54 protein-coding genes (2 of these 54 cut by a window edge) are annotated in these 54,261 nt (G+C 72.8%); 21 read left to right on the top strand and 33 right to left on the bottom strand.

Annotated elements, in window-relative coordinates:
* The 3 genes from ACIRG6_RS24950 to ACIRG6_RS24940 all read left to right on the top strand — a co-directional run.
* Positions 1 to 550, top strand: partial view of an endo alpha-1,4 polygalactosaminidase gene (locus ACIRG6_RS24950; protein WP_403324621.1) — the 3' portion only. It extends 260 nt beyond the left edge of the window; the window shows 550 of its 810 coding nt (coding positions 261–810); its start codon lies off the left edge, out of view; it ends in the stop codon at positions 548 to 550.
* 25 nt (positions 551 to 575) lie between these two features.
* Positions 576 to 905, top strand: coding sequence for an antibiotic biosynthesis monooxygenase family protein (locus ACIRG6_RS24945; protein ID WP_350721509.1), 330 nt, complete (start codon positions 576 to 578; stop codon positions 903 to 905).
* A 304-nt stretch (positions 906 to 1,209) separates the two neighbouring features.
* The gene (locus ACIRG6_RS24940) at positions 1,210 to 1,944 is read left to right on the top strand and encodes a dienelactone hydrolase family protein (RefSeq protein ID WP_364680565.1); all 735 of its coding nucleotides are present in this window, start codon (positions 1,210 to 1,212) and stop codon (positions 1,942 to 1,944) included.
* An 84-nt stretch (positions 1,945 to 2,028) separates the two neighbouring features.
* Here ACIRG6_RS24940 and ACIRG6_RS24935 read toward each other — a convergent pair whose 3' ends face one another.
* From ACIRG6_RS24935 to ACIRG6_RS24915, 5 genes are all read right to left on the bottom strand, one after another.
* Positions 2,029 to 5,403: a pyruvate carboxylase gene (locus ACIRG6_RS24935; protein WP_318215918.1), complete on the bottom strand. Its 3,375-nt coding sequence runs from the start codon at positions 5,401 to 5,403 to the stop codon at positions 2,029 to 2,031.
* A 117-nt stretch (positions 5,404 to 5,520) separates the two neighbouring features.
* Positions 5,521 to 5,838 (bottom strand): hypothetical protein, encoded by a 318-nt coding sequence (locus ACIRG6_RS24930; protein WP_364680559.1) that lies wholly within the window; start codon positions 5,836 to 5,838, stop codon positions 5,521 to 5,523.
* Between the two features lie 71 nt (positions 5,839 to 5,909).
* Positions 5,910 to 6,911 carry an ACP S-malonyltransferase gene (locus tag ACIRG6_RS24925; RefSeq protein WP_403324620.1) on the bottom strand — a complete coding sequence of 334 codons (1,002 nt, stop codon included), beginning with the start codon at positions 6,909 to 6,911 and terminating at the stop codon, positions 5,910 to 5,912.
* Positions 6,908 to 8,194 carry a beta-ketoacyl-[acyl-carrier-protein] synthase family protein gene (locus ACIRG6_RS24920; RefSeq protein ID WP_403324619.1) on the bottom strand — a complete coding sequence of 429 codons (1,287 nt, stop codon included), beginning with the start codon at positions 8,192 to 8,194 and terminating at the stop codon, positions 6,908 to 6,910. The genes ACIRG6_RS24925 and ACIRG6_RS24920 overlap by 4 nt, the downstream gene beginning before the upstream one ends.
* Complete coding sequence (locus ACIRG6_RS24915) at positions 8,191 to 8,469, bottom strand: acyl carrier protein (RefSeq protein ID WP_364680552.1); 279 nt, start codon at positions 8,467 to 8,469, stop codon at positions 8,191 to 8,193. Before ACIRG6_RS24915 ends, ACIRG6_RS24920 begins: the two co-directional genes overlap by 4 nt.
* A gap of 465 nt (positions 8,470 to 8,934) precedes the next feature.
* Here ACIRG6_RS24915 and ACIRG6_RS24910 point away from each other — a divergent pair, with 465 nt between their 5' ends.
* Positions 8,935 to 9,816: a CAP domain-containing protein gene (locus tag ACIRG6_RS24910; protein ID WP_403324618.1), complete on the top strand. Its 882-nt coding sequence runs from the start codon at positions 8,935 to 8,937 to the stop codon at positions 9,814 to 9,816.
* A 6-nt stretch (positions 9,817 to 9,822) separates the two neighbouring features.
* Here ACIRG6_RS24910 and ACIRG6_RS24905 read toward each other — a convergent pair whose 3' ends face one another.
* The gene (locus ACIRG6_RS24905) at positions 9,823 to 11,130 is read right to left on the bottom strand and encodes a sensor histidine kinase (protein WP_364680546.1); all 1,308 of its coding nucleotides are present in this window, start codon (positions 11,128 to 11,130) and stop codon (positions 9,823 to 9,825) included.
* Positions 11,127 to 11,816, bottom strand: a complete 690-nt coding sequence (locus tag ACIRG6_RS24900) for a response regulator transcription factor (RefSeq protein ID WP_239769383.1) — start codon at positions 11,814 to 11,816, stop codon at positions 11,127 to 11,129. Before ACIRG6_RS24900 ends, ACIRG6_RS24905 begins: the two co-directional genes overlap by 4 nt.
* Positions 11,817 to 11,852: 36 nt before the next feature.
* Here ACIRG6_RS24900 and ACIRG6_RS24895 point away from each other — a divergent pair, with 36 nt between their 5' ends.
* Complete coding sequence (locus ACIRG6_RS24895; RefSeq protein ID WP_403324617.1) at positions 11,853 to 12,428, top strand: hypothetical protein; 576 nt, start codon at positions 11,853 to 11,855, stop codon at positions 12,426 to 12,428.
* Positions 12,429 to 12,494: 66 nt separating this feature from the next.
* On the opposite strand, the gene ACIRG6_RS24890 is transcribed toward ACIRG6_RS24895, so the two are convergent.
* Together ACIRG6_RS24890 and ACIRG6_RS24885 are read right to left on the bottom strand one after the other, a co-directional pair.
* The gene (locus ACIRG6_RS24890; protein WP_403324616.1) at positions 12,495 to 14,123 is read right to left on the bottom strand and encodes a cellulase family glycosylhydrolase; all 1,629 of its coding nucleotides are present in this window, start codon (positions 14,121 to 14,123) and stop codon (positions 12,495 to 12,497) included.
* 218 nt (positions 14,124 to 14,341) lie between these two features.
* Positions 14,342 to 15,904, bottom strand: a complete 1,563-nt coding sequence (locus tag ACIRG6_RS24885) for an alpha/beta hydrolase (protein WP_403324615.1) — start codon at positions 15,902 to 15,904, stop codon at positions 14,342 to 14,344.
* A gap of 91 nt (positions 15,905 to 15,995) precedes the next feature.
* Here ACIRG6_RS24885 and ACIRG6_RS24880 point away from each other — a divergent pair, with 91 nt between their 5' ends.
* The gene (locus ACIRG6_RS24880; RefSeq protein WP_403324614.1) at positions 15,996 to 16,943 is read left to right on the top strand and encodes a helix-turn-helix domain-containing protein; all 948 of its coding nucleotides are present in this window, start codon (positions 15,996 to 15,998) and stop codon (positions 16,941 to 16,943) included.
* A 23-nt stretch (positions 16,944 to 16,966) separates the two neighbouring features.
* On the opposite strand, the gene ACIRG6_RS24875 is transcribed toward ACIRG6_RS24880, so the two are convergent.
* The 3 genes from ACIRG6_RS24875 to ACIRG6_RS24865 form a co-directional block, all read right to left on the bottom strand.
* Positions 16,967 to 17,233 (bottom strand): hypothetical protein, encoded by a 267-nt coding sequence (locus ACIRG6_RS24875; RefSeq protein ID WP_364680529.1) that lies wholly within the window; start codon positions 17,231 to 17,233, stop codon positions 16,967 to 16,969.
* 83 nt (positions 17,234 to 17,316) lie between these two features.
* Positions 17,317 to 19,533, bottom strand: a complete 2,217-nt coding sequence (gene katG, locus ACIRG6_RS24870) for a catalase/peroxidase HPI (protein ID WP_403324613.1) — start codon at positions 19,531 to 19,533, stop codon at positions 17,317 to 17,319.
* A gap of 23 nt (positions 19,534 to 19,556) precedes the next feature.
* Complete coding sequence (locus ACIRG6_RS24865; protein ID WP_364680524.1) at positions 19,557 to 20,003, bottom strand: Fur family transcriptional regulator; 447 nt, start codon at positions 20,001 to 20,003, stop codon at positions 19,557 to 19,559.
* Positions 20,004 to 20,304: 301 nt separating this feature from the next.
* Between ACIRG6_RS24865 and ACIRG6_RS24860 the strand changes: the two genes are divergently transcribed.
* Positions 20,305 to 21,405 carry a DUF475 domain-containing protein gene (locus tag ACIRG6_RS24860; RefSeq protein WP_364680521.1) on the top strand — a complete coding sequence of 367 codons (1,101 nt, stop codon included), beginning with the start codon at positions 20,305 to 20,307 and terminating at the stop codon, positions 21,403 to 21,405.
* 121 nt (positions 21,406 to 21,526) lie between these two features.
* Complete coding sequence (locus ACIRG6_RS24855; RefSeq protein WP_189233530.1) at positions 21,527 to 21,949, top strand: DUF350 domain-containing protein; 423 nt, start codon at positions 21,527 to 21,529, stop codon at positions 21,947 to 21,949.
* Between the two features lie 12 nt (positions 21,950 to 21,961).
* On the opposite strand, the gene ACIRG6_RS24850 is transcribed toward ACIRG6_RS24855, so the two are convergent.
* The 7 genes from ACIRG6_RS24850 to ACIRG6_RS24820 form a co-directional block, all read right to left on the bottom strand.
* Entirely contained in the window at positions 21,962 to 23,119 is a 1,158-nt protein-coding gene (locus tag ACIRG6_RS24850) for an oxygenase MpaB family protein (RefSeq protein WP_403324612.1), read from the bottom strand.
* Between the two features lie 77 nt (positions 23,120 to 23,196).
* Positions 23,197 to 24,273, bottom strand: a complete 1,077-nt coding sequence (locus ACIRG6_RS24845) for a polyprenyl synthetase family protein (protein ID WP_403324611.1) — start codon at positions 24,271 to 24,273, stop codon at positions 23,197 to 23,199.
* Positions 24,266 to 24,550 carry a polyprenyl synthetase gene (locus tag ACIRG6_RS24840; protein ID WP_318215900.1) on the bottom strand — a complete coding sequence of 95 codons (285 nt, stop codon included), beginning with the start codon at positions 24,548 to 24,550 and terminating at the stop codon, positions 24,266 to 24,268. The genes ACIRG6_RS24845 and ACIRG6_RS24840 overlap by 8 nt, the downstream gene beginning before the upstream one ends.
* Positions 24,551 to 24,723: 173 nt before the next feature.
* A complete protein-coding gene (locus ACIRG6_RS24835) occupies positions 24,724 to 25,800 on the bottom strand; it encodes a polyprenyl synthetase family protein (RefSeq protein ID WP_403324610.1) in 1,077 nt (358 codons plus the stop codon).
* A 313-nt stretch (positions 25,801 to 26,113) separates the two neighbouring features.
* On the bottom strand, positions 26,114 to 27,430 hold the full coding sequence (locus ACIRG6_RS24830; RefSeq protein WP_350725346.1) for a M20/M25/M40 family metallo-hydrolase: 1,317 nt from the start codon (positions 27,428 to 27,430) through the stop codon (positions 26,114 to 26,116).
* Complete coding sequence (locus ACIRG6_RS24825; protein ID WP_403324609.1) at positions 27,427 to 28,833, bottom strand: cytosine permease; 1,407 nt, start codon at positions 28,831 to 28,833, stop codon at positions 27,427 to 27,429. The genes ACIRG6_RS24830 and ACIRG6_RS24825 overlap by 4 nt, the downstream gene beginning before the upstream one ends.
* A 2-nt stretch (positions 28,834 to 28,835) precedes the next feature.
* Positions 28,836 to 29,789 carry a DUF1177 domain-containing protein gene (locus tag ACIRG6_RS24820; RefSeq protein WP_350725350.1) on the bottom strand — a complete coding sequence of 318 codons (954 nt, stop codon included), beginning with the start codon at positions 29,787 to 29,789 and terminating at the stop codon, positions 28,836 to 28,838.
* Positions 29,790 to 29,966: 177 nt separating this feature from the next.
* Here ACIRG6_RS24820 and ACIRG6_RS24815 point away from each other — a divergent pair, with 177 nt between their 5' ends.
* On the top strand, positions 29,967 to 30,788 hold the full coding sequence (locus ACIRG6_RS24815; RefSeq protein ID WP_364680502.1) for an IclR family transcriptional regulator: 822 nt from the start codon (positions 29,967 to 29,969) through the stop codon (positions 30,786 to 30,788).
* A 40-nt stretch (positions 30,789 to 30,828) separates the two neighbouring features.
* A complete protein-coding gene (gene pepE / locus ACIRG6_RS24810) occupies positions 30,829 to 31,554 on the top strand; it encodes a dipeptidase PepE (protein ID WP_364680499.1) in 726 nt (241 codons plus the stop codon).
* Positions 31,555 to 31,643: 89 nt separating this feature from the next.
* Here the strand turns inward: pepE and ACIRG6_RS24805 are convergent, their stop codons facing one another.
* Genes ACIRG6_RS24805 through ACIRG6_RS24780 form a run of 6 tightly spaced genes read right to left on the bottom strand, consistent with a single transcriptional unit; the run spans position 31,644 to position 37,695 of the window.
* Positions 31,644 to 32,519: a phosphogluconate dehydrogenase C-terminal domain-containing protein gene (locus ACIRG6_RS24805; protein WP_365024024.1), complete on the bottom strand. Its 876-nt coding sequence runs from the start codon at positions 32,517 to 32,519 to the stop codon at positions 31,644 to 31,646.
* Positions 32,519 to 33,328: a sugar phosphate isomerase/epimerase family protein gene (locus ACIRG6_RS24800; RefSeq protein WP_364680494.1), complete on the bottom strand. Its 810-nt coding sequence runs from the start codon at positions 33,326 to 33,328 to the stop codon at positions 32,519 to 32,521. The genes ACIRG6_RS24805 and ACIRG6_RS24800 overlap by 1 nt, the downstream gene beginning before the upstream one ends.
* On the bottom strand, positions 33,328 to 34,107 hold the full coding sequence (locus ACIRG6_RS24795) for a triose-phosphate isomerase family protein (RefSeq protein ID WP_350725356.1): 780 nt from the start codon (positions 34,105 to 34,107) through the stop codon (positions 33,328 to 33,330). The genes ACIRG6_RS24800 and ACIRG6_RS24795 overlap by 1 nt, the downstream gene beginning before the upstream one ends.
* The gene (locus tag ACIRG6_RS24790; protein WP_364680489.1) at positions 34,107 to 34,589 is read right to left on the bottom strand and encodes a ribose-5-phosphate isomerase; all 483 of its coding nucleotides are present in this window, start codon (positions 34,587 to 34,589) and stop codon (positions 34,107 to 34,109) included. Before ACIRG6_RS24790 ends, ACIRG6_RS24795 begins: the two co-directional genes overlap by 1 nt.
* Before the next feature lie 11 nt (positions 34,590 to 34,600).
* Positions 34,601 to 36,331, bottom strand: a complete 1,731-nt coding sequence (locus tag ACIRG6_RS24785) for a dihydroxyacetone kinase family protein (RefSeq protein WP_364680486.1) — start codon at positions 36,329 to 36,331, stop codon at positions 34,601 to 34,603.
* Positions 36,328 to 37,695 carry an MFS transporter gene (locus ACIRG6_RS24780; RefSeq protein ID WP_350725361.1) on the bottom strand — a complete coding sequence of 456 codons (1,368 nt, stop codon included), beginning with the start codon at positions 37,693 to 37,695 and terminating at the stop codon, positions 36,328 to 36,330. The genes ACIRG6_RS24785 and ACIRG6_RS24780 overlap by 4 nt, the downstream gene beginning before the upstream one ends.
* Positions 37,696 to 37,930: 235 nt before the next feature.
* Between ACIRG6_RS24780 and ACIRG6_RS24775 the strand changes: the two genes are divergently transcribed.
* Positions 37,931 to 38,692 carry a FadR/GntR family transcriptional regulator gene (locus ACIRG6_RS24775; RefSeq protein ID WP_318215887.1) on the top strand — a complete coding sequence of 254 codons (762 nt, stop codon included), beginning with the start codon at positions 37,931 to 37,933 and terminating at the stop codon, positions 38,690 to 38,692.
* 220 nt (positions 38,693 to 38,912) lie between these two features.
* Positions 38,913 to 39,749 carry a lysozyme gene (locus tag ACIRG6_RS24770; protein ID WP_403324608.1) on the top strand — a complete coding sequence of 279 codons (837 nt, stop codon included), beginning with the start codon at positions 38,913 to 38,915 and terminating at the stop codon, positions 39,747 to 39,749.
* Positions 39,750 to 39,762: 13 nt separating this feature from the next.
* Here ACIRG6_RS24770 and ACIRG6_RS24765 read toward each other — a convergent pair whose 3' ends face one another.
* Positions 39,763 to 40,485 (bottom strand): FAD binding domain-containing protein, encoded by a 723-nt coding sequence (locus tag ACIRG6_RS24765; protein WP_403324607.1) that lies wholly within the window; start codon positions 40,483 to 40,485, stop codon positions 39,763 to 39,765.
* 144 nt (positions 40,486 to 40,629) lie between these two features.
* Positions 40,630 to 41,436: an alpha/beta fold hydrolase gene (locus ACIRG6_RS24760; protein WP_364680476.1), complete on the bottom strand. Its 807-nt coding sequence runs from the start codon at positions 41,434 to 41,436 to the stop codon at positions 40,630 to 40,632.
* Between the two features lie 238 nt (positions 41,437 to 41,674).
* Here ACIRG6_RS24760 and ACIRG6_RS24755 point away from each other — a divergent pair, with 238 nt between their 5' ends.
* The 3 genes from ACIRG6_RS24755 to ACIRG6_RS24745 all read left to right on the top strand — a co-directional run bounded on the left by ACIRG6_RS24755 (position 41,675) and on the right by ACIRG6_RS24745 (position 43,877).
* Positions 41,675 to 42,478, top strand: a complete 804-nt coding sequence (locus tag ACIRG6_RS24755) for a thioesterase family protein (protein ID WP_403324606.1) — start codon at positions 41,675 to 41,677, stop codon at positions 42,476 to 42,478.
* A 96-nt stretch (positions 42,479 to 42,574) separates the two neighbouring features.
* Entirely contained in the window at positions 42,575 to 43,180 is a 606-nt protein-coding gene (locus tag ACIRG6_RS24750) for a flavodoxin family protein (RefSeq protein WP_364821378.1), read from the top strand.
* A gap of 115 nt (positions 43,181 to 43,295) precedes the next feature.
* Entirely contained in the window at positions 43,296 to 43,877 is a 582-nt protein-coding gene (locus ACIRG6_RS24745) for a Dps family protein (RefSeq protein ID WP_239769352.1), read from the top strand.
* Between the two features lie 51 nt (positions 43,878 to 43,928).
* On the opposite strand, the gene ACIRG6_RS24740 is transcribed toward ACIRG6_RS24745, so the two are convergent.
* Complete coding sequence (locus ACIRG6_RS24740) at positions 43,929 to 44,093, bottom strand: hypothetical protein (RefSeq protein ID WP_350725372.1); 165 nt, start codon at positions 44,091 to 44,093, stop codon at positions 43,929 to 43,931.
* A gap of 34 nt (positions 44,094 to 44,127) precedes the next feature.
* Positions 44,128 to 44,484 (bottom strand): PRC-barrel domain-containing protein, encoded by a 357-nt coding sequence (locus ACIRG6_RS24735; protein WP_318215881.1) that lies wholly within the window; start codon positions 44,482 to 44,484, stop codon positions 44,128 to 44,130.
* A 238-nt stretch (positions 44,485 to 44,722) separates the two neighbouring features.
* Here ACIRG6_RS24735 and ACIRG6_RS24730 point away from each other — a divergent pair, with 238 nt between their 5' ends.
* The 3 genes from ACIRG6_RS24730 to ACIRG6_RS24720 all read left to right on the top strand — a co-directional run bounded on the left by ACIRG6_RS24730 (position 44,723) and on the right by ACIRG6_RS24720 (position 46,949).
* Complete coding sequence (locus ACIRG6_RS24730) at positions 44,723 to 45,076, top strand: STAS domain-containing protein (RefSeq protein ID WP_318215880.1); 354 nt, start codon at positions 44,723 to 44,725, stop codon at positions 45,074 to 45,076.
* On the top strand, positions 45,073 to 46,011 hold the full coding sequence (locus ACIRG6_RS24725) for an anti-sigma factor RsbA family regulatory protein (protein WP_403324605.1): 939 nt from the start codon (positions 45,073 to 45,075) through the stop codon (positions 46,009 to 46,011). Before ACIRG6_RS24730 ends, ACIRG6_RS24725 begins: the two co-directional genes overlap by 4 nt.
* 92 nt (positions 46,012 to 46,103) lie before the next feature.
* On the top strand, positions 46,104 to 46,949 hold the full coding sequence (locus ACIRG6_RS24720) for an RNA polymerase sigma factor SigF (protein WP_403324604.1): 846 nt from the start codon (positions 46,104 to 46,106) through the stop codon (positions 46,947 to 46,949).
* A gap of 10 nt (positions 46,950 to 46,959) precedes the next feature.
* Here the strand turns inward: ACIRG6_RS24720 and ACIRG6_RS24715 are convergent, their stop codons facing one another.
* A complete protein-coding gene (locus tag ACIRG6_RS24715; protein ID WP_403324603.1) occupies positions 46,960 to 47,151 on the bottom strand; it encodes a hypothetical protein in 192 nt (63 codons plus the stop codon).
* Positions 47,152 to 47,280: 129 nt separating this feature from the next.
* Positions 47,281 to 48,294, bottom strand: coding sequence for a non-homologous end joining protein Ku (ku, locus tag ACIRG6_RS24710; protein WP_364682546.1), 1,014 nt, complete (start codon positions 48,292 to 48,294; stop codon positions 47,281 to 47,283).
* A gap of 276 nt (positions 48,295 to 48,570) precedes the next feature.
* Between ku and ACIRG6_RS24705 the strand changes: the two genes are divergently transcribed.
* Complete coding sequence (locus ACIRG6_RS24705) at positions 48,571 to 49,692, top strand: lipid II:glycine glycyltransferase FemX (RefSeq protein WP_364682532.1); 1,122 nt, start codon at positions 48,571 to 48,573, stop codon at positions 49,690 to 49,692.
* A 15-nt stretch (positions 49,693 to 49,707) separates the two neighbouring features.
* On the opposite strand, the gene ACIRG6_RS24700 is transcribed toward ACIRG6_RS24705, so the two are convergent.
* Together ACIRG6_RS24700 and ACIRG6_RS24695 are read right to left on the bottom strand one after the other, a co-directional pair.
* Positions 49,708 to 50,448: a class I SAM-dependent DNA methyltransferase gene (locus ACIRG6_RS24700; RefSeq protein WP_364682530.1), complete on the bottom strand. Its 741-nt coding sequence runs from the start codon at positions 50,446 to 50,448 to the stop codon at positions 49,708 to 49,710.
* Between the two features lie 19 nt (positions 50,449 to 50,467).
* Positions 50,468 to 51,919, bottom strand: a complete 1,452-nt coding sequence (locus ACIRG6_RS24695; RefSeq protein ID WP_403324602.1) for a purine-cytosine permease family protein — start codon at positions 51,917 to 51,919, stop codon at positions 50,468 to 50,470.
* A gap of 68 nt (positions 51,920 to 51,987) precedes the next feature.
* On the opposite strand from ACIRG6_RS24695, the gene ACIRG6_RS24690 reads away from it, so the two are divergent.
* Positions 51,988 to 52,629 carry a TetR/AcrR family transcriptional regulator gene (locus tag ACIRG6_RS24690; protein WP_364682526.1) on the top strand — a complete coding sequence of 214 codons (642 nt, stop codon included), beginning with the start codon at positions 51,988 to 51,990 and terminating at the stop codon, positions 52,627 to 52,629.
* A 20-nt stretch (positions 52,630 to 52,649) separates the two neighbouring features.
* Positions 52,650 to 54,261, top strand: partial view of an amidohydrolase gene (locus ACIRG6_RS24685; RefSeq protein WP_364682525.1) — the 5' portion only. Its footprint extends 14 nt past the window's final position; only the first 1,612 of its 1,626 coding nucleotides appear in the window; the start codon lies at positions 52,650 to 52,652; its stop codon lies beyond the right edge, outside the window.

Here is a 54,261-nt window from a genome sequence, read left to right as displayed (position 1 = left end):
GATCTGCTACGTCAACGTGGGCGCCTGGGAGAGCTTCCGCCCGGACAAGGAGGACTTCCCCCGGGCGGTGCTGGGCGCGCCCAACGGCTGGCAGGGCGAGCGGTGGCTCGACATCCGGCGCGTCTCCGTGCTGCGTCCGATCATGGAGCGGCGGTTCGACATGTGCCGGGACAAGGGGTTCGACGCGGTGGAGCCCGACCTGGTGGAGGGCTTCGGCAACGAGACCGGCTTCCCGCTCACCGCGCGGGACCAGCTGGCGTACAACCGCATGATCGCCAAGATCGCCCACGAGCGCGGCCTGTCCGTGGGACTCAAGAACGACCTGCCGCAGATCCCGCAACTGGTGGACGACTTCGACTTCGCGGTCAACGAGGAGTGCGCGCAGTACGGCGAGTGCGAGCGGCTCACGCCGTTCGTCGAGGCCGGCAAGGCGGTCTTCCACGTCGAGTACGCCGAGCCGACCGGCCGATTCTGCCCGCAGTCGCGCCGGCTGGGGCTGTCCTCGATGCTGAAGAAACCGGAGCTCGGGGTCTGGCGCCGGGCCTGTTGACCGCCGGGTGCGGCAGGATGGAGCCATGAGCGTAGTCAAGATCAACGTACTGACCGTGCCGGCCGATCAGCGCGAGACGCTGGAGAAGCGCTTCGCCTCGCGGGCCCACGCGGTGGAGAACTCCGACGGCTTCGAGTGGTTCGAGCTCCTGCGCCCCGTCGAGGGCACCGACACCTACCTCGTCTACACGCGGTGGCGCGACGAGGAGTCCTTCCAGGCATGGATGGAGGGCCCCATGAAGGCGGCGCACCAGGGCGGCGGCGCGCAGGGCGGCGAGCGTCCCAAGCCGGCGGCGAGCGGATCCACGCTGTGGTCGTTCGAGGTGGTGCAGCAGGCGGCTCCCAAGGGCGAGTAGCCCTCGGAAGGGGCGGGCCCAGCGCTCGACGACGTCGGCCGCCGGCCCGCCCCGCACCCGTCTCCTTCGTCAACCTCCGGGTGATGTCTGGGTGTTGGCGTCGGCGTCGGTCGGTGGACTATGTTGCAGACATGACTACCGGGACGGCATTGCGCCACACACGGATCGGTGACCCGGTGCTCCACTGAGCGCCGTACGGGCCGGCATGGGCCCGCTGTTCGATCGTGGATCCTGCGCTGCCGCGCGGGCTCCGCCTCCGTCGTGTTGATCCGAGGCTCGGCACATCAACCACGACAGGAGACTCATGCCCGTCAAGACGCTGCAGATCCCCACCGCGGACGGCCAGGCCGATGCCGTCGCCGCGTTTCCCGACGGTGGCGAGCGGCACCCAGGGGTGCTGATGTACCCGGACGGCTTCGGCATCCGGCCCGTGCTGCGGGAGATGGCCCGCGAACTGGCCGGGCACGGGTACTACGTACTCGTCCCCAACGTCTTCTACCGGCACGGCCCGGCGCCGGTGGTCGAGCTTCCCCAGTACATCGACGAGGAAGCCCGGCCCGCGGTCTTCGCCCGGCTGATGCCCCTGATCGAGGCACACACCGCCGACCGTGTCCTGCGGGACGCCGACGCCTACCTCAGGTTTCTCACCGCCCAGCCCGAGGCCGGCGCCGGACCGGTCGCGGTGACCGGCTACTGCATCGGCGGTCTCCTGGCGACGCGCACCGCCGCCGCCCACCCCGACCGGGTGGCCGCCCTCGCCGCGTTCCACGCTCCCGTGGGCGCGGACGGGCCCGACGCTCTCGCCGCCATCACCGCCCGGGTCCACTTCGGCCACGCGTCGTCCGACCTGACGCCCGAGGCACTGCGCGAGCTCAACCAGGCCCTGGACGACGCGAAGGTCGACCACACCTCCGAGATCTACCCCGGCACCGTCCACGGCTTCACCATGGCCGATACCGACGCCTTCGACCCCGCCGCCCTGCGGCTGCACTGGGACCGCCTGCTCCCCCTCCTCGCCCGCGCCCTGGCCGACGACTGAGACTCCGGCCCGGAAACCACGAGGAAACCGCGGCGGTGGCGCCCGGACCGGACCGGTCCCGGGCGCCACCGCCGTCGCCTCGGCTCAGCTCAGTTCGACGAGGAGGTCGCCGCCCTCCACCTGCTGGATGCGGTTGATGGCGAGCCTGCCGACGGTGCCGGACTTGGGTGCGGTGATGGTGGCCTCCATCTTCATCGCCTCGATGGTGGCCACGGTGGCCCCGGCCTCCACCGCGTCGCCCTCGGCGACGGCGAGGGTCACCACGCCGGCGAACGGCGCCGCGACATGGCCGGGGTCGGACCGGTCGGCCTTCTCGGTGACGGGGACGTCGGAGGCCGCCGCGCGGTCGCGGACCTGGATGGGCCGCAGCTGGCCGTTGAGCGTGGACATCACGGTGCGCATGCCGCGTTCGTCGGCGTCACCGATCGCCTGGAGCTCGATGAGCAGGCGCACTCCGGGGTCGAGGTCGACCGTGTACTCCTTGCCCGGGCGCAGCCCGTAGAAGAAGTCCTTGCTGTCCAGGACGCTGGTGTCGCCGAAGGTGCCGCGGTGGGTGTCGAACTCGCGCGCCGGGCCGGGGAACAGCAGCCGGTTGAGCGTCGCCCTGCGGTCCTTGGCCAGCCCGGTACGGTCGTCGGCGCTCAGCTCCGCCACCGGCTTGGCCTCGGCGCGGCCCCGCAGCGCCTTGCTGCGGAACGGCTCGGGCCAGCCGCCGGGCGGGGTGCCCAGCTCGCCGCGCAGGAAGCCGACGACGGAGTCGGGGATGTCGAACCGGTCGGGATCCGCCTCGAAGTCCGCCGGGGAGACACCGGCGCCCACCAGGTGCAGGGCCAGGTCGCCGACCACCTTGGAGGAGGGCGTGACCTTCACCAGGCGGCCCAGCATGCGGTCGGCGGCGGCGTACATCGCCTCGATGTCCTCGAAGCGGTCGCCGAGGCCCAGCGCGATGGCCTGGGTGCGCAGGTTGGAGAGCTGGCCGCCGGGGATCTCGTGGTGGTAGACGCGGCCGGTCGGGGAGGCGAGGCCCGCCTCGAAGGGTGCGTAGACCTTGCGGACGCTCTCCCAGTACGGCTCCAGGTCGCCGACGGCCTGGAGGTCGAGGCCGGTGGGCCGCTCGGTGTGGTCGGTGGCGGCGACGATCGCCGACAGCGACGGCTGCGAGGTGGTGCCCGCCATGGACGCCACCGCCCCGTCGACCGCGTCCGCGCCGGCCTGGATCGCGGCGAGATAGGTGGCGAGCTGGCCGCCGGTGGTGTCGTGGGTGTGCAGGTGCACCGGCAGGTCGAACTCGCGGCGCAGCGCGGAGACGAGGGTCGCGGCGGCCGGGGCGCGCAGCAGACCGGCCATGTCCTTGACGGCCAGCACGTGGGCGCCCGCGTTCACGATCTTCTCGGCGAGCCGCAGGTAGTAGTCGAGGGTGTAGAGCCGCTCGGACGGGTCGGACAGGTCGGCGGTGTAGCACAGGGCCACCTCCGCGATCGACGTGCCGGTCTCGCGTACGGCCTCGATGGCCGGGCGCATCTGGTCGACGTCGTTGAGGGCGTCGAAGATGCGGAAGACGTCGATGCCGGTGGCCGCGGCCTCCTGCACGAAGGCGTCGGTGACCTCGGTCGGGTACGGGGTGTAGCCCACGGTGTTGCGGCCGCGCAGCAGCATCTGGAGGCAGATGTTGGGCACGGCCTCGCGCAGGGCGGCCAGCCGCTCCCACGGGTCCTCGGCGAGGAAGCGCAGCGCGACGTCGTAGGTGGCGCCGCCCCAGCACTCCAGGGACAGCAGCCCGGGCAGGGTGCGGGCGACCACGGGGGCGACGGCGAGCATGTCCTTCGTGCGGACCCGGGTGGCGAGCAGCGACTGGTGGGCGTCGCGGAACGTGGTGTCGGTGACGCCGATGGTGGGTGACTCGCGCAGCCAGCGGGCGAAACCCTCGGGGCCGAGCTCGGCGAGCCGCTGCCGGGAACCTGCCGGGGGTTCACCGGCGGGCAGCGGCGGCAGCTTGGTCAGCGGGTCGGCCAGTTCGGGGCGTTCGCCGTGCGGCTTGTTGACCGTGACGTCGGCGAGGTAGGTCAGCAGCTTCGTGCCGCGGTCGGCGGAGTGCCGGGCGGTGAGCAGGTGCGGGCGCTGCTCGATGAACGACGTGGTGACCTGCCCGGCCTGGAAGTCCGGGTCGTCGAGCACCGCCTGGAGGAACGGGATGTTGGTGGCGACGCCGCGGATGCGGAACTCGGCCACGGCACGCCGGGCGCGGTTCACGGCGGTGGCGAAGTCCCGGCCCCGGCAGGAGAGCTTGACCAGCATCGAGTCGAAGTGCGCGCTGATCTCCGTACCGGCGTGGGTGGTGCCGCCGTCGAGGCGGATGCCCGAGCCGCCGGGCGAACGGTAGGCGCTGATGGTGCCGGTGTCCGGGCGGAAGCCGTTGGCCGGGTCCTCGGTGGTGATGCGGCACTGGAGGGCGGCGCCGCGCAGGGTGATGTTCTCCTGGGCGAGTCCGAGGTCGGCCAGGGTCTCACCGGCGGCGATGCGCAGCTGGGACTGCACGAGGTCGACGTCGGTGACCTCCTCGGTGACCGTGTGCTCGACCTGGATGCGCGGGTTCATCTCGATGAAGACGTGGTTGCCGTCACGGTCGACGAGGAACTCCACGGTGCCGGCGTTGCGGTAGCCGATCTGCCGGGCGAAGTTCACGGCGTCGGCGCAGATCCGCTCGCGCAGCTCCGGGTCGAGGTTGGGGGCGGGCGCCAGCTCGATCACCTTCTGGTGGCGGCGCTGCACCGAGCAGTCCCGCTCGAAGAGGTGGATGACGCCGCCCTGTCCGTCGGCGAGGATCTGCACCTCGATGTGGCGGGGTTCGACGACCGCCTTCTCCAGGAAGACCGTGGAGTCGCCGAAGGCGGACGCGGCCTCGCGGGACGCCGCCTCGATGGCCTCGCGCAGCTGGGCGGGTTCCTCGACCCGGCGCATGCCGCGTCCGCCGCCGCCCGCGACGGCCTTGACGAACACGGGGAAGCCGACGTCGTCGGCGGCGCGGACGAGTTCGTCGACGTCGGTGGAGGGGGCGGAGGATCCCAGGACGGGCACGCCGGCCTCGCGGGCGGCGGCCACGGCGCGGGCCTTGTTGCCGGTCAGTTCGAGGATCTGCGCGCTCGGTCCGACGAACGTGATGCCGGCCTCTTCGCAGGCGCGGGCCAGTTCCGGGTTCTCGGAGAGGAATCCGTAGCCCGGATAGACGGCGTCGGCTCCCGCACGGCGGGCCGCGCGGACGATCTCCTCCACGGAGAGGTACGCGCGCACCGGGTGCCCCGGCTCCCCGATCTCGTAGGCCTCGTCGGCCTTCAGCCGGTGCAGCGAGTTGCGGTCCTCGTGCGGGAAGACGGCGACCGTGCGCGCGCCGAGCTCGTAGCCCGCACGGAACGCGCGGATCGCGATCTCACCGCGGTTGGCGACCAGCACCTTGCGGAACATTCTTGATCCCTTCAGCCTGCCGGGTGACGAGACCATGGTGTCGGCGCCGCCTCCGGTACGCCATGTGAGCCGGGCCACTCAACGGCCCGGCCACGGCCGTGTGCCGTCGCGGTCGTGTCAGACGTCGGAGTCGATGCCGGTCACCGCCGAGGGCCCGAGCGGCGCGCTGCTCCCGTCCAGGCCGGCCGCGCGCAGGGCGGAGTCCGCGACCTCCCTGGCGCGGCCCTCCGCGTGGGCGGCGGTGTCCGCCTCGACGGTGAGGCGGATGGTGAAGGTGCCGTCGTCGTTGACCGAGAGGGCGTCGAGGTCCTCCTCGTCCCCCAGGTTGGTGCGGTGCGGATCGGCGGGGCGCAGTGCGCGGGCCAGCTCGTCCTTGGTGGCGTCCGGGACCGCGCCGGTGAACGTTCCCGGCACCGAGATGACGTACGTCGTCATGGCACTCCTCCTCAGGATCCCCTCCGCCTACCCCGAAACCGCCCACGGGATCCGGCCGAAGAACGACGCCGTCACGGCAGCACGGCGGCGAGACGGTGGCGCAGACGCTCGACGCCGGCCGGGGTGCGGGAGGGGGCGGCGGTGACGCAGCCCGGCAGAACCGACCGGGCCAGGGTGCTCAGCAGGGCCCGGGGGCCGCTGTCGAGGTAGGTGGTGAAGCCCGCCCGGGACAGCGTGCGCAGGGTGCGGTGGAAGGCCATGGGTTCAGTGAGGTGGGCGGCCGCCGCGGTGCGAAGGCCGGCGGGAGTGCGGACGGGGCGGTCCGTGGTGGCCGTGTACACGGCGAGCGCGGGCGGTGCGACGGGCTGTGTCCGCAGGAGACGGAGGAAGGCCCGGTGGACTTCGGTGAGCAGGGGGTGGTGATAGGCGGTCCGGCTGGTCAGCGGGGTGGCGCGGTGGCCGAGTGCCCGGGCCGTGTGCCGTACGGCGGCCAACTGGTCGTCGGGCCCGGCCAGGACCGTCTGGGCGGGCGCGTTGCGGGCGGCGATCCGTAGCTGCGCCAGGCCCTCGGTGCGCAGCAGTTGCGCCGCCCGGTCGGCGGTCATGTCGGTGGCCAGCAGGCCCGCCGCCGGCAGCGCGGCCTCCCGCAGCAGCCGGTCGCGGAGGTGCAGCAGCCGGACGCCGTGTTCCGGGGTGATCACCCCGGAAACGGTGAGTGCCGCGAGGTCGCCCACGCTGTGGCCGAGCACCGCGTGGACGGGCGGGGTCGCGAGGTCGAGCAGGACGGTCGCGGAGGCGACCACCGCGGCGTACGTGGCCAGGTCGAAGGCCAGGGGATCGGCGAGCAGGAGCTGCTCGGGGTCGGGCGCCCCGGCGTCCGTGAGGAGACGGCCGACGGGTGGCCCGGTGCCGCCGAGCGCCCTGCTGTGTGCGTCCACCCTCCGGAGGACCCCTGCGACGGACGGGACGTCGCGCAGGTGGCGCAGCGCGCCCGGGAGATAGGCACCCTGGCCGGGACACATCAGCACGGTGCGCGGTGTGCCGCCGGTGGAGGCCGCGGCGCCGTGCTTCATGAGGCGTCGGCGAAGGCGAGCGCGACGTTGTGCCCGCCGAAGCCCATGCTCGTGGTGACGGCCGCGAGAGGCCCCGAGGGCAGAGGCGCGGGGCTGCGGCCCACCACGTTGAGGCCGATCTCGGGGTCCACGCGTTCGAGACTGCACGCCGGCGGTGCGGTCCGGTCGCGCAGGGCGAGCACGGTGAGGACGGCCTCGATGGCGCCGGCCGCGCCCAGTGTGTGCCCCAGGGCGGCCTTGGTGGCGCTGACCGCCACGTCGTCCAGGCCGTTGGTGAAGACCTGGTGCAGGGCCTGGGCCTCGCCGAGGTCGCCGAGCGGTGTCGAGGTGGCGTGGGCGTTGATGTGCCGGACCTGTTCCGGACGGAGACCGGCGTCGCGCAGGGCCGCGTCGACGGCGGCCGCGCAGCCCGTCCCGCCGGGCGCGGGCTGGGCGACGTGATGGCTGTCGTTGGTGATGCCCGCGCCGGTCAGCCGGCCATGGACGCGGGCGCCGCGGGCGGCGGCGTGCGCGGCGCTCTCGACGACGAGCATGCCGGCGCCCTCGCCCATCACGAAGCCGTCCCGGTCGGCGTCGAAGGGCCTGGACGCGCTCTTGGGGTCGTCCAGGCGCCGGGAGAGGGCTCGCAGCCGCGCGAAGCCGGCCAGGGCGAGCGGATGCAGCGCGGCCTCGGCACCGCCCGCGACCACGATGTCGGCGCGGCCGTCCCGGATGATGCCGAGGGCCTGGGACAGTGCCTCGGCGCCGGAGGCACAGGCACTGACGGGGGTGTGCACCCCGGCCTTGGCGCCCACCATCAGCCCCACCTCGGCGGCCGGGTGGTTGGGCAGCATGACCGGAATGGCGCGCGGGCTCACCCGCCCGGCGCCCCGGGTCCGCAGGCGGTGGTCCTGCTCCAGGATGCTGGTGAGCCCGCCCAGCCCGACCCCGACGACCACGGCGACCCGCGAGCCGCTCGCGGCGAGGGCCGACGCGTCCGCGAACCCGGCGTCGCGCACGGCCTCCTGGGCGGCGACGAGGGCGAACTGCGCCGAGCGGTCGCAGTGCGCCGCCTTGGCGGACGGCAGGACCGTGCCGGGCTCGACCGCCGCCCGGGCCGCGAGGTAGGTCTGCGCGGGGCCGTCCGGCGCCTCGAAGTCGAGGCGCTCGATGCCGCACACGCAGTCCAGCAGGGCCCGCCAGGTGGAGGGGACGTCACCGCCCAGCGCGGTCGTCAGGCCCAGCCCGGTGACGACGGCGGCCCGCTCCTCGGCAGGCGGGCCGGCCGCGTGTCGTGGGCTCACGCGGTCCCGCCCGCGGGAGCGGCGACGGCTTCGGCGAGGTGGGCGGCGATCTGCCGGACCGTCGTGAGCTGTTCCGCCCGCTCCTGGGGTACCTCGATCTGCCAGCGGTCCTCGATCGCGGCGACCAGCTCCAGCATGGCCAGCGAGTCGACGCCCAGGTCGTCCTTGAGGCAGGAGTCCGGTCCGACTTCCTCCACGGACAGGTCATCGACGGTCGCGGCCAGCAGTTCCCGCAGTTCGTCGAGCAGCTTTCGTTCGTCAGCGGTGGACGGCATGTCCCTTCCTCCTTCTGGTCCGTGCGCGGCGCCCCCGGAGGCGGTGGGCGGGAGGTCCCTGCCTGCCCGGGGTGCGCCGGCGGTGTACCGGCGACCTGCCGGCTGCACGCCGACAGGCTGTCCGGCGGCCCGGCACACCAAGCGCCCCGTACGGGTGGGCGGCGGGGCATCAGGAGCACGCGAGGGGCTTCCGCGGGCCCCCGCGTCCTCTCTTCACGTTGAAGCGCCCCGCGGCGGACCGAGGGTGACGGGCGGCGAGCGCGTAACGCGCCGGAGGCGGCGCCGCCGCTTTCCTCAGCGCACTTTGGCGGCTGTCTTAAGGCTTCTTGAAGATGGCCTTCGAACAGCCGTTTCCGCGCCGACCGGGTCCTAGGCTCTCGGACACCCCCCACAGTCCCGGTGGGCGCGATCGCGTCCACCGGGTACGGGGCCGAGCCAGCCGACCGACAGACCGAGGTGTCCTGCATGGGTTCCCGCCGAGCCGCTCGACCGTCCCGTTCCCACGCCCGCCCCCGCCGCGGACTGAGGACGCGCGGCACCGTGCTGGTGCTCGGCGTCGCCGTCACGGCGGGCGTCGGGATCACGCTGGCCGTCTCCGGCGGCGAGGACGGCGCTCCCGCGGACCGGGTCACGACGAGTGCCGCCGGTGAGCACCCCAACGCCGAGGTGGTGGCGGGAGGTGCGGCGGCGCCGGTCTCCCCGTCGGCGAGCCCGAGTGTCCCGGCGAGCGCCTCGCCCCGGGTGAGCGCGAAGCCAAGCGCCTCGCCGTCGAGGACGGCGAGCCCGTCCGCCCGGCAGGCCGAGAAGACCCGGCCCGCGTCCACGGCTCCCGCGAGGACGACGGTGAAGAGCGGCTCGGACCGGTCCCCGGCGGGTGGCGGCGGCACGGGTTCCGGCAGCGGATCGGACTCCGGCTCGGGTTCGGGTTCGGGTTCGGCAGCGGGTTCGGGTTCCGGCGGGGCGAGCGGGGCCGAGGCGCAGGTCCTCGCGCTCGTCAACAAGGAGCGGGCCTCGGCCGGCTGCTCGCCGGTCGCGGCGAACGACCGGCTGACCCGGGCCGCCGACGACTACAGCGACGTCATGGCCGCGAGCGGTGTCATGTCCCACACGGGTCCGGACGGCTCCACGATGACGAGCCGCGTCGAAGCCGCCGGCTACGAGTGGTCGACGCTGGGCGAGAACATAGCCCGCGGGCAGTCCGACGCCGCCTCGGTGATGGAGTCCTGGATGAACAGCCCCGGGCACCGGGCGAACATACTCAACTGCTCCTTCGAGGAGCTGGGCGTCGGCGTGCACTTCGGCGACGGCGGCCCCTGGTGGACGCAGGACTTCGGCGCGAGCCGCTGACGCCGGTCAGCGTCCCCCGTCGGCGAGGACGAAGGACACCCGCACCCTGGCGCCGCCCAGCGGTGCGCGGGTGATCGTCAGCTCGCCGTCCGCCGCGCGGGCCGCCCGGGCCACGATGTCCAGGCCCAGTCCGGTGGAACCGCCCACGCTGACGCCCCGGGTGAGCGCGGCCTCGGGATCCGCGACGCCCGGACCCGCGTCGTCCACGGTGAGGACCACGTACGGGTCGGCACGTTCCACACGGACGGCGAAGCCGGTGCCCTCGGGGGTGTGCCGGAAGACGTTGCCGATCAGGGCGTCGACGACGGCCGCCAGGTCGTCCTCGGGGAAGGCGACCGGCGTGGGGCGAGGAGTGAGGGAACGCTCGTAGGGGCGGCCCTGCTGGGTGGCGAGGACCGACCAGAAGTCCAGGCGCATGGCGACCACCTCGGCCGCGTCGCACGGTTTCGCCGTGCCGGTGCCGCCGCCGGGCTGCGCGGCGGCCAGGGGCGTACGGGCGGCGGCGATGATCGAGTCGAGTTCGGTCTCCAGCTGGCCGGCCGCCTCGGTGACCCGGCGGGCGCTCGGCGTCGCGCCCATCCGGTCGGCCTCCAGATAGAGGGCGGTCAGCGGGGTGCGCAGCCGGTGGGAGAGGTCGGCGACCAGTTCGCGTTCGACCGCGAGCAGGTCGACGACCCGGTCGGCCATGGTGTTGAACGCCACACCGGCCTCCTGCAGCTCGGGCGGGCCGTCCGGTTCCACGCGTACGTCGAGGTCGCCGGAGCCGAGAGCCAGCGAGGCCCGCTTCAGGCTCCGGGAGGACCGGACGACGCGGGCGCCGAGACGGTCGGCGACCACCACCGAACCGCCGACCAGACCGAGCGCGAGCAGGGCCATCACGCCCCACGAGGCGGCCACCCCGCGGGTGAGGTCCGCCGCCGGGACGTAGGCCTCGACGACGGCGACCCGGTCACCGCGCAGAACGACGGGCTGGAGGTAGACCCAGCCGTCGGCGGTGTCCACGGCGAGCGTCTCGCGGCCGCGCACGGCCCGGTCGAGCGCGGCCTCGGGCGCGTGCGGGGTGCCGACGAAACCGCCGTCGGGCAGCCGCACCACCAGCTGGTCGGAGGAGTCCAGCTCGGTGACGGCCTGCTGCACGTCGGCGCGCCGGGTGGTGAGGGCGAGCACCGGTGAGAGGGCGGCGGCCCGCTGCTCGGCCGCCGTGGTGACGCGGTCGCGGGCCTGCTCGCGGACGAGGAGGGCGAGCGGGACGAGGAACGACAGGGCCACCATCGAGGTGACGGCGAGGGCGATCCCGGCGAGGGCACGTCTCATGGCGAGCTGACCAGCTTGATGCCGATGCCGCGGACGGTCTGCAGGTAGCGGGGCTTGCGCGCCTTCTCGCCCATCTTGCGGCGGAGCGCGGAGAGGTGGACGTCGACCGTCTGGTCCTCCAGATACGGCTGCTGCCACACCTCGGTGAGGATCCGCTGCCTCGATATGACCTGGTCGGCGTGGGCGGCCAGATAGGCGAGCAGGTCGAACTCGCGGCGGGTCAGGGCCAGTTCGCGATCGGCGAGATGAGCGGTGCGGGCGGTGGGGTCGATGCGCAGGTCGGCGACCCGCAGGACCGGCGGCTGCGCGGCGCGGGTGTCGGCGGGCGCGGACCGGCGCAGCACGGCGGCGAGGCGGGCCGCGAGCTGGCCGCCCGAGAACGGCTTGACCATGTAATCGTCGGCACCGGCGTTGAGCAGCCGGATGATCTCCGTCTCGTCGTCCCGCGCGGTCGCGACCAGCACCGGAAGACGGGAGATGCCCCGGATCATGCGGAGCACGTCGAGCCCGTCGAGATCGGGCAGCCCCAGGTCGAGCACCACGATGTCCGGCGGGCTCCGGGTGATCTCACGCAGCGCCTCGAAACCCTGGTGAGCGGTCTTGACCGCGTAGCCGTGTCCGGTCAGGACCTCGATCAGCGCGGCCCGGATCACGGGGTCGTCCTCGACGACAAGTACACAGGCCATGGGCAGGCACGTTAGCCGGTCCGTCACTATGGTGTCGTGTCCCGCCTCCTGCGCTACCTGATCATCTGGCTGTCGTGCACGGCCGCCAGCATCACGGCCGTCATCCTCACGATCCACTTCGTGGTGGGCTCGACCCGGCCCACCGCGCCGGTCGCGCAGTCGGCGCCGCAGGAGCTCCCGGTGTCGCCGCGGCCCGCGCCGTCGCCCAGCGTGAAGCCTTCCTCCCCCAGTCCTTCGCCCACCAGCGAGAAGCCCCGTCCCACGCCGTCCCGTACCCGTGAGACGCCGCGCGAGCCGAGCCCGGCACCAGCGACGCCGACCGTCCGCGCCACCACCCGGCAGCCTCCTGCGGGCGGGGGTGAGCGGGGGTGCGAGGAGGGCGGTTCGGGTGTCTACACGGTGCCGTCGGAGGGCGGCAGGGCGACCGTGCGGTTCGGCGGCGGCGGGGTGTGCCTGGTGTCGGCGGTGCCGGAGCAGGGCTTCACGGTGAGTACGAGCCAGAGCGCGGCCCAGACGCTGACGGTGACCTTCTCGGCGAGCCGCCACCGGTCGGAGATCACCGCGACGACCGAGCCGCGCAGCCAGGCCAGTGTGCGCGAGGTCTCGTTCTGACGCCCCGCGCGCGTTGGTGCCGGCCGCCCGGAGGGTGGCCTCCGGACGGCCGGCGGGCGGGTCCGGTCAGGTGGTGGCGCAGGCCGCGCCGTTCAGGCTGAACGCGGTCGGGGAGGTGTTCGTGGCGCCCTTCCCGGCGGTGAACCCGAGGGTGACCGAGCCGCCGGCGGGGACGGTGGAGGTGTAGGAGGCGGGGGCGACGCTCACCGCGCCGGCGTGCTGGGTGGGGGTGCCTCCCCACATGTTCGTGATGGTCTGGCCGTCGGCGAAGGCGAAGGCGAGCGTCCAGGTGCCGAGGGCTGTGGCACCGGTGTTGCGGACGGTGATCTCGCCCTGGAAGCCGCCCGGCCACTCACCCACGACGCGGTAGCCGACCGAGCAGGCGGCGGCGCCCTTGCCGGTCGTGACACTCACCGCCGCCGAGCGGGCCGAGCGGTTGCCCGCCGCGTCACGGGCGCGGACGACGAAGGAGTAGGCGGTGCCCGGCGTGAGGCCGGTCACGGTGGCGCGGGGCGTGGTGCTCGTGGCGACCGTCGTCTCGGTGCCGCCGTCGACGCGGACGACGTCGTAGCCGGTGACGCCCACGTCGTCGGTGGCCGCGCTCCAGGCGAGGGTGACCGACGTGTCCGTGACCGCGGACGGGACCGGGGTGCCGGGGGCGGTGGGGGCCTGGGTGTCCTCCGGGGCGCCGTCGCTGTAGACGGTGGCTTCCTTCGCGGTTTCCGCGATGCCGTCGGCGCCGTGGAAGACGCGCTCGCCCCAGGCGCTGAGACGGCCGGGGTCGAAGTCGATCGCGAGGTCGAGGACCGGGTCGGTGTTGCCGCTCCAGGACCAGGCGAGGTATCCGAGGTCCAGCCGCTCGGCGGTGGCCATCATGGTGTCCTCGTCGGGGTCGCCGTACTGGTCGGCGGGGCCCCCGAACTCGCCGATGAGGAGGGGCAGTCCGGCGTCGGCGAAGGCGTGCAGGTAGTCGGTGATCTCCTGGGCGGTGTCGAAGACGCTGTACATGTGGATGGAGAAGATCAGGTTGCCGGTGGGGTCGGCGTCCAGGACCGTCCGGGCGTTGTCCCGCATGACGCCTTGCCAGTCCTGCCCCCAGTTGGGGGCGTCCACCATGATCGTGTGCTGGAGACCGGCGGCGCGCAGCTTCTTGACGGCGGCGATCGTGGGCGCGGTCCAGCCGGCCGGATCGGTGTTGCCCCAGGGCTCGTTGCCGATGTTGACGATGACGTGGCCCTCCTCGCCGGCGAGCACGTCCTTCAGGCCGATCCAGTAGTCGGCTGCGTGGTCGAGCGTGCCGGCCGCCGCGTCCTCGCCGTAGCCGGTGGTGTCGTGCACCTCCAGGACGCAGATCAGCCGGTTGGCCTTGCACTGGCCGATGACGGCCGCCACGTCCGCGGGGCCGTTCTCGCTCCAGCGGTGGCCGTCGGACAGGACGACCCGGACGGTGTTGGCGCCGAGCGCCTTGATGTCGGCCGGCGACCGGGTCTCGCCCGGGTACCAGGTGTGGGCGTGGTTGACCCCGCGCATGACGAAGTCGTTGCCGTTGGCCTCGAGCAGCCGGCCGTTGCTGATGTGCAGTCCGGCGGCCACGGCGGGGGCGGGCGGCTGGGCGGCCTGCGCGGCGGCGGGGCACAGAGCACCGACGACGGCGATGCCGACCAGTGCCGCCAGGGCCGCCCAGAGGCGGGGCATGGGATTACTTCGGATGGCGGCTCTGGTTCTTCGCACGGCGACTCCAAGGCGTGAGGGATGGGCGAGCGGCGAATGGGAGCGCTCCCATGAACGCATCGCGTCGCGTACACGTCAAGATGGTCGACGTGCCGCGCTCCGTCGGTTCCTCCGTCCGCGGGACGGGCCACGGACTCGCGGACCGGAGTAGTTGCCGGTCCGCGGGGCCGTGGCACGGCGCTTCACCGCCGCAGGTGCTTCAGCACCGCGCGCATCGCCCGGCGCACCGCGTCGCGCGACTCGTCGGTCACGTCGCGGGTCTCGAAGCCGTGGTGGCCGTGCGGTACGTCGACCACCTCGACGCCGGTCCCGCACTCCTCGGCCGCGGCCAGGAACTCCTCGACACCGGCGGCGATCTCGGGCATCTCCAGGCCCACCCGGGTGAGGACCACGGGCAGGTCGCCGGCCTTCGCCACCGCGCGCACCGGGTGGAACCGGGTGCCGGACATCCCCCAGTTCGGCAGGGGCGCCAGGACCGGATAGGTGGCCGCCAGGCAGCGCAGCCACGGCGGAGGCGCGCCCAGCCAGTCGGCGGTGATCGGCCCGCCGCCCGAGAAGAACCACAGCGCGAGGCGGTCCGCGTCCACCCGGGGGTCGGTCCGGATCCGCTCCACCGCGTCGGCCACGTCCGCGGCGGCCCGCCCGTAGTCGGCGAGGTCGTGCAGCCGGTGGGCGACGACCGCGCCCACCACGCCGTTTCCGGCCGCGTACCGGGCGTATCCGGTCAGCGTCGGCCAGTCCCTCGGCTCCGGCCGGGCGTCGGCCGGTACCGGGCCGCCGTGCACGAACACCACCGCCGGTCGCGGGCCGTCGGCGGCGTCGTCGGCGTCGTCGGCGTCGGGCAGATAGAGGTCGACGTTCTCCGTCCGCTCTCGCGGGAGTCCGGGCACGTCCAGCAGGAACGGCATCATCTGGGCGGGCGGTTCTGCCGGATCGGCCGGCTCCAGCCGGTGTCCCTCGCCGGCGGCGGCCCGCAGCAGGACATCCGCCAGATCGGCGGGGCAGGACAGCATCGGCCAGTGTCCGGTGGGGAGTTCGAAGAAGGACACCCGAGGGTCGACGAGGGCGCGCAGAGCGGGGTCGCCGAATCCGACCAGCATCTGGACCATCTCGATGCTCGATCCGTTGGCGGTGCACAGCACGCCGGTGGTGGGCACCCCGGCCACCGCGCCGGTCAGCCGGAGCGGCTGGAGCAGGGTGCCGAGCGGCTGCGGGGCGGCGAGGGCGGTGAGCCGGTCCAGCGCGGCGTCGGCGAGGCCCGCCGTGCTGCCCCAGCGCTGCCATTCGTCGTGGGCCGGGGGCGGCAGCTCACCTTCGGTGCCCGCTCCCCCGCCGGCCCCGGCACGCTCGGCCAGCCGCTCGCGCACCGACTGGTCGGGGACGGCGGCCAGGGCCGGGACGCCGTCGCGCGGCATCGCCGAGTCGAGGTACACGATGCGGCCGATCCGCTCCGCCCGCCGGTCGGCGGCGCCGAGTGCGGGGTGGATGCCGTAGTCGTGGCCGACCAGCACGATCTGCCCGCCGTCCTCCGGGCCGGCCTGCGCGCCGACCGCGTCGATCGCCGCGAGCACGTCCGCGATGTGTGTCTCCAGGTCGGTGCCGGCCGGCGCGGTGCCGCGCGGCCCGTCGAGCCCGGTGAGGGCCACCGGGTACGCCTCGGCGCCCGCGGCGGCCAGGCGCGCCGCGGTGTTCTCCCACACGTGTGTGCCGGTGAACATGCCCGGCACCAGGATGAACGCGGTCATGGTCTCTCCTCCGTACGCGAGGGCGCGGACCGGTCCGGTCGCCCGTCCGCGCTCGCCGGTACGGTAGGAACTCCCCCTGAGGGAGGTTCAAGTGTTCCTGTCGCGCGACGGGTTGTGCGGGATCGGCGAACTCGCCGAGCGGGCGGGCGTCACCGTCAAGACCGTGCGCTTCTATTCCGACCGCGGTCTGCTGCCGGAGGCCTCCCGCAGCGCCGGCGGGCACCGTCGGTACGGCCCGGAGGCGCTCGGCCGGCTGCGTCTGATCCGTTCCCTGCGTGCCCTCGGGCTGGCGGTGTCCGAGGTGCGCCGCGTGCTCGACGAGGAGGACGGGGTGAGCGGCGTGCTGGAGGACGCCGTCGCCGGGCGGCTGCGGGAAGTCGGCTCCGAGCTCAAGGCGTTGCGCTGGCGGGAGGCGGCGCTGCGGCTGGTGCAGGAGTGTCCGCCCGGGGAGCGGGCGGACCGGCTGCGGCTGGTCGGCACGGTGGCCACCCCGCCGAGCACGGCGCCGCTGGTCCGGTTCTGGCGCGGCTGGCTGCCGCCGCGGATGCCGGCGCGCTCGACCGCCGCTTTCCTGGAGGTGGCGGTGCCCCGGCCGCCCGACGACCCGGCCCCCGCCCAGGTCCTCGCCTTCGCCCGGCTCAACGCCCTCACGCTCGCCCCGTGCCCGGGCACCGGGCGGCCGCAGCCCGAGGCGCACCGGGCCGCCGGGGCGCGCGGTGCCGCGGTGCTGTACGCGGGGCTGGCCGAGGCGTACGAGCTGGCGGGTGGGCGGTTGCGCCGGGGCGTGGACCCGCATGCGGGTGACGCCCTGGACTGCTTCGTGAGCGCCTACACGAGCGCCTACGGCGTCCGCGACACTCCGGATTTCCGCCGGCTGCTGGTCCGGCAGCTCGCGGCCGATCCGCGGATCGACCGCTACTGGGAGCTGGTGGCCGAGGTGAGCACCCCGCCGGGCGCCCGGCCGGAGCCGACGCCCGGTGCGGCGCACGACTGGCTGTTCGCCGCGCTGGAGGCGCAGGCGGCGACCACGGCGGCCTGAGCCGGCTGCCCGGGCGGGTCCGGTCAGGGCACGTCGCCCCGCCAGTCGAAGCGACGGGTGTCGCCGGGCCTCGGCCCGTAGACGGACCGGCCGCCCGGGCCGTAGCGGCCTATCTCCGTCGCCAGTGTCACGCCCCGGCCGCGTTCGTCCTCGGCGAGGTCCGTGACGTCCAGCAACAGGCCGTCCAGCGGGCCGCCGACCAGGTGCGCGTACGCGCGTCCCGCCCGCGGCCCGGGGTTGTCGTGGTCGGCGCCGTAGACCCGGCCTCGCATGAACTCCACCTCATCCATGCCAGGCAGCCTCGCATCCGCCACTGACAACGCGGACGGGTGAGGCCCGGGCCGGTACCTGTACCGGCCCGGGCCTCACGGTGTCAGACCAGGTCGAAGCGGTCGAGGTTCATGACCTTGACCCAGGCGGCGACGAAGTCGTGCACGAACTTCTCCTTCGCGTCGTCGGAGGCGTAGACCTCCGCGAGGGCGCGCAGCTCGGAGTTCGAGCCGAAGACCAGGTCGGCGCGGGAGCCGGCCCACTTGACCTCGCCGGTGGCGGCGTCGCGGCCCTCGAACGTGGTCTGGTCCTCGGACGTCGACTTCCACGTGATGCCCAGGTCGAGCAGGTTGACGAAGAAGTCGTTGGTGAGCGAGCCGGGCGTCTTGGTGAAGGCGCCGAGCTGGGACTGCTGGTAGTTGGCGCCCAGCACCCGCAGTCCGCCGACCAGGACGGTCATCTCGGGGGCGCTCAGGGTGAGCAGGTTCGCCCGGTCGAGCAGCAGGAACTCGGCCGGCAGGCGGTTGCCCTTGCCGAGGTAGTTGCGGAATCCGTCGGCCGTCGGCTCGAGGGCCTCGAACGACTCGGCGTCGGTGTGCTCCTCCGTCGCGTCCACCCGGCCCGCGGCGAACGGCACCTCCACCTGGAAGCCGGCTTCCTCGGCGGCCTTCTCGACGGCGGCGGAGCCACCGAGGACGATCAGGTCGGCCAGGGAGACCTTCTTCGCGCCGGAGTTGAACTCCCGCTGGACTCCCTCCAGGACCCGGAGGACCTGCGCCAGCTCGTCGGGCTCGTTGACCTCCCAGGCGCGCTGCGGCTCCAGGCGGATGCGGGCACCGTTGGCACCGCCGCGCTTGTCGCTGCCGCGGAAGGTGGACGCCGAGGCCCACGCGGTGGACACCAGCTGCGAGACGGACAGACCGGACTCGAGGAGCTTGGTCTTGAGGGCGGCGACGTCCTCGGCGTCGATGGCCTCGCCCTCGGCCTCGGGCAGCGGGTCCTGCCACAGCAGGGTCTCCTCCGGGACCTCCGGGCCGAGGTAGAGGGACTTCGGCCCCATGTCGCGGTGGGTCAGCTTGTACCAGGCGCGGGCGAAGGCGTCCGCGAACTCCTCGGGGTTCTCGTAGAACCGGCGGGAGATCGGCTCGTAGATCGGGTCGAAGCGCAGCGACAGGTCGGTGGTGAGCATCTTCGGGCGGTGCTTCTTCGACGGGTCGTGCGCGTCCGGGACGATCTCCGGGGCGTCCTTCGCCACCCACTGGTTGGCGCCGGCCGGGCTCTGCTCGAGCTCGTACTCGAACTCGAAGAGGTTCTTGAAGAACCCGTTGCTCCACTGCGTCGGGGTCGTGGTCCAGGTGACCTCCAGGCCGGAGGTGATGGCGTCCGCGCCCTTGCCGGTGCCGTAGGTGCTCCTCCAGCCCAGGCCCTGCTCCTCCATGGAGGCGGCTTCGGGGTCGTCGCCGACGTGGTCGGCCGGGCCGGCACCGTGGGTCTTGCCGAAGGTGTGGCCGCCGGCGATCAGCGCGACGGTCTCCTCGTCGTTCATCGCCATGCGGCGGAACGTCTCCCGGATGTCGCGGGCGGCGGCGATCGGGTCCGGGTTGCCGTTCGGGCCCTCCGGGTTGACGTAGATCAGGCCCATCTGGACCGCGCCGAGCGGGTTCTCCAGCTCGCGGTCGCCGGTGTAGCGGCGGTCGTCGAGCCAGGTGGTCTCGGGGCCCCAGTAGACGTCCTCCTCGGCCTCCCAGACGTCGGCGCGGCCGCCGGCGAATCCGAAGGTCTCGAAGCCCATCTGCTCCAGGGCGACGTTGCCGGTGAGGACCAGCAGGTCGGCCCAGGAGATGTTCTGGCCGTACTTCTTCTTGACCGGCCACAGCAGGCGGCGGGCCTTGTCCAGGTTGCCGTTGTCGGGCCAGCTGTTGAGCGGGGCGAAGCGCTGCTGGCCGGCCCCGGCGCCACCGCGTCCGTCGCTGATGCGGTACGTGCCCGCGCTGTGCCAGGCCATCCGGATCATCAGCGGGCCGTAGTTGCCGAAGTCGGCGGGCCACCAGTCCTGCGAGGTGGTCAGCACCTCGGCGATGTCGCGTTTGACGGCGGCCAGGTCGAGGGACGCGAACGCCTCGGCGTAGTCGAACTCCTCGCCCAGCGGGTTGGCCACGGCGGGGTTCTTCGCGAGGATCTTCAGGTTGAGCCGCTCCGGCCACCACTGACGGTTTCCACCGCCCTGGGTCGGGTGGAGGGCGCGAGTGTGGGCGACCGGGCAGCCGCCCGCCTCCTCGGTCTTCGCGTCGGTCACGATGGCGTCGTGGTTCTCGGACATGGGATCCTTCCGAACGGGGCGGTTCACGGTGCGGGGGACGTACTGGGGCTGGAGCAGTCGGGGCACAGGCCCCGGTAGATGACCTCGGCCTCGTCGATCGCGAAGCCGTGGTCGTCGGACGCGGTCAGACAGGGCGCCTGACCGACGGCGCAGTCGACGTCGGCGAGGGCACCGCACGACCGGCACAGGACGTGGTGGTGGTTGTCCCCGACGCGCCCTTCGAACCGGGCCGGACCGCCGGGCGGCTGGATGCGGCGTACGAGACCTGCCGCGGTGAGCGCGTGCAGGGACTCGTACACGGCCTGGAGGGACACGTGGCCCACCCGGTCGCGCACTCCGGAGGCTATCGCCTCCACGCCGAGGTGATCGCCGGCCCGGACGGTGTCGAGCAGCGCGACACGGGCGGCGGTCACGCGCAGTCCTGCCCCGCGCAGTTCCTCTGCTGTGGCCGTGCTCCGGGAGGCGGTCATGGCGGCGAACCTACTCCGGTGAACCGGAGGAGCTCAAGGAAACGAACGATTCCATTCTGCGGACGGCCGCGCGGGCCGGGGGCGGGGAGCCGGAAAAAGGAGAAGGGGACCGCGGGTGGCGGCGCGGCCGTCCCTTGCCGCGCCGCCATGCACCGCACCGTCCCGTGGGCTCGGGTACCCCCGGGCCGCCCGTCCACGCATCCGCCGGGGCGGCTGACGATCGTGGTAGACAACGTGGGTGGTGGGCACTGGCAAGGACATGCCGCGACCGGCACAGCGCGACGACAGGAATGAGTAGCCCGTGCTTTTGAAGACGTTCCGCTGGGCGTTCGCCGTCACTGCCCTCGGCCTCGCCGCGGGAGTGCTCTACGACGGCTGGACCGCTCTCGGCCTGGTGGCCATCCTGGCCGTCCTGGAGATCTCGTTGTCCTTCGACAACGCGGTGATCAACGCCGGGATCCTGAAGAAGATGAGCGCCTTCTGGCAGAAGATCTTCCTCACCGTGGGCATCCTGATCGCCGTCTTCGGCATGCGCCTGGTCTTCCCGGTCGTGATCGTGGCGATCAGCGCCCAGCTCGGGCCGATCGAGGCCGTCGACCTCGCGCTGACCGACAAGGACCGCTACCAGGAGCTGGTCACCGACGCCCACCCGTCGATCGCCGCCTTCGGTGGCATGTTCCTGCTGATGATCTTCCTCGACTTCCTCCTGGAGGACCGGGACATTAAGTGGCTGGGCGCGGTCGAACGGCCGCTGGCGAAGCTCGGCAGGGTCGACATGCTCTCGGTCTGCGTCGCCCTGATCGTGCTGCTCGTCTCCTCGATGACCTTCGCCGCGCACGCCCACCAGCACGGCGGCCACCATGCCGACAAGGCGCAGACGGTGCTGGTCGCCGGGATCGCCGGTCTGATCACCTACATGGTCGTCCACGGTCTCTCCGCGTACTTCGAGAACCGGCTCGAAGCGGAGGAGGAGCGCGAGCACGAGGCCCAGGAGGAGGCCGAACGCTCCGGCGGGCCCCGCTCGGCGGCCGCCCTGACCGGCAAGGCCGCCTTCTTCATGTTCCTCTATCTGGAGGTCCTGGACGCGTCGTTCTCCTTCGACGGCGTCATCGGCGCCTTCGCCATCACCAACGACATCGTCCTGATGGCCCTCGGCCTCGGCATCGGCGCCATGTACGTCCGGTCCCTGACCGTCTACCTGGTCCGCCAGGGCACCCTCGACGACTACGTCTACCTGGAGCACGGCGCCCACTACGCCATCGGCGCCCTCGCGATCATCCTCCTCGTCACCATCCAGTACCAGATCAGCGAGATCGTCACCGGTCTCATCGGCGTGGTCCTGATCGCCTGGTCCTTCTGGTCGTCGGTGCGCCGCAACAGGGCCCTCGCGGACGCCGGCTGACGCTCCGTCCGGACCGGATCGCCGCCCCGCAGCGCTCGTGGCACCGAACAGGTGCGCTACATTTTGCATCGCCTTGACCGCGATCCCTCACGATCACTCACGCTACGGAGCCGGCAATCCCATGAGCGACATCGTCAACGGACTCGGCCGTGCCACCGCCTATGGGGCCCTGGGCCTGGTCCTGTTGGTCCTCGGCATCATCCTGGTGGACGTGCTGACGCCCGGGAAGCTCGGCCGGCAGATCTGGGAGCAGCGCAACCGCAACGCCGCGCTGGTGCTCAGCTCGGCGCTGCTCGGTGTCGGCGGCATCGTGTTCACGTCGATCTGGACGACGTACGAGGACTTCGGCAAGGGCCTGGTGTCGACCGCTGCGTTCGGTCTGCTGGGGCTGGTGATGATGGCCCTGGCGTTCCTGGTGGTGGACGTGATCACCCCGGGGCGTCTGGGCGCGACGCTGGTCGAGCCGGAGCCGCACCCGGCGGTCTGGGTGACGGCCTGCTGCAACCTGGCGGTGTCGGCCATCGTCTCGGCCTCCATCGCCTGACGCCCGTCCCGCTCAGGAGACGGTGGCGGGCGGCGGGGTCCAGCGGTGGGTGCGGGGCGCGGCGGGGACGCCGTACTCCTTCTTGAGCTGCTCGGGGATCGCGTAGTGCATGACGCGTCCGCGGGTGAGGGAGGACAGTTCGAGGGCCGTGGTGAGGTGGCCGAGCCGGTCCAGGGCCCAGGCGCCGAGCGGTGAGCGGTCCTCGATCGTCTCCAGGACACCCAGGAGGTGCGGGGCGGCCTTGACGAGGGTGTCCCAGGGGGTGCGGGGCACGTCGAGCCAGTCGGCGCAGGTGTCACCGACGAGGTAGCGGATCAGGGCGGAGACGACCGGGTCGAAGAGGGTGCCGGGGACGACTTCCTCGTAGAGGTCGATGAGTTGCCGGGTCAGGTGCGCGCCCTCCTCGGAGGGGCCCATGTGGCGCAGCATGTACAGGTCGAGGAACTGCCGTGCCTCTTCGAGGGTGCGCGGCACGGCGTCCTGGTCGACGCCGAGGATGGCACCGACCACCCGCCAGGCGTAGAAGTAGGCGTCGGCTCCTTCCTCGGACATGTGGATGCCGAGCCGGTGGAGGCTGTCGAGGACGGTCAGCGAGAAGAACATCTGCCCGCCGATCATGTCCTCCTGGCAGATCGGCACACCGAGGGTGTCGGTGTCCCAGCGGTTCTCCCGCTTCAGGTGGTGGCGGATCGCGGCGTGCAGCAGCCGGACCTTCTGCGCGGCCGGGAGGAAGCGGCCGCCCGCCTCGAACGCGTCGGGCCGCATCAGGTAGACGGTGAACTGGCCGGTCTCCGCCATCCGTTTGGAGGGGTAGCTCAGTCCATGGGTGGCCGACAGCAGCCGGGCCACGTGCGGGACGACGTAGCAGGCGGGCATGGAGGCGAAGGACAGGGCGGTGGAGATGTGCACGCTGTTGTCGATGAAGAACAGCCGGGCCTTCTCCATCTCGGCCCAGTCCACCCAGTCCGGCGGGGTGGCGGTGGCCCGCAGGTACTCCCGGGCCACTCCGGGGAGTCCGGCCGGGAGTACCTGGCCGGCGGTGGAGACGTAGCGCATCAGGGAGTTGAACTTGCCGACCTCGCCGCGCTCGAACAGCGTGGCGACGACGGCGTCGGCCAGTTCGTCGCCGTGGCGGCGCAGGGCGTCCATCGACGTCTCGGTGTAGGTCATCACGGTCTCCTCGGCTTGGCTCGGCTCGCTCGGCGGTGGCAGGGGGTGACGGGCAGCGGAGCCGGTGGACGGGCGGTTCAGTGGACGCGGTCGGTCGCCTGGCGTGCGAGCGCGTGCAGGGCCCGGCGCGCCCCGGGTGGCACGTCGACGTCGTCCAGGGCGCGGGTCGCCAGCTCCACCCGGGTGAGGATCATCCGCTCGACCCGCTGCGGCGCCTCCAGTTCCCGCATGAGGTCGCGTACGTCCTCCAGGTGGGTCCCGTCCAGGTCGCGCCGGCCCAGCACCCTGAGCAGCCGTTCGCGCTGGGCGGTGTCGGCGGTCCGCCAGGTCTCGGCGAGCAGCGCGGTGGGCCGGTGGGTGCGCAGGTCGTCCAGGGCGGCCTTGCCGGTGCGCTCCGGGTCGCCGAACAGGCCCAGCAGGTCGTCGCGGAGCTGGAAGGCCTCGCCGAGCGGCAGACCGTAGGCGGAGTAGCCGTCGCGCAGTTCCGGGGCGGCGCCGGCGAGCAGTCCGCCGAGCAGCAGCGGGTGTTCGACGGTGTACTTGGCGGTCTTGTAGCGGACGACCTTCAGGGACGTGCCGGTGTCCGGCCGGCCGCCGGTGTGCAGGATCTCCAGACATTCGCCGGCGATGAGTTCGCGGGCGAGTTCGGCCCACAGCCCCCGGGCACGGGCGAGGTAGGCGGCGGGCAGGCCGCTGTCGGTGAACAGCCGGCCCGCGAGCGCCATCAGGTGGTCACCGACGAGCAGGGCCAGGGAGCGGGCGGCCGCGCGGACTCGGGGGCGGCTGTCCCCCGCTCCCCGCGGGGTGACGTCCAGGGCCGTCTCCAGCGCGATGTGGACCGTGGGCCGGCCGTGGCGCAGGGCGCTGTCGTCGATGAGGTCGTCGTGGACGATCGCCGCGGCGTGCACCAGTTCCATGGAGGCCGCCGCCCGCACCAGGGCGTCGCTGTCGGGCTGGCCGGCCGCCCGCCAGCCCCAGTAGCAGAAGGCCGCGCGCAGCCGTTTGCCGTGTCCGGCCGCGACGCGGAGCTGCTCGGCCACGGGAGTGAGGGTGTCGTCGATGGCCACGAGTTCGTCGGCCTCCGCGGCGAGGTAGCTCCGCAGGACGCCGTCGACGCGTGCCCTGAAGGCGGCCGGGTCCCAGCGGTCAGACATCGTGGCCGTCGGCCGCCCGTCGCGCCAGCACATGCTGGGCGAGCACCTCGAGGTGGGCCGGCGGCACACCGGTGCACCGGTCCAGGGCCAGCCTGCCCCGCGCCCGCAGGTCCTGGTCCGCCTCGCGCACCAGGTCGGCGGTGTCCGAACGGCGCAGCAGCCCCCGCAGGGTGCCCACCGCCGAACCCACCGTGCTCACCGCCAGGTCCGCGATTCCGGCGACCAGCAGCACCGCCTGGTCGTCCCGGCCAGGGCCGCGCGGCGTCGTGTGCGTCATGCTTCTCCCCCAGGGGTGGCGTCGTCGCGGACACGCCCGGTCCGCGGCGCATCCGGTTCGATCATGACGGTGGCCCCCGGGCCTGAGATCCCCTAATCACCCTTTGAGGGACACGGGGAACACCTGTCAGAGGTGGGAGGGGTGCGAGCCGGGTGGGCCGGTGACCGGGCCGGTCAGCCGTCCCGCTCGACGCTCCACAGCGGCAGTCGTTCGAAGAAGGTGACCGCCTCGTCGCGCCACCGCGGACGCCAGCCCGCCGCCACCCGCCCGGCCCGCTCGGCGTACCGCCGCATGTCCGTCCGCATGAGGTCGGCCACGCCGCGACGCTCGCCGATGTCGCGGATCGCGGCGACGGTGTCCGGCGTGCAGGCGGGGTCCCCGAGGGCCTTTTCGACCAGCGCGCGCTCGGAGCCGCTCACGGCGGACAGCAGGCGGGCGACGGTGTAACTGCGTTTCCCCTCGCGGATGTCGGTGCCGGTCGGCTTGCCCATCGCGGCCGCGTCGCCGAACAGGTCGAGGTAGTCGTCGCGCATCTGGCCGCAGATGCCCACCAGCCGCGCGTAGCGACGCAGCTCCTGCTCGTGGAGAGCCGGTTGCTCACCCGCGGCCAGGAGTCCGAGAGACAGGGGGGCGAGGACCGAGTAGCGGGCCGACTTGTGGTCGGCGACGTCGTGCAGGATGTCGTCGTCGGTGACCGCGGGGCCGAAGTCGCGCTCCAGGTCGGCGATCTGGCCCACGAAGGTGTCGGTCGCGGCCCGCGTCTGGACCTCGGTCATGGCCTGCCGCAGCTCGACCGGAAGCCCGGCGTCGAGGAGCACCCGCAGGGAGAGGGCGAGCGCGAGGTCGCCGGCGAGGACGGTGAGCCCTAGGGCGGCCCGCGGGTGGCGGGGGAACCTCTCGCGGTAGGCGTAGTAGGTGGTGGGCCCGCCCCGGCGGGTGGCGCTGTCGTCGATGAGGTCGTCGTGCACCAGGCCGTGGGTCTGGAGCAGTTCGATGCTCAGCGACGCGGCGTCCAGCGCCTCGGCGGGCGCGTCGTCACGCACCAGACGCGCGGCCTCGTGCAGCAGGACGACCCGCATCCGCTTGCCGCCGCGCAGGGACAGGTCGCGCAGCAACTCCAGGCAGTCCGGCGTGAAACGGCTGAACGACGGCGCCTCCAGCGTCGCGCGCACCGTGTCGAAGTACTCCGCGAAGAGCCTGTTGAACCGGCGCTCGTACCGGGCGACACGGTCCAGCAACTGCTCGGTCATGGCGAAGTCCTCCTGGCGGCGCGGCGGGTGACACGCCGCCAAGTCTGTCAGGAGGCTCCGCTTCACCCACCCGGCGCCCGCGTCGGGGTAACTGGCCCGGATCACGTGGCTGCGACTGCCCGCCCACGACGCCGCGTGGCTGGTGGCACCGGCCGTCACGGCGACGCCGCAGACGGACGACCGGCGTACGGCGCCCGGAGCTACGGCGTCGACGTCGCGGGCTGATCACCGCCGACGCGCCGGCGGGCCGGGACGCGGAACGGCCCGGCCCCGCTGGTCGCGGGGCCGGGCCGGGTGCCGAGGGGGGCGGCGCTCAGCAGTCCTGCCACAGGCGGGTCATCACCCGCACGCCGAAGCGCAGACCCTCCAGCGGCACCCGCTCGTCGACGCCGTGGAAGAGGCGGCCGTAGTCGAGGTCGGCCGGCAGCTTGAGGCCCTTGAAACCGAAGCAGCGGATGCCGAGCTTGGTGAAGGCCTTGGCGTCGGTGCCGCCCGGATTGCAGTACGGGACCGGGTGGCCGTCGGGGTCCTCGGCGCGTACCGCGGCGCACATGGCGTCGACGAGGGGGCCGTCGAAGCCGGTCTCCATAGCGATGTCGTGGTTGACCCACTCCCGGGACACCGAGGGCAGCAGCAGCGCGTCGATCGTGTCGATCAGCTCCTGTTCGTGTCCCGGCAGGAAGCGGCCGTCGACGCGGGCCGTCGCCCTGCCCGGGATGACGTTGGTCTGGTAGCCGGCCGTGAACATGGTCGGGTTGGCCGAGTTGCGGAGCACGACCTGCATGAAGTCGGCCACGTGGCCCAGCTTGGCCAGCTCCGCGTCCAGGTCCTCCGCGTCGAAGTCGATGTCGACGCCCTGGAGGCGGGCGGCCTCGGCGAGCAGCGCCCGCACCGGCTCGATCAGGCGGACCGGGAAGGTGTGGCGGCCGATGCGGGTGAGGGACTCGGCGAGATCGGTGACGGCGTTCTCGTCGTTCGGGGAGGAACCGTGCCCCGCGCGGCCGGTGGCCGTCAGCTCCATCCAGGCCATGCCGCGCTGGGCGTTCTCGATCGGGTACAGGCGCCGGGTGTCGTCCAGCGCGTAGCTGAAGCCGCCGCCCTCGCCGATCGCCTCGGTGACCCCGGCGAACAGCTCGGGCCGGTGCTCGACCAGCCAGTGGGCGCCGAACCGGCCGCCGGCCTCCTCGTCGGCGAGGAAGGCGAGGACGATCTCGCGGGCGGGCCGGGTGCCGGTGCGGGCGAAATGGCGGGCGGTGGCCAGCATGACGGCCACCGTGTCCTTCATGTCGATGGCACCGCGCCCCCACAGGTAGCCGTCGCGGATCTCGCCGGAGAACGGGGGCACCTGCCACTCGGCCGCGTCGGCGGGGACGACGTCGAGGTGGCCGTGGACCAGCAGGGCACCGCGCTCCGGGTCGGTGCCGGGGATGCGGGCGACGACGTTGGCGCGGCCGGGGGCGCTCTCCACCAGCTGGGAGTCGATGCCCGCCTCGGCGAGCCGGGCCACGACCCACTCGGCGCAGGCGCGCTCGTCGCTGGTCGGGTTGGAGGTGTCGAACCGGATCAGCTCCGCGCACAGGTCGACGACTTCGCGCTGTGCTTCACCGGAAGCCGGGACGGGGGTGCTCATGGTGCTCCTACGGGGGCCGTGCCGGAGGTGGCCGGGGACGGCTCGGTGGGGTCTGCGGGGTGGTCGTCCAGGGTGGTGGTGCCGTACGTCCTGATCCAGCCGGCGAGGCCGAGGACGCAGTAGAGGACGAACGCGGTGAGCAGGGAGTTCAGGGCGGGGATGCCGCCGTCGTAGAACTTGCCGACGCAGAACGCGGCCGCCCAGATGACCAGGGACATGGGTACCCAGGTCGGCGAGGTGGCGGGCAGGGTCTCGGCCTCGCGGGTGGCGTCCAGGGGCGCGCGCATGCGGCGCACCACCCAGTACTCGGCGACGATGATGCCGCCCACCGGCGGGATGGCGACGCCCAGCACGGACAGGAAGTCGGTGAAGTGGGTCATGATGCCGACGGCGGACAGGACGGTGCCGGCGATGCCGAGGGCGATGGTGACCGCGCCGCGGTGCAGGCGCTTGCCGAAGACGACCTGGAAGAAGTTGACGACGCCGAGCGAGGAGCCGTACAGGTTCCAGTCGTTGATCTTCGCGGTGGACATCAGGACGACGAGCACGCCGAAGACGCCGGAGGTGGAGAGCACGATCTGGGAGACCTGGCCGCTGCCGACCATGTGGCCGAGCAGGACGCCGGTCAGGCCGACGATGTACTCGGAGAGGACCATCGACGCGGCGCTCTGCAGGAAGACGTGGCCGCCCTTGCGGTTGTAGCGGGTCATCTCCGGGGAGACGATCGCGCCGGTCATGAAACCGCCCGCGATGGCGGTCGCGGCGACGGCCAGCGGGATGGACTGGCCGGGCGCCGGGGAGTGGATCAGCTCGGACAGCGAGTGCTCGCTCAGCGCGTCGGTGACCGACCAGGCGACCATGGCGAAGAACAGCGGGGTGACGATCTTCGCGAAGACGGCCATGTACCGGAAGCCGAAGATCACCAGGACGGTGATGCCGGCGCCCGCGACCAGGCACCACAGCCAGGACGGGCCGCCGACGAGCGAGGAGACGCTGTCGCCGAAGATGGTGTTCTGGACGCCGAACCAGCCGACGAGACTGACCGAGATGACCAGGCTGACCAGCGCGGAGCCGTTGCGGCCGAAGCCCGCCCAGCGGGTCAGCAGGGGCGTCGCCAGCCCCTCGCGCATGCCGGCCAGGCCGATCGCGAAGATCACCACTTCGAGGATGACCGCGCCGAGCGTGAAGGCCCAGAACGCGTCGCCGAAGGACATGCCGACGCCGATGGTGGCGCCGAGGGTGAACTGCGAGATGGAGCCCGACTGGGCGAGCCACTGGAGCAGCATGGTCCAGAAGCCGAGGCGCTTGTCGCGCGGGACGCGGGACAGGGCGTAGTCGTCGCTGCCGACGGTTCTGGCGCCGCCCGTCTCCGGGGCCGCGGCGGTGTTCTTGTGCGCGGCCATGGTCAGGACTCCTTGGGGACGCGGCCGAAGGTCTGCAGGTGCGCCAGTGACCCGTAGCGGGACACCAGCGAGGCGAACTCCACGTCGTCGTGGAAGTCCAGGCGTCCGCCGCCGTAGGCCTTCGCGGTCTCGACGGCGAACCGGGCCGCCGCCGCGATGTCGGTCTCGTGGCTGGCGCCCGTCTGGCAGCCGGGCACCGCGGCCGCGGAGGTGATGGCGAGGCCGACGACCGGAGCGGGCGTCGCCGTGGCCGGCTGCAGGATCGAATTGATGTGATGTACACCGTTACCGTACGGGGTGATGTCCTGGGTGGTCACCGGGTACGTGACCAACGGCTCACCGCTCACCACCGCCAGCAGCTCGCCGAGCTGCTCGCTCACCTTGAGCACCCAGCCCTCCTTGACGGTGGGCGACAGGGCGAGGCCCCGGTGGTTGATGATCCGGTTGCCCTTGGTGGTGTCGATGGAGAGCACCGCCTCCATCTCGCCGGTGACCTCGTGCCGGTTCATGGTCGCGATGTCGACCGGCGAGTCCATGAAGGGCACCGGGTCGTGCGGCGCGGTCGGGGCGTTCGGGCAGATGTGCGTGGCGACGATCACGTCGCCGTCGAGCACGTCGCCGCGGCGGCGCATGTCGAGCAGCTTGGCGGCGGTGGCCAGGGCCGCGACGGCGCCGTCGGCGTCGGAGACCAGGCCGGTCATCTCGGGCCGCGCCCCGACGCCGCCGAGCCTGCCCACCACCCCGAGGGTGCGGGCCGGGCCGCCGTGGGTGCGGCCGTCGCGGCCCGGGATCCGGACGAGCACGAAGTCCGTCGAGCCGCGCTCGCCGGTGACGGTGGTGACCTCGGCGCCGGAACCCTCGGGACCCGCGACGGAGTCGAGGTGGGCGGCGACGCGCTTGCCGTCGACGGCGGGATCGTCCAGCAGGTCCACGAGGTCGAGGACGTACTTCAACATGGGCAGTTCTCCTGATCCGCACCCGGGGGCGGTGCTGACAGCAGGTTCCGGATCCACTAACGTTCTCCGCAACTGTTTCCCGCTATCTGCAATTGCTGTCTGAATGGCGAGATGCGGCGGGCCGGACGAAGCAGCCGGGACGCTACGGAGACCGGCGAGCGAGTGAGAGGAGCTGCCGTGACGGGACAGTCCGACGACCGGAAGACACCGGCCGGGGCCCTGCAGACCGTCGACCGCGCCCTGCTGGTGCTGCTGGCGTTCGAGCGCTCGCGGCCCGACTGGGGAGTCACCGAGATCGCCACCGAGTTCGGCTGGGACACCTCGGTGGCCCAGCGGCTGCTCTCCACGCTCGCGGGACGCGGCTTCCTGGTCTCCGACCCGGCGACCCGTCGGTACCGGATCGGCCCGGCCGCGCTGCGCCTGGGCCGGCTCTGGGAGCGCTCGGGATCCCTGGAACTGCTCGCGGAACCGGTGCTCCAGGAGCTGCGGACCGCGACGGGCGACACGGTGCTGTTCTGCCTGCCCGACAGCTTCCACATGCGCTGTGTGGCGGCCGTCGAGGGCGAGGAGGGACCGCTGCGCTACTACCCGCTGGTCGGCGAGCTGTATCCGGCGCACGCCGGCGCCACCAGCAAGTCGTTCTACGCCTTCCTGGCCGACGACCAGCGCCACCGGCTGTTCCGCGGGCGCCCCATGGCACGCTTCACCGAGCGCACGGTCACCGATCCCGACCAGCTGGAGCGCGAGTTCCGCCAGGTGCGCGCACAGGGCTACGCCTGGACGGTCGGGGAGTACGACGCGGGCATCGGCACCGTCGCCGTGCCGGTCTTCCTCGGCTCCGAGCCGTACGGCAGCCTGAGCCTCGGCGCCGCGAAGGAGCGCTTCCCCGAGGGGCCCGAGGACCGGCTCGACGCGCTGCGCCGGGCCGCCCGGCTGCTGGAGCGGCGTCTGACGCACCCGCCGCAGCCGCACCGCCGCCCGCGGTCCCGCACCACCTGACCCACCGTCCACCGATCCACCCCCTGAAGAGGTCGACCCCGTGAATCTGCTGCTCCTGTCCAACTCCACCCAGTACGGCCGCGGCTACCTGGAACACGCCCTCGACACCGTCACCGGCTTCCTGCCCACTGGGGCCCGGCTGGCGTTCGTGCCCTACGCCCTCGCCGACCACGACGCCTACACCGCCAAGGTGCGAGGGGCGCTGGCCGGTGCGGGCATCGACGTGCGGGGCGTGCACGAGGGCGGCGACCCGGTCGCGCGGCTGGGCGAGGCGGACGCGGTGTTCGTCGGCGGCGGCAACTCCTTCCGGCTGCTGAGCGCGCTGTACCGCACGGGTCTGCGGAAGGCGCTGATCGGGGCGGTGACCGGCGGACTGCCGTACATGGGGGCCAGCGCGGGCACCAACATGGCGGCGCCGTCGTTGCGGACCACCAACGACATGCCGATCGTCGAGCCCCCGTCCTTCGAGGCGCTCGGCCTGGTCCCGTTCCAGATCAACCCGCACTACCTCGACCCGGACCCGGCCTCGACGCACAAGGGCGAGACCCGTGAGGAGCGGCTGACGGAGTTCCTGGAGGAGAACGACGTGCCGGTACTGGGCCTGCGGGAGGGATCCTGGCTGCGGGTCGAGGGCGACCGGGCCGTGCTCGGCGGCGAACGCGACGCCCGGCTGTTCCGGCGCGGCACGGCGCCGCGCGAGCTCGCGACCGGCTCGGACGTGTCCGAACTGCTGCGCGTCCGGGCCGAGTACGACACCCGCGCCTGACCACGACGACGCCGGAGGCCCGCGGCGGGCACTCCGGCGTCACCCGGACAGGCCCGGTACGGGACCTGTCCCGGATCTGTACGGGCAGGTCAGCGCTTGATCTCCTTGATCTTCAGCATGCGCGTGATGACCTTGTCCAGCTCCTCGTCGTCGAAGACCTTCTTCCAGTCGTCGCGGACGATGGACTCGCGGCCGTAGTCCATGGCGATCAGGCAGGCGTCCGAGAAGGGGTTGGATCCCTTGAGCGTGTTGGCCAGGGCGACCTGGGTGTGGCCGAGCAGCATCGCGCGGGCGGCCTTCTCCGGCACGCCGACGGTGTGGACCGTCTCGTGCAGCGCCTCGGTGAGCAGGGCGCCGACCATGCAGGCGATGGTCTCGACGAGGGTCGGCTCGAGCACGGCGAGCTGCTTGACGGTGACCCAGTGGACGTCGACCACGGGCGCGTACATCACGCGGATGACGGCGTCGGCCAGTTCCTGCTTGGCGGCGTCGCCGCCCTCGTACGCGGCGACGACCTCCTGCGGGGCGGCGATCCCGCCGAAGGTGTCCTGCCACTCCTCCTGGGTGGTGCGCTCCAGGAACACCGACGGGTGGCAGGGGTGGGCGCAGGCGTAGTGGATGTCGTCGCGGGCGAGGAGCAGGCCGGCGTAGGCGGCGGCCGGGTCGAGGGTGAGGACGACCGTGCCCGGCTTCATCAGCGGCACGAGCTGCTCGGAGACCTTGCCGAGGACGACGTCCGGCACGGCGAGGATGACGACGTCGGCCTCGGCTGCGGCGGCCTCGGAGTCGGTCAGTTCACGGCCCAGGCCGCGGACGCGCTCCTGGCCCTCGGGCGACGCCTCGCTGAACAGGACCCGGAAGTCGCTCTTCACCAGGTTGTTGGAGACGCGCTGGCCCATCTTGCCGGCGGCCCCGATGACGGCGACGGTCTTCGCGTCGGCCCGGGTCTGGATCTCGGTGGCCATTACTTGCTCCTCAGGAGGGTGTTGATGCTGTGCTGCGTCCACTGGTGTTCGAGCCGGGCGGTGGCGTCGTAGCCCTCGTCCTGCCACGGGAGCCAGTGCTCCACGATCTGGTTGATGCCGTGGTCCCCCGGCCGGGCCGCGCGGACGGCGGCGATCATGCCGTCGTGGTCGAGGAGGCCCTCGCCGAGCGGGCAGCCGGCGTAGGTGAAGCCGACCCAGCCGTCACGGCGGGTGAAGGCGAAGTCCTTGACGTGGATGTTGACCACGTGCGGGGCGGTGGCGGCGACGACGTCGGCGGGGCGCTCCAGCCGGGCGACGCTGTTGCCCGGGTCCAGGACGACGCCCAGGTGCGGGCTGTCGACGGCGCGTACGACGGTCATCAGGTCGTCGGTGGCGACCTGCTCGTAGGTCTCCAGGCCGAGGGTCACGCCCGCGTCGGCGTAGCGGGGCACGGCCTCCTCGAGCAGGGCCACCGCCTCGGTGGTGTCCGGCCGGTGGCCGGCCGTGTTGAGCATGGAACGCACCAGGGTGACGTCCAGCTCGCCCGCCATGCGGAGGTACTTCAGCAGGTGTTCGGGGCGGATGCCCCGGGTGCCGAGTTCGAGGGTCAGGCCGAGGCCGGCCGCGGTGGCGCGGACGTCGGCGAGCTGCGCGGCGTCGTAGGACTCGATGGGCGCGTAGTCGCAGATCTGGAAGACCCGGCCGCCGAGTTCCGCCGTGTCGTGGAGCATCGCGGTGAGGCTCATCGGCTCGGGGGCGCGGCCGGAGATGCGCCAGAAGTAGGCGTAGGTGCTGATGCCGTACGCCATCACGCCACCGCCGTGGGCGCCGGGGTGCGGATCTCGTCGAGGATCGCCTCCACGTTCGCCGGGTCGTGGGCGAAGCGGCCGAGGAACAGCCCCTCGGCGGCGCCGGCCAGGCGGGTGAGCAGGCCGGGGCCCGCGCTGCCGCCGTAGATGACGGTGGACCCGGCGTGCTGCGGCTCGGTGGCGAGCCAGGCCCGCAGGGCGGCGCAGACGGCGCCGATGTGGCCGGCCGAGGCGGGCTCGGGGGCGCCGATGGCCCACTGGGGTTCGTAGGCGAGGACGACCGCGCCGTCCAGGCCGTGCAGCAGGCGCTGCGCCTCGGCGACGGTGCGGGCCGCGGCGTCGGCCGGGTCGGCGTGGTCGCGTTCGCCGACGCACAGCACCGGGGTGAGGCCGTTGCGCAGGGCGGCCGCGGTCTTGGCGGCGACGACGGTGTCGCCCTCGCCGTAGAGGCGGCGGCGTTCGGCGTGGCCGACCTCGGCGTAGCGGCAGCCGATCTCCTTCAGGGCGGGGCCGCCGACCTCTCCGGTGTAGGGACCGGTGTCCTCGGTGGCGAGGTCCTGGGCGCCGACGGCGACGCCGTACGGGGTGAGGATGCCGGCGGCGGGGACGAGGGCCGGGAAGGCCGGGAGGACGAACAGGCGGGCGGCGCCGGAGGTGACCGCGGGGTGGCGGTCGGCCAGGGCGGCGATCCTGCGGGCCCAGTTCAGGGTCTGGTGGTGGCCGAAGTACATCTTCAGGCTCACCCCCAGCAGGACGGGGGCGGGGGCGGGGGCGGACATCACGCGGCTGCCCCGTCGCCCGCGGCGGTCTCGTAGTCGCACATCAGCTGGACCTTGGCGGCGGACGCGGAGGTCTCGTCGAAGCGGTAGGTGAGCCACTCGGCGGCCAGGCGGCGGGCGAGTTCGAGGCCGATGACGCGCTGGCCGAAGGTGAGGATCTGCGCGTTGTTGGAGAGGACGGCCCGCTCGACGGAGAAGGAGTCGTGGGCGGTGACGGCGCGGATGCCCTTGACCTTGTTGGCGGCGATGGCGACGCCGAGGCCGGTGCCGCAGACCAGCAGGGCGCGGTCGGCGTCGCCGCGCGCGACCATCTCGGCGGCGGCGATGGCCACCTTCGGGTAGGCGGTGTGGCCGTCGGCGTCGACACCGACGTCGGTGACCTCGGCGACCAGGGCGCTGCTCTGCAGGTCCTGCTTGAGGGCTTCCTTGTACTGGTAACCGGCGTCGTCGGACCCGACGACGATGCGGAGCTTGTCGGTCATCTCGGCTTTCCTCAGTGGTGGTCGAGCAGTACGCCGTGGACGGCGCGGGTGATCAGGGCGAGCGAGTGCGCGCCCGCGTCGGGGGTGCCGAGGGACTTCTCGGCGTGGGGGCGGGCCCGGCCCTTGCGGGGCAGCAGGCCGGCGGTGGCGGCGGCCGCCTCGGCGGCTCGGTCCGCGGCGCGGTCCCAGGCCTCGGTGAGGGCCAGGCCCTCGGACACGGCCCGGGCGAGGGTGTCGGCGAAGGGCACGAGGACGTCGACCATGGTCTTGTCGCCGACCTCGGCCCCGCCCAGCCGGCGCACGGCGGCGGAGGCCTCCGTGACCCCGGCGGCGACTCGGGCGGCGTCGGGGGCGTCCTGGTCGCCGAGGGCGGTGCCGATCGAGCGCAGGATGGTGCCCCACAGGGCGCCGGAGGTGCCGCCCGCCTTGTCGGCCCAGGCGTCGGCGGCACGGTTCAGGACGGTGCCCGCGCCCGCGCCGAGTCCGGTGGCGTCGGTGGCGGCCCGGCGGGCGGCGGTGGAGCCGCGCTGCATGCCGATGCCGTGGTCGCCGTCGCCGGCCACGGCGTCGATGCGGCCGAGTTCGTCCACGTGCGCGTCGACGGTGCCGGCGACCGCGTCCAGCGCGGCCAGGACGGTGCCGGCGGCGTTCCGGGAGGCGTCGGACGCGGGGGCCACGGCGGTGTCCGGGAGGTCCTCCGCCACGAGGTCCCGGTCGTCCGGCACGGCCTCGCCGAGGGCGCCCTTGCGGTAGGCGGGGGTGTCGGCCGGGGCCCGCCACAGCTCTTCCAGCCGGTCGTCCAGCCAGGTCAGGGTGAGGGAGACACCCGCCATGTCGAAGCTGGTGACGAGTTCGCCGACCTCGGGGTCGACGATCTCCACGCCGGCCTCCTCGAGGAGGGCCGCGACCTTGCGGTAGACGACGAACAGCTCCTCATACTTGACCGAGCCGAGGCCGTTGAGGATCACGGCGGCGCGCTGCCCGGCGGGGGTGCCGACGTCTGCGGGGAGTTCCTTCAGCAGGGTGGCGACCAGGAGGCGGGCCGCCTCGTCGGCGGTGGGCAGGGCCTCCTCGCCGATGCCGGGCTCCCCGTGGATGCCGAGGCCGACGGCCATGCGGGCCTCGGGCACGGTGAACAGGGGGTGGTCGGCGCCGGGCAGGGTGCAGCCGGAGAAGGCGATGCCGAAGGAGCGGGTGCGGGCGCCGGCCCGTTCGGCGACGCGCAGCACCTCGTCCAGTGGCAGGCCCTGCTCGGCCGCGACCGCCGCGGCCTTGAAGACGGGGAGGTCACCGGCGATGCCGCGGCGCTCCGCGGCCTCGTCGGGGCCCGCGCTGGAGATGTCGTCGGCGACGGCGAACGTCCGGGCGTCGATGCCGTCGGCGGCGAGGCGTTCGGCGGCCTGCCCGAAGTGCAGCACGTCACCGGCGTAGTTGCCGTACATCAGGAGCACCCCGGCGCCGCCGTGCGCGGCCCTGGCCACCGAGCGGATCTGCTGGGCGGAGGGCGAGGCGAAGACGTTGCCGACGGCCGCGCCGTGCGCCATCCCCCGGCCGACCAGGCCGGAGAAGGCGGGGTAGTGGCCCGAGCCGCCGCCGATCACCACGGCGACCTGTCCGGCCGGGGTGGCCGTGGCCCTCACGACGCCGCCGGTGACGGGCCGGACCCAGCGCCGGTGGGCTGCGGCGAAGCCCTCCAGTGCCTCGTCGGCGAAGGCGGCGGGGTCGTTGAACAGGCGGGTCATCGAAGGGCCTCCAGGGACTGGTGCTCGGGCTCGGCGGCCGGTTCGTCGGTGCGGTGGCGGGCGGAGAGCCAGATCATCAGGGCCGCGGAGAGCAGCATGAAGAAGCCGACGAGATAGAGCGGTACGTAGTAGGCGCCGGTCCAGTCCTTGAGCCAGCCGGTGATGTAGCTGGAGGCGAACCCGGCGATGTTGCCGGCCGTGTTGATCAGGGCGATGCCGGCCGCGGCGGCGGCTCCGGTCAGGAAGCGGGAGGGCACCGACCAGAAGACGGGCAGGGCGGCGAAGATGGCGCAGGCGGTCACGGTGATCACGGCGACCGTGGCGGTCGGGGAGCCCATGTAGAGGGCGAGGGGGATGGAGACGCCGCCGACGACGGCCGGGCCGGCCACGTGCCAGGTGCGGGTGCCGTGGCGGGTGGCGTGCCGGGTCCAGAAGAACAGCACGATCGCGGCGGGCAGGTACGGGATGGCGGTGATCCACGCCTTGTCCATCACGCTGAACGTGGTGTCGTACTGCTCCTGGAAGCCGTTGATGATCGTCGGCAGGAAGAAGGCGAGGGCGTACAGGCCGTAGACGAAGCCGAAGTAGACGACGGCGAGGATCCAGACGCGTGCGCTGCCGAAGGCCGTCCTGAGGTCGCCCTTGGCGTGCTTGCCCTCGTGGCCGGCCTTCTGGGCGTTCTCCGCGGCCAGCTCGGTGGTCAGCCAGTCACGCTCGGCCGGGGTGAGCCACTTGGCGTCGGCGGGCTTGTCGATCAGGTAGAACCAGGCGACGACGCCGAGGACGATCGCGGGCACCGAGACGAACAGGAACATCACGCGCCAGCCCTCGAGGCCGAACAGTCCGTGGCGGCCGATGAGCCAGCCCGCCAGCGGGGCGCCGAACACGGTGGTCAGCGGCTGGGCGAGATAGAACAGGCCGAGGATCTTGGTGCGGTGCCGGGAAGGCACCCACTGGCTCAGGAAGAGGATCGCGCCCGGGAAGAAGCCCGCCTCGGCGACGCCGAGCAGGAACCGCAGGGTGTAGAGCTGGCCGCTGCTGCTGACCCAGGTGAACAGGAGGGACACGATGCCCCAGGTCACCATGATCCGGGCCAGCCAGCGGCGGGCTCCGAAGCGGTGCAGGGCCATGTTGCTGGGGACCTCGAGCACGATGTAGCCGAGGAAGAAGATCCCGGACGCGAAGCCGAACTGGGCGGCGGTCAGGGCCAGGTCCTGTCCCATGCCGTTGGGTTCGGCGAACGAGACGGCCGTGCGGTCCAGGTAGTTCACGAAGAACATCAGCGCCACGAACGGCACGAGACGGGCTGAGACCTTCTTGATGGCAGTTCTCTCGACTGCCGCGGATGGCGCGTGGGCACCCATTGGCGACTCCTCGGCTCGCCCGGACAGCTCTGTCCGGGGTGGGTCACGCCGGGCGGTCCGCCACGGGGGCGGCCGGCCGGTTCGTTGTCACGCTATGCCTCCGATCCAAATTGGTCACCAATTTACCAGTGTGGTGACCGTCATAGATTCACCGTCGGACGAACTCTTGACAAACCGCGCCTCGGGATCGATGAACTGGCTGGTCAGTCGCCTGCCGACGGTGTCTGGTTGACTGGTGACCGTGACCAGTCAGCCTGATCAGCACAGCTCCGCCGCCGCGCCCGACCTCGCGCAGCTGCTGCGGCCCGTGGTGCGTGAGTCCTCCGTCAGCGAGGTCGCCAAGCGGCTTCTCGACCACCTCTCGGCCGGCGACATCCGGCCCGGCACGCGGCTGCCCGCGGAACGCCAGCTGGCCGAGGCCCTCGGCGTCGCCCGCTCCAGCGTGCGCGGCGCGCTGTCCGCCCTGGACGTCCTCGGCATCATCGAGATCCGCCCGGGGTCCGGCTCCTACGTGCGCGAGGGCACCTCGGAGTTCCTGCCCCGGGCGATCAACTGGGGTCTGATGCTGGGGCAGCGGCGCACCCGGGACCTCGTCGAGGTGCGCACGTACATGGAGGGCGTCTCGGCGCGGCTGGCGGCGGAGCGTGCGACCGACGCGGACGTGGTGCTGCTGGAGGAGCACCTCCAGCACATGCGCGACGCGGGCGGTGACGTCACCGCCTTCATCGACGCCGACATCGCCTTCCACCTGGAGACGGCCAGGATCGCGCGCAACACCGTCCTCAGCGACATCCTGCACAGCATCCGGGCGCTGTTGCAGGTGTGGATGGAGCGGGTGAGCGACATCGAGGGCACGGTCAGCGGCACCCTGTGCGAGCACGACGCCGTGCTCCGGGCCATCCGCGCCCGCGACCCGGAGGCGGCGGACCGGGCGATGGCCGAGCACATGCGGATGGCCAGCGCACGACTGCGCGCCTCCGTGGACGGCGACGGCTGAGCCCGCCCGCTCACGGGCCCGGACGGGGCGGGGACGGCCGGGGCGGCGGCCGTGCGGACCGTCGGGGACAGCGGGGGTCAACGGCTCGGTGCGGTACGGCCGTTGCCGGCCGAGGAACCCTCCGCCCACCGGCCCGCCGCCGGGCCGGGACACCACGCCTGCACGCCGTCCGGGTGAGTGTGAGATGCGGTCCCGCCTGACAGCGGATCGGATGGGACGCATGCGCAGACCCATAGCCGTGGCTTCCCGCCACTCACGCCTGCTCACGTCAGGCGTCGCCCTCGCCACCCCGTCCCTCCTCCTCGCCCTGTGCGCCGTGCCCGCCTCGGCCGACGCGTCCGGCGACACACCCGTCCGCGGTACGGCCTACATGGGCCTTGGCGTGCTGGCCCACGAGGGCGAGCAGGGACGGCCCGCCGACACCCGGGCCACGCAGACCGAGGGCGTGGACGTCTCCAGCCATCAGGGCAACGTCGCCTGGTCGACCCTGTGGAGCAGCGGGGTGAGGTGGGCCTATGTGAAGGCCACCGAGGGCACGTCCTACCGCAATCCCTACTACGCACAGCAGTACGACGGTTCGTACGACGTCGGCATGATCCGCGGCGCGTACCACTTCGCGACGCCGGACACCGCCGGCGGCGCCGCCCAGGCCGACTACTTCGTCGACCACGGCGGCGCCTGGTCCAAGGACGGCAAGACACTGCCGGGTGTCCTGGACATCGAGTACAACCCGTACGGCGCCACCTGCTACGGCAGGACGGCGAGTCAGATGGTCGGCTGGATCAAGGGCTTCCTCGACCGGTACAAGGCGCGCACGGGCCGGTACGCCGCCATCTACACCTCCACCAACTGGTGGCAGCAGTGCACCGGGAACTACAGCGGCTTCGGCTCCACGACACCGCTCTGGATCGCCCGGTACGCCTCGTCGGTGGGCGAACTCCCGGCCGGCTGGAACACCTACACCATGTGGCAGTACACCTCGACCGGGCCGACCGTCGGGGACCACGACAGGTTCAACGGGGCACTGGACCGCGTCAAGGCGCTCGCCAACGGCTGAGCCGGGCGCGAGGTCAACGGCCGGCCGGATCCGCGAGCACGCCGGCGACCTGCCGGCGCACCACCTCCCGCGCCTGCGGGGGAAGCGCGCCGACGTCCGTCCGCTCCAGGGCGCCGAGGGCCTGGTCGGTTCCGTCGTCGCACGCGGTGCTGCCGCTGAGCACCTCGTAGCCGTCGCGGACGGCCACCCGCAGGTGGTGCCGCCCCTCGGCGTCGGCGTGCACGGCGGTGGCGACGACCAGGGGCGGCGGGCCGCCGGCTTCGGCGGGCTGCTTGTGGTAACCGCTGGCCACGGGGGTGCGCCAGTGCAGGGCGAGCAGCAGATGACGCTTGGCCACGACCTCGTACAGGTCGGTCTCGTAGGCACCGTCGGAGCCCAGCACGGTGGCGCGTGCGTCCAGGACGAGGGCCGCGGGGAGCAGACAACGCAGGCTGCTGCCGACGAGGTTGCCGCCGACCGTGGCCGTCCGGCGCACGGCCCCGGTGCCCACGGAACCGGCCGCCCGGCGCAGCACCTGCGGCACGCGGTCGTCGACCTGGTGCAGCACCACGGCTCCGCCCAGCGTCTTCGGCCCGACCACGGTCGCCTCCGGGAGGTTGCGCAGCGACACGGCCTGGTCCGGGAAGCCGTCCCGTTGCCAGGTGGCCCACACGAGCGTGGCCCCGCCGACGGGCACCGCCCCGTCGGCCATGCACTCCTGTGCCTCGGTCACGGACGTGGGCAGACGCAACAGCACGGCGATCGACCTGCTTTCCCGGGACGTCGGCGGTCCTGTCGTATTGTCCGCACGGCCGCAGGGGCGCGTACAGGGCTCATGCCTGGCCGGTGTGCGCCTTTCGCGCGCCGGAACGCCTCCTGCTCGTGAACGCGGCCCGGCCGGTCAGACCACCCTCTCGGCGAGGAAGTCCAGCAGGACGGCGTTGAAGCGGTCGGGCTGCTCGGCGCCGGGGAGATGGCCTGCCTTCTCGACGACGGCCAGGGTGGCGTGCGGGACGAGGCGCCGGATGGCCTCGGCCTCCGCGACCGGGGTGTAGACGTCGTCCGCGCCGACGACGATCAGCACCGGTGCCTTCACACCGGCCAGGACGTCCCGGTAGTCGGGGCGCTCGGCCCGCCCGCGCAGGGCCGCCGCGGCACCACGCGGATCGGTGGCGCACATCATCTCCAGGACGTGTGCGGCCACGTCCGGCATCGCGGTGACGTTGTAGTCGGCGAGCATCTTGCCGATGACCTCGTGCGCGTAGCCGTCCATGCCCTCGGCGAGCAGCCTGTCGGCCAGCCGGTTGCGGAACAGCCTGCCCTCGGCGGTCTCCGCCGGCGCGGAGGTGTCGGAGAGGACGAGGGCCCGCAGGCGCCGCGGGTGGCGCAGCTGGAACTCCATGGTGATCTGCCCGCCCATGGAGACGCCGCCGACCACCGCCCGCTCGATGCCGAGGTGGTCCAGCAGAGCGGCGAGGTCGTCGGCGAAGTCGGCGAGGAGGACCTTGCCGGGGGTCACTTCGCTGCGGCCGTAGCCGCGCAGGTCGGGCGTGACGACGCGGTGGCCCGCCTCCGTCAGCGCCGTGACCTGGGGTGCCCACAGGGTGCGGTCGAAGGGGTGCCCGTGGATCAGGAGGACGGGAAGTCCGGTGGAGGGACCGACGTCGTCGTAGCCGATCGTGGCGCCGCGCACGGTTGCGGAGTTCATGCCGGGACCCTAACTCCCGTGCCGCGGAAGGACGACGCGATGACGGCACCCCGGTGACGGCCCCGCTCACAGGTCGTTGCCGCGCCCTCTCGCGCACCGCCGGGTATCCCCCCGGCCATGTACGTGGCCCTGGCAAGTACCGTCGTGGCCCGGTGGGAGGCACGGTGGCCCACGCCGCCCGTCCCGTCCGCACCGCCCCGTCAGCCCGCCAGCCCGCCAGCCCGGAAGGTGACCCCCCTTGAGCACCGGCAGCTATTTCGAGCCCATAGACGAGCACCGTTACAAGCCGACCTGTCACGCGGGCGGCGCGTGGGACCCCGACGAACAGCACTTCAGCCCGCTCGGCGGTCTCGTCGTCCACGCCGTCGAGCGCCATCTGGCCGCGCGGCCCCGCCCCGGTCTGCTCCTGTCCCGGATCAGCTTCGACATCCTGGGCCGGCTCGCCCTCGACGAGTGCGAGATCAAGGTGGAGACCCTGCGCCCCGGCCGCACCATCCAACTCGTCGAAGCCGTCGTCCGCATCGCCGGCCGCCCCGTCGTGCGGGCCCGCGCCTGGCTGCTGGGCGACGGGGACACCACCGCGGTCGCCGGAGGCGGCGCCGCGCCGCTCGCCCCGCCGCAGACGCTCGAGTCCTGGCCGATGAGCTCCCTGTGGCCCGGCGGATACATCGCCTCCCTGGACGTCCGCCCACTGGCTCCCCCGCGGCCGGGCCGCACGACGGCCTGGGTCTCCACCGGCCTCGACCTGGTCGCCGGGCAGACCGTGAGCCCGCTCGCGTCCTACGTCGCGCTCGTCGACACCGCCAACGGCATCGCCGTACGGGAATCACCGACCCACTGGATGTTCCCCAACGTCGACCTCACGCTCCACCTCCACCGCCGGCCCGAGGGCCGCTGGACCGGGCTGGACACCACCGTCGTCTTCGGCCCGACGGGCCAGGGCATCACCAGCACCGTGCTGCACGACCTCACGGGCCCGGTCGGACACGCCCAGCAGATCCTGACCGTCCGCCCCCTGCCGTCCGCCGACGGCGGCACCTGAGCGGCACGACGCGGCGGTACCTCGGGGCTGGGGCAGGCGGGTGAAGGCCGGGCCGGTGCGTCGGCCGGCCCCGCCGCCCGGGGAAGGGAGGGACTCATGCGCGCACTCGTCATCAACTGCACCCTCAAGCCGTCGCCCCGGCCGTCGAACACCGAGGCCCTGGCCGCCACGGTCATCGCGTCCCTGAAGGGGCACGGGGTGGAGGTGGACGTCGTGCGGGCCGTCGACCTGCGTCTGAAGCCGGGCGTGGCGACCGACATGGGCGAGGGCGACGACTGGCCGGGGGTGCACGAGAAACTGCTGGCGTCGCAGATCCTGATCATGGCGTCGCCGACGTGGCTCGGCCGCCCGTCCTCGGTCGCCCAGCGTGTCCTCGAACGCATGGACGCGATGCTCGGCGAGACCGACGACGAAGGGCGTCCCGTCGCCTACAACCGTGTCGCGGGTGTCCTGGTCACCGGCAACGAGGACGGCGCCCACCACGTCATCAGCGAGATCAACGGCGCGCTCGGCGACATCGGCTTCACCGTCCCCGGTCAGGCCTGGACGTACTGGCACCTCGGCCCCGGACCCGGGCCCGACTACCTGGACGACGAACGCGGCCACGACTGGTCGACCTCCACGGGCCGGGCCATGGCGTCCAACCTCGTCCACGCGGCCCGCGCGCTCGCCGCGACACCCCTGCCGGCCCCACCGTCCTGACCGGCCGCCGCGCGGGCCCGTGAAGGGAGACGTCCGGTTATGTCTGCCGTCGCCGAAGCGGGGCATTCGTGCAGGTGCAATGCCGTACACGACAGATCAGGAGCTGAAGCCCGTCATGACGCACGACCTGACCCCGAAGTACACGGTCCCCGGCATCGAGCGTGAGGCCGCCGGGCGGCTGATCGGCGTGCTGCGCCTGCGCCTGCACGCGCTCAACGACCTGCACCTCACGCTCAAGCACGTCCACTGGAACGTCGTGGGTCCGCACTTCATCGCCGTGCACGAGATGATCGACCCGCAGGTCGACCAGGTGCGCGAGATGGCGGACGACGTCGCGGAGCGCATCGCCGCGCTCGGCGGGGTGGCGCAGGGGACGCCCGGGGCCCTGGTGGCCGAGCGGAACTGGGACGACTACTCCATCGGCCGGGCGGACGCCATCGCCCACCTGGGCGCGCTCGACGTGGTGTACACCGGCGTGATCGAGGGTGTGCGCGCCGCGGTCAAGGAGGCCGGTGAGATCGACCCCGCCACGGAGGACCTGCTGATCGGGCAGCTGCGCGACCTGGAGCAGTTCCAGTGGTTCGTGCGGGCCCACCTGGAGACGGCCGGGGGCACCCTGGCGACGGGCGGCGCGGAGTCCGAGGCGGAGGGCGCCGAGCGGGGCTCGGAGCTCGCCCGGGGCAAGAACGGGCGGTGACGCGTCGAGGGGCCCGGCCGCCTCGGGGCGATGCGGCCGGGCCCTGGGCGCTCAGCGTGCGGGCCCGCCCCGGCGTCCGAGGCGCACCCCGACCAGGACCAGGTCGACGATCAGGACGGCGACCCCGATGACGAACAAGTAGAACAGTCCCTCGGCGGCCACTCCGATCACTCCCAGAACGAACGCCATCAGCAACAGCAGCAGGAACAGGCTCACGGTCGTCTCCCCTCGGACGGATTCCCGCGACGGCTCAGCGCCTGGCCAGCCGGCGTTCGCCACGGCTGCCCTGCTCGTAGGGCAGGTCGTAGTGGGCGAAGACCCCGCTTTCCGCATCGGCCGCCAGTTCGCCGTCCGGATCGATCCCCGGCGCCGACTTGACCAGCCCCTTGTCGTAGGTCACCTTCAGGTAGTCCGGACCGACGGTGGCCTTGTCCAGCGGGACGAACACCAGCCGGCGGCGGGTCGGCAGACCGATGGTGACCGCGGCGAACGCGGGCCGGTCGGTGGCGGTGTCGACGTAGATGGACTCCAGACTTCCGATCCTGTGGCCGCCACTGTCGACGACGTCTTGGCCACGCCAGTCACGAATGTTGTCTGCCTCGAACATGGCTTGCCTTCCCTTCCCAGGACACCCTTCCCTGTCTTGTTCCCCGCTTCGTGCATGAGTCGCATGGTTTGTCCCCACTCCGGCGTAGCGACCGGCGCGCCGGTGACCCGGGCGTGGACCCCCACCCGGCCGGACGAGGGTCACCGTCGCGCTAGGCTGCCTGGTCTGAGCCTTCCTCCCGGCCCCTGCCGAGCGGGGGCGGCGTTTGGGCCCGGCGGTTTTCCGAAGGAGATCGAGTGTGGATGGCACACGCGACAGGGGCCGTCCCGTCCGGTCGCGGGACGGGGCCGTGCTGGAGGTGGGACCGTTGTCCGGACGCCCCGGGATCCGCGCCCGCGGAGAGATCAACGTGATCACCCGCCGGTCCTGGGAAGAGGCCCTCGCCGAGCTGTCCCGGCGGCACGCGGACGTCTCCTACGTGGAGCTGTCGGGGGTGCGCTTCGTCGACGTGGCCGGGGTGGCGGCGCTCGCCGTCACGGCCATGAACCTGCCCGGCGGCCGGGTCGTGGTGGAACAGCCCCCGCCGCAACTGCCGCGCGTGCTGGAGATGTTCTGGCCGTCGCTGCGCGGGATCGAGGTGGCCGCCCGATGAGCACGGTGACCACGGACGAGGTGTTCGCGCATCCGGCACTCTTCTACCGCTCGGAGCGGGAGTACACCGACCACACGGTGTCGTTCGTCCACGAGGGGCTGGAAGCCGGCGAACCGGTGGCGGTGGCCGTTCCCGGACCCAACCTGGAGCTGATCAGGTCAGGCCTCGGCACGCGGGCCCGGAACATCCTGTTCCTGGACATGACGGACGCCGGGCGCAATCCGGGGCGGATCATCCCCAAGGTCCTCCGGGCGTTCGCCGACGAGCACGCGGGGACACGGGTACGCATCATCGGCGAGCCGATCTGGGCCGGGCGCAGCAGCGCGGAGTACCCGGCGTGCGCCCAGCACGAGGCGCTGATCAACGCGGCCTTCACCGGCCGCTCCGCGACGATCCTGTGCCCCTACGACGAGTCCCGGCTGGACCCGGACGTCCTGGCCGACGCGTGGCGCACGCATCCGACGGTCATCGCCGACGGCCGTGAGGCGGCCAGCGAGGCCTACGACTGGCCCTCGGTCGTCGCCCGCTACAACGAGCCGCTGACGGCCCCGCCGGACGCCGCCGTGTTCCCGTTCGGCGTCGGGGAGCTCCCCGACGCGCGCGGCTTCGCCGTGGGGCGGGCCACGTCGCTGGGGCTGGCCGAGCGGCGGCTGCCGGACCTGGAACTGGCCGTGGCGGAGCTGACCACCAACAGCGTGGTGCACGGCGGCGGCCGCGGGACACTCGCCGTCTGGGCCGAGGCGGGGCAGGTGGTGTGCGAGGTCCGCGACAAGGGACGCCTCAGCGATCCGCTCGCCGGCCGCCGGCCGCCGGAGCGGGGGCAGATCGGCGGACGCGGACTGCTGCTCGTCCACTACGTCGCCGATCTGGTGCGGACGCACACGACGGACGACGGCACGGCGGTCCGCTTCCACCTCGGGCTGCCGCACGCGTAAGGCGCAGGTGTGCGAGCCGGGGACCGGGGTAGGCGCCCTGTCGTCGGCCGATGAGGGACAGTGACAGGGCCGACCGACAGGGAGGGCACATCATGGCGACGACGACCGCGCAGGCTACCGAGCAGCACCTCACCGGCGTGCCGGAGATTGCGGACCCGTCCAAGGTGGCGCCCAAGGACGCGCGGGAGTTGTCGAAGCTCTTCTTCGACCAGCTGACGGTCCTCGAAGAGGGCACCGCCGAGTACCAGTACGCGCGCAACACGCTGATCGAGATGAACATGTCCCTGGTCCGCTTCGCGGCCGGCCGGTTCCGCAGCCGGGGCCCGGAGGAGATGGAGGACATCGTCCAGGTCGGCATGATCGGTCTGATCAAGGCCATCGACCGGTTCGAGCTGACGCGCGAGGTGGAGTTCACCTCGTTCGCCGTGCCGTACATCGTGGGGGAGATCAAGCGGTTCTTCCGCGACACGTCCTGGGCCGTGCACGTGCCCCGGCGCTTGCAGGAGGCGCGTGTGCAGCTGGCCCGCGCCACCGAGGAGCTGCGCAGCCGGCTGGGCCGCAATCCCACCACCAGGGAGCTGTCCGAGCTGATGAGCCTGCCGGCGGACGAGGTCGTCGAGGCCCGTCTGGCGGCCAACGGCTACAACTCGTCGTCCCTGGACGCGGCCATCGGCGGCAGCGAGGACGGCGAGTCGGTCCTGGCGGACTTCATCGGCGCCGACGACGCCGCGCTCGCGCTCGTCGACGACTTCCACGCCCTGGCCCCGATGATCGCCGAGCTCGACGACCGCGACCGGCAGATCATCCACTGGCGGTTCGTGGAGGAGCTCACCCAGAAGGAGATCGGCGAACGCCTCGGCGTCTCCCAGATGCACGTGTCCCGGCTGATCTCCCGCCTGCTCGCCCGGCTGCGGGAAGGCATGCTCAGCACCCAGTGAGCGGTGGCCGTCAGGCCTCCAGCCGCTCCCACAGCGTGGCCGCGAACTCCTCGGCACGCACCGGCTTCGTCCGCAGGTCCGCCGCTCGCCGGCGGCCGGCCTCCTCGAAGCGGCGCACCCGGCCGAGGAGTTCGTCGCGTCCGGCGGCCGGCACGCCCCCGGCGTCGAGCCGGTCGGTGGCCTCATGCGGCGGGACCACCATCACAGTCCCCCGCGCCCCTTCTAGCGCGTCAGCGCCACGTCCCTCCAGGTCCGCGGGGAACCCCGCGACCGGCCACGACGCGCCCGCGCCGGACAACGCACCGCGGCCACCCCGGTCCGCGCGGCGCGCTCAGGCCGCAGTGGGCTTCTTCCGGCCTCGTCCGGTGGCGGCGAGGGCGTCGATGAGTTCGCTGCGGGTCATCTTCGAGCGTCCGGGGACGTCCTGTTCGGTGGCCCGGCGGTAGAGCTCCGCCTTGCTCAGCTCGCGCAGCTCCGCCCGCTTCGACGCCGCCTTGCCGGAGGGGGCAGCGGCCTTCTTCCGCTTGGCCGGTGCCGGTGCCGGTGCGGGTGCCTGCCCGCCGCCGCTCTTCGCGCGTTCCAGGCTGCCCTGGAGGACGTCCATGAGGTCGACGACGTCGGTGGCCGTGGGCGGCTCCTCGGCGAGGGCGACCTCCTTGCCCTCGGCCTTCGCCCGCACCAGGTCACGGACCTTCTCCTGGTACGTGTCGTGGTAGCGGCCGGGCTCCCAGGGGCCGCTGAGCGCGTCGACCAGTTGCAGCGCCATGTCGAGTTCCTTGCCCCGGTCGGCCCGGCCCGACGGCAGCTCGGGGAGCTCCTTGACCGGGTCGCGGACCTCGTCGGCCCAGTGCAGGGTCTGGAGCACCAGGATGTCCTTCTCCGCCCGCAGCGCGGTCAGGTACTGCTTGTTGCGCATGACGAAGGTGGCGACGCCCGCCTTGTTCGCCTCGGCCAGGGCGGTACGGAGCAGCTGGTAGACCTTGAGGTACTCCTTGCCGCGCGGGGCCACGTAGTAGGTGCGGTCGAAGTAGACCGGCTCGATCTCGTCGAGGTCGACGAAGTCGGTGATGTCGACGGTCTGGGAACGGCCCGGCGCGATCTCGTCCAGCTCGTCCGGCTCCACGACCACGTACTCGCCCTCGGCGAGCTCGTAGCCCTTGACGATGTCGCCGGTGCCGACTTCCTCGCCCGTGCGCTGGTTGACCCGCCGGTTGCGGATCCGGTCGGAGGTGCCGCGCTGCAGCTGGTGGAAGTGGACCGTGTGGTCCTGCGTCGCCGAGAACAGCCCGACGGGCACGGTGACCAGCCCGAATGTGATCACGCCTGTCCAGATCGCCCGTGCCATGGCCGTCCGCTCCGTCCGTCCTGCCGCGCTGCCGGTGCCTTCACGCCCTTCCACGCTGGCACTCCTCGCGCGGCGCCGCGCGCCGGGCGGGGCACCCAGGGCAATGGCGGGACCGGCGGCCACAGGACGGCTCGCGCGAAGTGCCCGAATAGCCGGTAGCCCGCGCGGTTTCACCGCCGCCGGTATTCCCTGGGGGTGGGGGACGGCACCGTCCGCGCGCCGCGCCGTTGCGGACCGTCGACACCATCGAACGAGCCGAACGAAGGGTCACCGCCCATGAGCCATCACCTGAAGGCGATCACGCGCGAAGAGCATCTGCGCTTCGTCGCGGCCCGGCCTTCCGTGAGCCATCTCCAGCTCCCGTCGTGGGGCGAGGTGAAGCCGGACTGGCGGGCGGAGAGCCTGGGCTGGTTCGACGACGGCGGGGACCTGGTGGGGGTCGCACTGGTGCTGCTGCGCCCGCTGCCGAAGCTGCGGCGCTACCTGGCCTACCTTCCCGAGGGCCCGGTCATCGACTGGAACGCGGCGGAGCTGGACCGGTGGCTGGAGCCGATGCTCGCCCATCTGAAGGGGCGGGGCGCCTTCTCCGTGAAGATGGGCCCGCCCGTGGTGGCCCGGCGCTGGAGCGCCGAGACCGTCAAGGCGGCGATCGCCGACCCCGGCGTCCGGCGGCTGGGGGACGTGAAGGCCACCGTGGAGGATCCCGGCGCCCGCGAGATCGCCGAACGGCTGCGCCGGGCGGGCTGGCGGCGGGCCGAGCCCGGCGGCGAGGACGGCTTCGCCGCCGGGCAGCCGCGTCACGTGTGTCAGGTGCCGCTCGCCGGGCGGTCGCTGGAGCAGATCCGGAACGGCCTCAACCAGCAGTGGCGCCGCAACATCAAGAAGGCGGAGAAGGCCGGCGTCAAGGTCGTCCAGGGCGACCACGAGGATCTGCGCGCCTTCTACGAGCTCTACGTCGAGACCGCCGAGCGGGACAGGTTCGTCCCGCGCCCGCTCGCCTACTTCCAGCGCATGTGGACCGCGCTGACGGCCGAGGACCCGGACCGGATGCGTCTCTACCTCGCCCATCACGACGGTGAGGTGCTCGCCGCGGCCACCATGCTGACGGTCGGCGACCACGTCTGGTACTCCTACGGCGCCTCCACCGCCCGCCGGCGCGAGGTCCAGCCCAGCACCGCCCTCCAGTGGCGCATGATGTGCGACGCCCACGAACGCGGTGCGCGGGTGTACGACTTCCGCGGCATCACCGACACCCTGGAGGAGGACGACCACCTGCTGGGTCTGCTGCGGTTCAAGGTCGGTGCCGGCGGTGAGGCCGTCGAGTACCTCGGGGAGTGGGACTACCCGCTCAACAAGGTGCTGCACAAGGCACTTCAGCTGTACATGTCCCGGCGCTGACCGGCCGGGCCCGGGTCAGGCGGCCGGCTTCTCCCAGACCGAGACGTGCCGGCGGCTCTCGTGGGTGAAGGGCGACCTGTCCCAGTCCTCCCACCGGTCCCGCAGCCGCAGTCCGGCGAGTCTCGCCATCAGGTCGAGCTCGGAGGGCCACACATAGCGGAACGGGATGGAGGCGTGTTCGGCACGGCCGTCGACGACGGTGACGTAGTTCGAACTCATCGCCTGGGTCACGGTGTCGTACGTGTCGAACGCCCATTGCGTGGCGTCGATGCGGAACGGCACCGCGGTCTGCCCCGGCGGCAGCCGGCGCAGCTCCGGCACGCCCACCTCGACGACGAAGCTGCCGCCGGGTTCGAGGTGGTCGGCGGCGTTGCGGAAGCAGTCGACCTGGGCGTCCTGTGTGGTCAGGTTGTTGATGGTGTTGAAGACGAGGTAGACCAGCGTGAACGTGCCCGGCACCCGGGTCGTCGCGAAGTCGCCGATGGTCGCCCCGACGGTGTCGCCGCCCGGCTTGGCGTGCAGCCGGGCCGTCATGGCGCGGGACATGTCGATGCCCTGGACCGGAACACCCCGGCGGGCCAGCGGCAGGGCGATCCTGCCGGTGCCGATGCCCAGTTCGAGCGCCCGTCCCTTCCCCGCCAGCCCGGCCAGCAGGTCGACCGTGCGGTCCACCGCCTCCGGCCCGAACATGTCCGCCTCCGACTCGTCGTATCGCGCGGCGACGCTTTCCCCGAAGTACCCGTCCTCGTCCGGCATGCCGGGACCGTACCTCCGGTCAGGCCGCGGACGCCTGTGATTTTCCGCCGCGCGCCAGGGCGGCGTACAGCAGTGCGGCGACGACCATGCCGGCGGGGAGGGCGAGGTCGATGCCGCCGAGGGCCCGGGCGATCGGGCCGGTGTAGAGGGTGTTGACGCACAGGGCGGCGACGGCGACGCCTCCCGCGAGCGCCAGGGCGCCGGCCGGGTTGACGCCGGCGGTGTACCAGAAGCGGCCGCCGGGGGTCTCGTCCATCAGGGCGGGGCCGTCGTAGCGGTTGCGGCGCAGCAGGACGTCCGTGGCGTAGATGGCCATGGCGGGGCCGAGGAGGACGACGGTGAGCTGGAGGACGTTGCTGACCGTGTCGAGGAAGTCGGAGAACAGCAGCCCGTACAGGGTGAGGGCGACGGCGGCGGTGCCGTCGACGAGGACGCTGCGGGCGCGGGGGATGCGGATGCCGACGGCCTGGAGGGCGAGGCCCGCGCTGTACGCGGTCATGGCGTTGATGGCGATCGTGCCGAGGACCAGGGCGAGCAGGAAGACCGGTTCGAACCAGCCGGGCAGGATGGTGGCGAGCCCGGTCTGCGGGTCGGTCATGTCGACGGCGGTCGCGGCGAGGGCGCCGAGGGAGCTGACGACGACGCCGGGCACGAAGCCGCCGAGCGCGGTCCAGCCGATGATCGACCTGGCGGACGTCTCGCGGGGCAGATAGCGGGAGAAGTCGGCGCTGGTGGTGTACGACAGCGGACCCGAGCCGATGAGGGTGAGTCCGGCCAGGAGGACCGCCCACAGGTCGGTGCCGGTGAGCGACTCGGGCGGCGCGTAGGAGAAGTCGGTGTGCCGCAGCACGCTGACCGCGACGACGGCGAAGGCGGCGGTGAGCGTCAGGCTGATCGGAAGGTACAGCTTCATGATCGTGGCGTGGCCGTAGACGCCGATGGCCAGGGTGAGGGCGGCGATCACCACCACCACGACGACCTTGACGGCGGTGTCGGCCGTGATGCCGGCCTTCTCGACGAGGGCGAACGCGGAGGCCGCGGCGGCGGCCAGGTTGAGGGCGAAGTAGCACACGGAGATCAGCCAGCCGACGATCGCGTTGTTCACGCGGTTGCCGCGTACCCCGTACATGGCCCGTGTGATCACTTCGCTCGGCACCCCGGCGGCCGGGCCGGATATGGACAACAGGCCCGTGAGGAACCAGAAGAGGTTGCCGGCCACGATGACCGCGAGGGCCTGCCACAGGGTCAGGCCCATCAGGACGAGGGCGCCGCCGACCACGAGGCTCAGATAGTTCACTCCCCCCGCGGCCCAGACGGAGAACAACTGCCGCGGGTGACCGTGGCGTTCCCCCTCGGGGATGTGGTCGATGCCGTGGGCCTCCACACGGCCGGCCCGATCCGACTCGGGCGCCCCCTCCTTCTGGGGTGGGGCGGGGGTGCCGGACTGCGAGTCGGGAATCGTGGACGCCATAGGGCTCCTCCGGGTGCTGGTAACCCACCTGCTTGCTTGTTGGTCGCACACTCAATAGCATCGATTCCATGCCGTCAAGCGTTCCGAACAAGCGAATCCGCAAAACTCCTGCCGCCAGACGTGCGGAAATCGTTGCGGCAGCCGCCGGCGTCGCTCTTACCGAAGGACTGGAGTGCATCACCCTGCGACGGATCGCCGAGGAGCTCGACGTCCGCCCGGGACTGATCAGCCACTACTTCCCGGCGGTGGAGGATCTGGTGGCCGAGGCCTACGGCGACGCCGTCGGCGCCGAGCTCGACGAACTCCTTCCTGCCGACCGGGCCGGCGCCACGCCGACACGGCATCTGGCGCGCTTCTTCGCCCGGACGAGCGGAGAGGCGTTCGACGACATCAGCCGGCTCTGGCTCAACGCCCGCCACCTCAGCCGCTACCGGCCCACGCTGCGCGCGCGGGTCGCCGCCCAGGAGGCGGCCTGGCGGCACCGGCTCGAGGCGCTCATCCGCGAGGGCGTCGAGCGGGGCGAATTCCGCACCGCCGATCCGATGGCGGCCGCCATCCAGATCCTGGTCGTCCTCGACGGCCTCGGCATGCTCGTCAACAGCGACGACACCGGCGACGACCCGCCCGTGGTGCTGCGCATGCCCGCCACCACCGCGGAACGCGAACTCGGCCTGCCCGTCGGCACACTGGCACCCGCCGACGCCGACTGACCCGCCCTCAAGGAGCCTTTGTGCGTACCTCTCTCATCCTGCTCTCGGCCCGTCTGCTGGACCCGGTCACCGGCGGGTTCCTGCCGCAGACCGCGCTGGCCGCCTCCGACGGGCGCATCACCGCGCTCGGCGACGACCGGGAGATCCGCGCCCTCGCGGACGCCTCGACCACGGTGATCGACCTCAAGGGCGCCGTGGTGACACCCGGTCTGGTCGACGGGCACATCCACCCCGTCGGCGGCGCCGACATGACCCACGGCCTCGACCTGTCGGGCTGTACCGACCTGGAGCAGGTGCGTGAGGCGCTGGCCGGCGCGGTGCGCGACCTCGCCCCCGGCGCGTGGCTCCAGGGCTGGGGCCTCGACCCCAACGTCTTCGCGGGGCGCCCGGTCGGGACGGCTCCCTTCGACGCCGTACTCGACGGCGTGCCGGCGTTCCTGATGCTGTTCGACGCGCACTCCGCGCTGGCCAGCCGGCGCGCGCTGGAACTCGCCGGGGTGGCCGGGCCGCGCACCTTCGCGCAGGCCACCGCCGAGGTGGTGTGCGACGCGGACGGCAGGCCCACCGGGCTGCTGCTGGAGGACGCCGCCTGTGAGCTCGTGGAACGCCTGCTGCCCCAGCCCACGCGCGAGGAGCGCCGCGACCGGCTCGCCGCAGCCCTGCGCGCCATGGCCGCCACCGGTCTGACCGGCGGCCATGTCATGGACGCCAACGGCGACAGCCTCGCGCTCTTCTCCGAGCTGGACGCGGCCGGGCGGCTGCCGGTGCGGCTGCGGGTGGCGCCCTGGTGCCAGCCCGGCACGGACGCCGAGGGCGTGCGAGCGCTGATCGAGGGGCAGGGCGCGGGCGGCAGGCTCTGGCGGACCGCGGGCGTCAAGATCTTCATGGACGGGACCGTGGACAACGGCACGGCCTGGCTGGAGCAGCCGGACTGTCACGGCGAGTCCCGGGACGCGTTCTGGCCGGACCCGCAGGAGTACACCCGTATCGTCGGCGAGCTGCACCGGGCCGGTGTGCCCACGGCCACCCATGCCATCGGTGACGCGGCGGTACGTCATGTCCTCGACGCCGTCGAGAAGGCCCGGGCGGGCGGCGGGCACGGGGTACGGCACCGGGTCGAGCACATCGAGACCGTCCCGGACGACACCGTGCGCCGGTTCGCCGGGCTCGGGGTGGTCGCCTCGATGCAGCCCACCCACTGCTGCGACTTCACCCGGGCCGACCACACCGACAACTGGTCACGCCGCCTGGGCGAGGAGCGGGCCTCGCGTGCGTGGCGCTGCCGCGATCTGCACGACGCCGGTGCCGTGGTCGTCCTCGGCTCCGACTGGCCCATCGCCCCCTACCCGCCGCTGGGCGTGATGGCGGGCGCCCGCCACCGCCGGCCCACCCGCGACCTCGGGCGGGCCCCGCACGGCCCGGAGCAGGCGCTCACGGCGCTGGAGGCGCTGCGGGGCATGACCGTCAACGCGGCCTACGCGGCGGGTGAGGAACACCAGGCCGGCCGGCTCGCCGTCGGTCACCGCGCCGACCTGACCGTCCTGGCCGCCGATCCGCTGACCGTCGCGGCCACCGAACTGGCCGCAGTGCCGGTACTGCTGACCGTCCTGGACGGCGACCCGACGCATCGCG

It is taken from the genome of Streptomyces flaveolus (genome assembly GCF_044765825.1).
GTDB classification, from domain to species: Bacteria; Actinomycetota; Actinomycetes; order Streptomycetales; family Streptomycetaceae; genus Streptomyces; species Streptomyces flaveolus.
This window is presented reverse-complemented; position numbering and strand designations above follow the sequence as displayed.

What these genes read in the sequence shown, in the direction of transcription:
- ACIRG6_RS24925 (WP_403324620.1), bottom strand. Translation starts at nt 6,911, where the DNA reads ATGAAGCACGGCGCCGCGGCCTCCACCGGCGGCACACCGCGCACCGTG.
- ACIRG6_RS24705 (WP_364682532.1), top strand. Translation starts at nt 48,571, where the DNA reads ATGAGCCATCACCTGAAGGCGATCACGCGCGAAGAGCATCTGCGCTTC.
- ACIRG6_RS24695 (WP_403324602.1), bottom strand. Translation starts at nt 51,919, where the DNA reads ATGGCGTCCACGATTCCCGACTCGCAGTCCGGCACCCCCGCCCCACCC.
- katG (WP_403324613.1), bottom strand. Translation starts at nt 19,533, where the DNA reads ATGTCCGAGAACCACGACGCCATCGTGACCGACGCGAAGACCGAGGAG.
- ACIRG6_RS24875 (WP_364680529.1), bottom strand. Translation starts at nt 17,233, where the DNA reads ATGGATGAGGTGGAGTTCATGCGAGGCCGGGTCTACGGCGCCGACCAC.
- ACIRG6_RS24735 (WP_318215881.1), bottom strand. Translation starts at nt 44,484, where the DNA reads ATGTTCGAGGCAGACAACATTCGTGACTGGCGTGGCCAAGACGTCGTC.
- ACIRG6_RS24805 (WP_365024024.1), bottom strand. Translation starts at nt 32,519, where the DNA reads ATGGCCACCGAGATCCAGACCCGGGCCGACGCGAAGACCGTCGCCGTC.
- ACIRG6_RS24690 (WP_364682526.1), top strand. Translation starts at nt 51,988, where the DNA reads ATGCCGTCAAGCGTTCCGAACAAGCGAATCCGCAAAACTCCTGCCGCC.
- ACIRG6_RS24835 (WP_403324610.1), bottom strand. Translation starts at nt 25,800, where the DNA reads ATGACCGAGCAGTTGCTGGACCGTGTCGCCCGGTACGAGCGCCGGTTC.
- ACIRG6_RS24910 (WP_403324618.1), top strand. Translation starts at nt 8,935, where the DNA reads ATGGGTTCCCGCCGAGCCGCTCGACCGTCCCGTTCCCACGCCCGCCCC.
- ACIRG6_RS24935 (WP_318215918.1), bottom strand. Translation starts at nt 5,403, where the DNA reads ATGTTCCGCAAGGTGCTGGTCGCCAACCGCGGTGAGATCGCGATCCGC.
- ACIRG6_RS24745 (WP_239769352.1), top strand. Translation starts at nt 43,296, where the DNA reads ATGACGCACGACCTGACCCCGAAGTACACGGTCCCCGGCATCGAGCGT.
- ACIRG6_RS24890 (WP_403324616.1), bottom strand. Translation starts at nt 14,123, where the DNA reads ATGCCCCGCCTCTGGGCGGCCCTGGCGGCACTGGTCGGCATCGCCGTC.
- ACIRG6_RS24720 (WP_403324604.1), top strand. Translation starts at nt 46,104, where the DNA reads ATGGCGACGACGACCGCGCAGGCTACCGAGCAGCACCTCACCGGCGTG.
- ACIRG6_RS24725 (WP_403324605.1), top strand. Translation starts at nt 45,073, where the DNA reads ATGAGCACGGTGACCACGGACGAGGTGTTCGCGCATCCGGCACTCTTC.
- ACIRG6_RS24885 (WP_403324615.1), bottom strand. Translation starts at nt 15,904, where the DNA reads ATGACCGCGTTCATCCTGGTGCCGGGCATGTTCACCGGCACACACGTG.
- ACIRG6_RS24865 (WP_364680524.1), bottom strand. Translation starts at nt 20,003, where the DNA reads ATGACCGCCTCCCGGAGCACGGCCACAGCAGAGGAACTGCGCGGGGCA.
- ACIRG6_RS24915 (WP_364680552.1), bottom strand. Translation starts at nt 8,469, where the DNA reads ATGCCGTCCACCGCTGACGAACGAAAGCTGCTCGACGAACTGCGGGAA.
- ACIRG6_RS24780 (WP_350725361.1), bottom strand. Translation starts at nt 37,695, where the DNA reads ATGGGTGCCCACGCGCCATCCGCGGCAGTCGAGAGAACTGCCATCAAG.
- ACIRG6_RS24900 (WP_239769383.1), bottom strand. Translation starts at nt 11,816, where the DNA reads ATGGCCTGTGTACTTGTCGTCGAGGACGACCCCGTGATCCGGGCCGCG.
- ACIRG6_RS24830 (WP_350725346.1), bottom strand. Translation starts at nt 27,430, where the DNA reads ATGAGCACCCCCGTCCCGGCTTCCGGTGAAGCACAGCGCGAAGTCGTC.
- ACIRG6_RS24850 (WP_403324612.1), bottom strand. Translation starts at nt 23,119, where the DNA reads ATGACCTACACCGAGACGTCGATGGACGCCCTGCGCCGCCACGGCGAC.
- ACIRG6_RS24840 (WP_318215900.1), bottom strand. Translation starts at nt 24,550, where the DNA reads ATGACGCACACGACGCCGCGCGGCCCTGGCCGGGACGACCAGGCGGTG.
- ACIRG6_RS24715 (WP_403324603.1), bottom strand. Translation starts at nt 47,151, where the DNA reads ATGGTGGTCCCGCCGCATGAGGCCACCGACCGGCTCGACGCCGGGGGC.
- ACIRG6_RS24940 (WP_364680565.1), top strand. Translation starts at nt 1,210, where the DNA reads ATGCCCGTCAAGACGCTGCAGATCCCCACCGCGGACGGCCAGGCCGAT.
- ACIRG6_RS24825 (WP_403324609.1), bottom strand. Translation starts at nt 28,833, where the DNA reads ATGGCCGCGCACAAGAACACCGCCGCGGCCCCGGAGACGGGCGGCGCC.
- ACIRG6_RS24930 (WP_364680559.1), bottom strand. Translation starts at nt 5,838, where the DNA reads ATGACGACGTACGTCATCTCGGTGCCGGGAACGTTCACCGGCGCGGTC.
- ACIRG6_RS24750 (WP_364821378.1), top strand. Translation starts at nt 42,575, where the DNA reads ATGCGCGCACTCGTCATCAACTGCACCCTCAAGCCGTCGCCCCGGCCG.
- ACIRG6_RS24845 (WP_403324611.1), bottom strand. Translation starts at nt 24,273, where the DNA reads ATGTCTGACCGCTGGGACCCGGCCGCCTTCAGGGCACGCGTCGACGGC.
- ACIRG6_RS24785 (WP_364680486.1), bottom strand. Translation starts at nt 36,331, where the DNA reads ATGACCCGCCTGTTCAACGACCCCGCCGCCTTCGCCGACGAGGCACTG.
- ACIRG6_RS24905 (WP_364680546.1), bottom strand. Translation starts at nt 11,130, where the DNA reads ATGAGACGTGCCCTCGCCGGGATCGCCCTCGCCGTCACCTCGATGGTG.
- ACIRG6_RS24795 (WP_350725356.1), bottom strand. Translation starts at nt 34,107, where the DNA reads ATGTCCGCCCCCGCCCCCGCCCCCGTCCTGCTGGGGGTGAGCCTGAAG.
- ACIRG6_RS24760 (WP_364680476.1), bottom strand. Translation starts at nt 41,436, where the DNA reads ATGAACTCCGCAACCGTGCGCGGCGCCACGATCGGCTACGACGACGTC.
- ACIRG6_RS24790 (WP_364680489.1), bottom strand. Translation starts at nt 34,589, where the DNA reads ATGACCGACAAGCTCCGCATCGTCGTCGGGTCCGACGACGCCGGTTAC.
- ACIRG6_RS24820 (WP_350725350.1), bottom strand. Translation starts at nt 29,789, where the DNA reads ATGTTGAAGTACGTCCTCGACCTCGTGGACCTGCTGGACGATCCCGCC.
- ACIRG6_RS24700 (WP_364682530.1), bottom strand. Translation starts at nt 50,448, where the DNA reads ATGCCGGACGAGGACGGGTACTTCGGGGAAAGCGTCGCCGCGCGATAC.
- ACIRG6_RS24770 (WP_403324608.1), top strand. Translation starts at nt 38,913, where the DNA reads ATGCGCAGACCCATAGCCGTGGCTTCCCGCCACTCACGCCTGCTCACG.
- ku (WP_364682546.1), bottom strand. Translation starts at nt 48,294, where the DNA reads ATGGCACGGGCGATCTGGACAGGCGTGATCACATTCGGGCTGGTCACC.
- ACIRG6_RS24945 (WP_350721509.1), top strand. Translation starts at nt 576, where the DNA reads ATGAGCGTAGTCAAGATCAACGTACTGACCGTGCCGGCCGATCAGCGC.
- ACIRG6_RS24855 (WP_189233530.1), top strand. Translation starts at nt 21,527, where the DNA reads ATGAGCGACATCGTCAACGGACTCGGCCGTGCCACCGCCTATGGGGCC.
- ACIRG6_RS24800 (WP_364680494.1), bottom strand. Translation starts at nt 33,328, where the DNA reads ATGGCGTACGGCATCAGCACCTACGCCTACTTCTGGCGCATCTCCGGC.